The organism is Bradyrhizobium vignae (assembly GCF_900324035.1).
GTDB classification, from domain to species: domain Bacteria; phylum Pseudomonadota; class Alphaproteobacteria; order Rhizobiales; family Xanthobacteraceae; genus Bradyrhizobium; species Bradyrhizobium vignae.
This window is the reverse complement of the sequence record NZ_LS398110.1, coordinates 6,605,988-6,663,658: the sequence shown is the minus strand read 5'-3', so window position 1 is coordinate 6,663,658 and position 57,671 is coordinate 6,605,988. Positions and strand designations below refer to the sequence as shown.

Below are 57,671 nucleotides of genomic sequence, written 5' to 3'. Positions count from 1 at the left end.
GGCTTGGCAACTCTCCACGTAGGAGAAACCCTTAACCGTGGTCGGCCACCCAATTGGCGCGGGCGAGGCGGCTCTCATAGGCCTGGGCGCTCGCTGACGCTCACTTACGGGACTAATGTGCAGCACGGACTCGGCAATCTCCCGCCAATCGGCTCGCTCAGGCATTCACGTCCAAGAGCCGCCAGTAGATGATGAAACGTTCATAATCATAGGGCGTCAGAATGGAGTCTTCAGGAGCGGTGTCGGCGACAGATAGGTCCAGGGTCGGCTGTTGCATACTCACTCGAAGCTTTGGGATAGGATAGTTTCACCCGCATCACCGAAGGCGGCGAACTGCAGGGCGAGTTTGATCCCCCGCGCCATCTCATCGTCCAGGTAGTCGAGGTCGCGGGCCTCGTCGGCCACCCTTACGAGAATTGCGGCGATCAGTTCCGGTTCCGGCGGCAGCGGGATGTATTCCTTCGCACCGGCATGGATCGCCGCGACCGCTGCACCGACGTCGTTGGTAATGCCGCAAGCAACAATCGGCACGTGAATGTGCTCGGCTTCCAGCCGCATGACGAGGTCGCGGATGTCGAGCCCGACATCGACCAAGAGCAGGTCGCGGTCCTTGCCGCCACGCAATACTCGCATCGCCAATTCATGATCCTCGGCGTGGGTGACGGTCGCCCCATTGTCCATGGCGATCTTGGTGGCCGTCGTGAGCTGGCCCTTCAACTTGCCGACAACGAGAAGCCGCATGCTATTGTCCTATACGTCTGTTCGCGTCGTCCACGACGCGAGTCCTTCCGTGAAAAGTAACAACATGCCTTGCGTCGTCATGGTGACGCCGAGCTTGTCTTTCACCAGCACCACCGCCGCCACCAGGCGGTGATTCCTCAATCAATCTACGTATGGTTGCTGAGTAGGCGTCGCCGGTCAAGCTCAAATTGAGCACCCGCCGTGACCCGGCTGCCGGATCACCCGCCAAGTGCATTCACGAACTCCTGCCTTGGAATTGGCCCCCTCAACTCGCTCACGCGGCGTGAGCACCCATCAGCTCGCCGGCCGAAGATAACCAGGGTAAGCGCTGCTCCAGCAATCTCGGCGGAATTGCCAACTGGCGACTAGGCGGTTGAATCTTTGCCAGCAGCGAGACGCTCGGCTTGTTCTAGTACTGCAGCTTGTGTCTTTAACCGATGTCACTCTCTTCAGTGTCAGGCAACCAACCGGGCAGGAACCACCAGCCTCCTGGTCTTCCGTAACTGCCAGCGCTTCGGACCGATCCGATGCCGTTAGCGATGTACCAGCCAGAATCGATCCCATCCTGTTGCCATGCGATTTCCGACATCGTCTGTGTCCGTCCTCGATAGAATGTACGCTCCGGCCTAGGTCGCCTTGCGCCGAGTTCTGGCGATTTCATATAGGCCGAGGGTAGGAGCTCTTCGAGTGGCACCCTGAGGATGTCCGGCGTCATATGCTTGCGGATCGATCCTGCTAACCAGCGCCGCCATCGGATGCGTACGGATAGGCAAAGGTCGCCCCAGCTCCGGAGCAGTTAAAGGCTAGGCTCCTGGTGACTACCGATCGCGACGCGCCCGGCGGCGTCCCTGATCGCGCCATAGATTTGATAAAGATCTGCCGCCGTGACGCAATAAGGCGGCATCACGTAGATCGTATTGCCGAGCGGGCGCAGCAGCAGATTTCGGCTCGTAAAGAACCTCTGAAGCTTCGGACCGATATCCGCCAGATAGCCCGCATCCCTCGCTTTCAGGTCGAGCGCTGTGATGGTGCCGGTCCGGCGGACGTTTGCAAAGCGCAGATCAGTGCGAAATGGTTCTATTGTCTGCTCTTGCATCGTAGCGACCGACGTCACGCGTAAGCGAGACGCCCACAATATGCGGATGGCAATGTCCGTGGGTCACGACCCATCAGGATGAAATTGCATCTATGATACGGCGGCCATCCGCGGTGTGGAGATACGCACCACCAGCACGCACGACCTTTATCTTTTGGTCCTGGAGTGCGTGCTGTGTGAACGGATGCCAGATCGGCGACTTCTTCTTTGGCATCACGGCTTGAAATCATCAGACCGGAACGAGGCTGCGAACGCGCCGTGCAACGTCTCTGCCGTGAGAGGCGAAAGCCAGGGCAATCGTCCTAACCAACGCACCCGCCCGATCTCCCGAATTGCAGTTTGAGCCTCGCACTTCTTTCGCCAATGAAAGCAATCCCAAGAATTTTGATCTCGCGTTTTCGCAAGGCCTCTATTGACAGTAGAGCGTGATTGATGGTGCCGAGACGCGTGCTCGCGCAAAGAACGACAGGAAGCCGCCATCGCTCGAAGACATCAATGTAAAGCGTGCCACCGATCAGCGGCACCATCAACCCGCCGGCCCCCTCGATGACGAGTGGCCGCTCCTCAGTCTCCGGCGGATCGAGCAAATCCGGATCGATGCGAACTCCGTCAATTTCGGCGGAATGATGGGGTGAAGCGGGGGTTTGAAGGCAATAACGCTCCGGCACGATCCGATCAGCCGAAAGACCGCCCAGCCGAGCGACAACTTCACTGTCGGTTCCGCCTTCCCGGCCGGCCTGAACCCGCTTCCAATAGTCTGCGCCGAGGAGATGTGCGAGCCCCGCAGAAAAAACCGTCTTTCCGATCCCGGTATCTGTACCGGTCACCACGATTCGTTGACTCATTGCCTCCAGTCCCTCGTCTCCTCAGTGAGCGCATCGAGCATTGCACGCACGTCGTCCTCTCCAACGTTGAGCGTAACTGAAATGCGCAAACGGGCGGTGCCCCCCGGCACTGTCGGCGGCCCGATCGCGCGAATATCGAAGCCGCGCCCCTGCAGTGCAGAGGCAAGCCGCATGGCACGCGCGTTGTCGCCAACGATATAGGGCACGATCTGCGAGCCCGAGGGGCTCCCAAGATCGCGCAAGCCGATCTGTCGATGCGTGAACGCGACCAGCTTGGCCAGTCGCTGCTGCCGTTCCGGCTCCTATTGGAGGATCAAGAGGGCCTCCCGCACCGCGACCGCCATCAATGGTGAAGGCGCGGTTGCGAAAATGAAGGCGCGGCAGCGATTCACCATGAAATCCCGCAGCACGCCGGAGGCCGTGACGAGCGCACCTGCGGCACCCAGGGCTTTGCCACAGGTATGAACAACCAGGAGATTGTCGCGCCGCTCATAAGGCGCAGTCAGTCCTCGTCCCCGCGCGCCGTGGCATGAGCCTCATCGACCATCAGGAATGCGTCGTAGCGATCGGCGATCGCAATCAGATCTCCAAGTGGCGCGAAATCGCCGTCCATGCTGTAAAGACTTTCCACCACGATCCAGGCGCGGCCCCTTCCACCTTTCTCACGCCAGTTGCGAATCGTGTCTTCGACTGCCTGGGGATCGTTATGGGCGCATATGCGAAATTCCGCCCGTCCAGCCCGCGCGCCCTCGTGAATACTTGCGTGCACGAGAGTATCGACAACAAGCAGATCGCCGCGCTGCGGCAACGTGGTCAGGAGAGCGAAATTTGCGACATAACCGCCGCCAAAAAAGAGCGCGGTCTCTGCGCCAAAGAACCTGGCCGCTTCTACCTCGAGACGTTCGTGCTCCTCGCAATTGCCGCGCAGAAGCCGCGACCCGCCGGCGCCGATCGGTGTGCCGGCCTCGAGCGCGGCTGCGACAGCGTTCTTCATGCGCGGCGCACTCGCCAGCGCGAGGTAATCGCTCGATGTAAAATCGACGTCCGCGCGCGCTTTGAGCCCGCGCAGTCGGTTGTCGTGTTTCAGGGCAAGTAAGGCGTTGACATAGCTTTCAAAGCGCTCGGTATGGATTGGGTTCATACTCGCTCCAAGGCAAGCCATCACCAGGAAAGTCGCTTTTAATGGCGGAGAAGAAACGAAGATTCGCGTGGCGTGCAGCTTCAGCCTGGCACGATGCGATTTTCTCGATCGACCAGCACCACGCGTGGCTTGAAAGCGTTTGCTTCCGCCTTATCAAAGGCGGCATACGCAACGATGATGACTTTATCTCCAAGCATCGCAAGTCTCGCAGCCGCCCCGTTCAGACCTATCGTGCCCGAGCCTCCAGGTGCCTCGATCACATAGGTGGCAAAGCGTGCTCCGGTGTCGATGTTGTAGATTTCAACGCGTTCGTTGACCAAGAATCCCGCAGCATCCATGAGCTTACGATCAATTGAGATCGATCCCTCATAGTGCAGATCGGCTTCGGTCACCGAGGCGCGATGGATCTTGCCTTTCATCAAAGTAACTTGCATTTGTCACCTAAGATGAAGTTAGAGTACAGCGTGCTCGTTCCTGTTTCACTTTTGGGCAAGCCCGGACACGATTTCGAGCTGGCCCAGCAAATTCGCGTCGAGATCTGGCTAGCACGTGCCGCTACTCATTCGCTAGGCCGCGTGCGATCCACCCAAAAAAGATACCCGATGTAGCGGAAACGAAGACGGTTAAAGCAAGCGCCACTCGTCCGGCCAGCAAGAAGCCCATGACACCTCCCGAGGGTGCTCCTATGGCCATGAAAGCCAGCAGAACAGGATAAGATTGCTCACTATCATTCTCACCCGTCGCCACCGGGTGAGATTGCTTGGTATCGCTCATTCGGCTCTCGCCTCTTCTTCATGCGACTGTATTCGCGCATTGTGCAAATGCCTCCACTTTGGATGACCGTCCGACGAATACCCCGCCGCCGACCCCATGGAGGCTCCATGTAGCACAAGGGCGGAGCCGTTCCCCATGCCCTGCCAAGGCGGGAAGCCACGCTCCTTGGAAACAGCGCACCACTTCGGCGTCGCTCAGAAAACTCCGATTTTCGAGCTTCGGCGCTCGTCCTGACGTGGGCCTAACCGATCGGACGGATCGCGACCCAGCTTCAGCTTTAACTGTGCCAGCTCGATAAATACGTCCGTCTGTCGCCGAAGTTCTGCAGCTATCGTCGGCGTCTGGCTGGCGATCGTGGATACGACAGTCACCCGCACGCCGCGCCGCTGCACGGCTTCGACCAGGGAGCAGAAATCGCCGTCGCCCGAGAACAGGACCATCTGGTCGATATGCTCGGCAAGCTCCATGGCATCGACCGCAAGCTCGATGTCCATCCTGCCCTTTACTTGCGGCAGCCGCTGGCATCAATGATTTCCTTGGTTGGTTTGGTGACAACCGTGTAGCCGTTATAGACGCGCCAATCGACGAGCGACCTGATCGGCGAACATTCCTGTTCCTCGATAATCGTCGTGTAATAAAACGCGCGCACCACTGTGCCGCGGCTCTGAAACTCCGCGAGCAAGCGCCTGTAGTCGATGTCGAAGCCAAGCGCCTTGCAGGTTACGTCGAGATTGGCGCCGTCGATAAAGAGCGCGATTTTGTCGACTGGTGACATTGGCTTTTGACCGCCCCCGCCACTCATTAGCTTAGGCCGCATGCGATCCATCCAAAAAAGAATCCGAGGTTAAGAGATAGCTCAAGATTGTCTCCCACCAGAAGTTGACCAACGCTGTACAGCACAGACAACGCGACAATCAGGGCGGAGAGATAGGCCGCAAGTTGAGTCCAGTATTCACCGTCACGGTTGAACATCAGTGCGCTACAGCAAGATCAGAAGCAATCGCTGCCATCAGTTACAACAAGGCACATTTGATCAGTCCACCCGTCATCCATGCGTCTCCTGACCTATGCGTGCTGCCGACTAAAAGTTAAGAGCCCCGCCCGTGGAGCACAGGGCGGGGCCGCTCCCCATACCACCAAGGCGGGAAGCTACGCTGCTGGGAGACAGCGCACTACGGCGGCGTCGCTCATAGACTCAGGGGCGCTCCGATTGTCGTCCGCCCTCGCTCTTGACGACGTTGCGCAAGACGATTTCAGAGAGCTTCACAACGAGCTGCTTGAGACGCGCAATCTCTTGCTTGCAGCGCCTCAATTCGCGCTGGTCATCTGTCATCTCCGATGTTTCAGGGTGGCTGCTATCGCTGTCGTTCATGACGGATGTAGGACCATCGGATCGGCGTCACCTTCCGAACGGCAAGGGATGACTTAACCATACGATGTTGGAACCAGCGCGATAAATACCTTACTTCCGCAGGCCGCGCTCCGACAAATTCAGTACGCAACGAACGAACAATCTCGTTTCTCGTCTGAGATCTCGTTGGAGCGTTTCGTACAATACGCGTCGTTAGCAATCATGGCCGCGCCGTCGTCACTGTCAGGTGGAGCCTCTGCCCGTCCTCCAGCAACAGAGATAGCAGTTGGCAATCGCTCGCGGGCTTGCTGATGGCAATCGCGACCTTGCGCCGCCCAGAATACGAATTGTATCTCAGGAGGGCTTTCTTGAGGTCCTCTGCAACGCTTGCTCGAGGATCTGAAAGCACGTTGACGATCATGCAGTTTTAATTCTCTTATTTTCGAAAGCGGATCATGCGCATGAGTAGGCGAACCGCCACGTGGATACCAATACCAATTCCGGAAGGACCAAGACCAGCTTGGAATGAACGTGACACTAGAGGAGGGCGCGAACGTTTTTTTGGTATTTTATAACCGGAAGGCGACGAAAAAACGCGGAAACGCGCCGATCCACGCCGTAGTAGATACGCATCAGGGTTTGGTCACTCCTCGCATGGCGTCTCAACTGGAATAGCAAAGCCCGCTTTTACGCGATCAAATACGACCATCGTCTTGAAGCCCTTGAAGTTCTCCGCGCCCAGGGCTGAGCAGGGCTTTCTCTTCAGCGGCGCTAAGCCGGCCGCCGAGAGAGAGCGGCTGTTGCTTCGTTTTGGGGCGAGGGCGTCGATGGCGGCGTGAATTTTGGCGTAGCAGCGCGTTCCGACCAGCGCCGGTCCATCACGTCACCGAGCAATTGAAATCCGTCGAAAGAGGCGGTCGGGCAAGCGTAAGCACATGGCTCATTGCACAAATCGATATTGAAATATCGCTACTGTTGTGAATCACGCGTGATCGCGGCGACATCGGCCTCACCTCAGCCGATCTCGGAACGTCGCCCCTCGTTGAGAGGCCGTGTCAGCAGCGCCGCAACGGGGCGCAAGTTCAAAGTGGGGCGAGGATCTTTGGTACGAAACGCTCATTCAAAGCCGAAATATTCAGGTGCGAAACGAGATTGTTCGTTCGCTACGTACGGTGTTTGTTGTAGCAAAGGCGCCCAAACTTGCCATTGTAGTTTGCGCGATGGGCATACCCAATTCTTCGTTCACGGCCGGGAGTGAGCTGGCAATGCCTGCCTAGCGGCCCCAGCGTGAGACTGGGAGTTTATCTGAGCAACATGGGGGATGCGGAGGTTTTTCTCTCATAGAGCTATGGCGGGCGGCTGTTCTCTTCGACCGGCGCAATCGAGGCCGTTTCAGGGGCAATCGCGGCCTAGTCGCGGGTGGCACTGACTGCGGCGGGGTTCGCGCTGCTCTGCTCAAGCTTGCTCGCGTTTGCCTTTGCTTAAAGCGAACGCGTTGGTGGGTGTCGCGCGCTAGTTGATGAGGTTTGGCTTTGAGCATGAACGTCTCGGGAAACCGCCACGCTGGTCATGCTTCAACTTTCGCCCGAGCGGTGATGATGAGCAATTTTAACCAAGTACGCGTGCTGAGTGTTCATCACTGGACGGACGATCTATTCAGCTTCACCACCACGCGGGATCCGTCGTTCCCCTTCCGCAGCGGCGAATTCACTATGGTCGGGCTCAAGATCGACAAGAAGCCTCAACTGCGGGCCTACAGCCTCGCCAGTGCCGACTATGAGGACCGGCTGGAATTCTTCTCGACGAGAGTACTGGACGGTCCCTTAACTTCGCGTCTGCAGCATCTGAAGGAGGGGGACGAGATCATCGTTAGGCGGAAGGCGACGGGGACGCTGGTCATCGATAGTCTTGAAGATGGGCGCAATCTCTATCTGATCGGCACCGGGCTTGCGCCGTTCCTCAGCGTGATCAAGGATCCCGAAATGATCGGTGGCAGCCCCGCCCTGGTTCGCGATGCCCGCGAGCTATTGGTGGCGAAGGGCTTTGTCGAACCCAATCGCGGCGAGCCCGCGCATTTCATAGTCGAAAGACGTTTGCCGAACGCAATAGCGTAGTCCTTCTCGAATAGAGGTTCTGCATGAATCATGAAGGCGAGTGACAATCGCCATGAAGCATCGACAAGAGCAAACGAACAGCGCGCGCCGACGCGCTGCAAGCAAGGGTCATGGAGATGAAAACAACGTATGTTGAACTGCTGAAGTTGAAAATCGAAGTTCTGCGCCTGAAGTTGATGCGCTTGCAGAGTGCACAACTCATCATGCACGAAATTCGGAAGACAAGACAATAGGTCCTTGTGCAGCTTTCTGAACTTGTCTGACGCAAAACGTCGTAAAGAGAGCCGAGGTCCAAAATCGGGACGCCCGTGAGTCGCTGAGCGGCCCGCTGAATTACAAACCGGCAGAAAACGAACGTTGCATAGTAGCGCACCGTCGACGCGACGCAGTTTTCGGAACGTCTGGGTGCGGCACCACAGACGCTCGCATGGTGAGGATCGGAATGAGGAAGATTGCGATCGCATGCATTGTGTCCGGCATCATCTCGACTGTGGCCAGTTCGGCGTACGCGGCAGATGGCATCAAGTCGTGTCAGTACTGGTATTACAGCTGCGTTAAGTGGGTGATTGAAAACAGGAAAACGCTTGCGGACAAGCTGAAGGGGTACGACAGCTGTCGGCGGACGCTGGCGGTGGCGAAGTCATCGGGATCCTTCTATATGGAGGCCCAGGGCATGTCGTTGCCGTGCAGCCCGAGCGCGGGCAGTTGATGCAGGGTGACGAGATCAGACCGCGATCTCACAGAGTGCGCGCATATATCGGTTCGTTTCGTACAAAAGTTGTGCGCCGACAACGAACGAGATTGTGCTTGCTTTAATAAATTGCGGCTAGGGTTCTGAGGCTTAACCTTGGAAAGGCGCACCGTGAAAACGCTAGCGCTTCTTGCGCGATGAATCCGGAGCAACCGCCATAGAATATGGATTGATAGCAGCGGGAATCTCACTGGCTATCATTTCAGCCGTGAACGGGCTGGGCACGAAACTCAGTACGAAGTTCGCTTCGATCAGCAGCTCTCTGAAATAACTCAAAGGCCGCCTCAGTCGGCGGCCTTGTTCGCGCCTCGCACATAAAGGAGAGAGGGCCCAGTCAGAAATTGGGGTCTGTCGGTCGTCGTCAGCACACCGAGGTCGATCGTTTCAGCCATTCACTCATCTTGGCGACCATGTCGGCAGGCCAAGATCATCAGGCGCAATAGAAACGGCGCCACGAAGGCCCCGCCCGTTCTTCAGCTTATCCCGCGATCTTACTTGATCTTGGCTTCGCGGAATTCGACATGCTTGCGCGCGACCGGATTATACTTTGACCAGCTTCTCGGTCTGGTGCGCCAATTCTTCTTGGCGACGTAATAGAAGCCGCTGTCAGCCGAGGACACGAGCTTGATCTTGATGGTGACCGCTCCGGCCATGTTGAGAACCCTCGAGGGAAGGGCGTTCAACTGCGGATAGGCCGAGGTTGGCGTTCTCGCTAACGACCATGCTTTCGCTCCACGGGAGTTAGCGGGGGATTTCCCGCGGTGGTCGTCATCTCCTCTTCAATGAACCCTTGGCCCTTGGTTGGAAGCAGAATTCCCGATCGGTAACTTTCTTGGCCGCTCAGCCTCGCCGTTGAGGCAAATGTTCCCGCTCAGTAACTTTTCTGCCCTCTCATCGGAATCGCCCGAAAAAGTTCCCGATCGGTACCTTTTTGCTGGACTTTTGCTGCCTCAACTTCTAAAGTTCCCGCCCGGTAACTTTAGGACGAAGAGCTATGAACACCTCGGGCGGAAACGAGGCTCCTGGCCAGACGGGTGTCGCGCGCCAAGCCGCCGAGTTCGCTGCAGCATTCGGTCGCCTTATCCAGCAAGAACGCAAACGCCAGGGCCTCCGGCAGGACGAGCTGGCCATGGTGAGCGGGACAGGAAAGCGCTTCATCGTCGACCTCGAGGCCGGAAAAAGCACCTGTCAGCTCGGGCGTAGCCTGCACGTGGCAAATGTGCTCGGGCTGCGCATCGAGGATGTTCTCAAGGATGCCCAAGCCCGCCGCGTGAACACTTCCGAGACACCGGACATTCCCGACAGCGACGAGGAGGAGCCTCATGGACCGTCTTCCGGTCTACTTTGAGACGCGAGAGGTCGGCTGGATCACGGCCGCCGACGAAGCGTCAGGCTTCACCTATGCCGAATCGTGGCGCGGGCTGACCGGCGCCTTCCCTGTGTCGCTCACCATGCCGCTCTCGCGGGCGTCGCACCATGCCTCGGCAATTCTGCCATGGGCGGCAAATCTGCTGCCGGAGAACGCCACTCTCGGGACCGTAGGTCATATGCTCGGCAAGTCGCCGGCCGATGTCATCGGTCTTCTTGCCGAGATGGGCCGCGACACCGCCGGCGCGCTCTCCGTCGGACAACCTGGCACCGGTCTCGTCGCCGGCAAATGGCGAGAGATCCCCGACAAGCCCTCGCTCGAGCGCATACTCAATGAGCTACCCCACAAGCCCTTCCTCGTCGGCGAGGACGGCGTGTCGATGTCGCTTGCCGGTGTGCAAACGAAGCTCGCCGTCGCTGTGGACGGCGATACACTGTACATACCGATCGATGGAGCGCCATCGACCCACATCATCAAGCCCGATTGCGAGCGCTTGCCTGGCGCCGTCCAGAACGAGGCATTCTGCCTGACGCTCGCGCGCATGATCGGAATCCCGACGCCGAACGTGACGACCGGGACGGCAGGCGAACGTAGCTACCTGCTGGTCGAGCGCTATGACCGCCGTCATGACGGCAAGCGGTGGCGGCGGCTGCATCAGGAGGACTTCTGCCAAGCCCTGGGTCGCCCGCCAGCTGCCAAGTACCAGAATAGCGATAGAGGCCTAAAAGGACCATCATTGGCCGACATGGTTGGCGTGACTCAGCGCCACATGACAGCACAGCAGACCGCCCGCTTCGTCGATCTTGCGATCTTCAATCCGATGGTGTGGAACACGGACTCCCACGCCAAAAATTACTCACTGATGCTATCGGCGCGGGGCGCTGCCATGGCGCCAGGCTACGACATCGTCTGTGCGGCGCCATATCCGAAGATCACGCGCAACATGGCGCAGAAGATCGGCGGGCAGAAGCAGGCTGACCAGCTCGGACGCAATCACTGGGAGCGCTTCGCGGTCGAGTGCAAGCTCTCTCCAGCGCAGACCATCCGGCGCGTCTCCGAGATTGCTCAGGCCGTGACGCACCATGCAATGGCGGCCAAGGCCGAGGTCGCAGCCATGCCTGCCGGGGGCGATCCCGTACTTGACACGGTGGTCGAGGCGGTGATTTCGCGCGCACGCGGATACCTGGAGCGCCTGAAGCAAGCGGATCCAGCGCCCGAGGCGCAGCAGCGCCAGCGCCCTAGGACGAGATGCACCTCCCGACGAAAGCCGAGCCCGCCTGCCTCACCGCCTGAAAACATGGCTACACGTCGTGCTTAAGGCTCATGGCACAGGGAGGGCTAGGGTTCTGGCCGAAATAGGCCACTCGGGATTTCAAAGTAGGCCACTGAAATTACACACCGTAGTTATACTGACTCCAACTACCATTGCGCGAACCTATCTCCGGACTCCACCAGAATGGAGTAGGGAATATGTCCCGAGTTACCGAAGCTGAAGTTGCCGAAGCGGCCACCAAAGTTCTTACCGATCGAGCTAAAGGTCGTGCGACCATTAAAGAGTTGATCGAAGAAATTCCGAACTACCTAACGCTTTCAGCCGAAGACCTCGCGCCATCGCCGACCCGGCCAGGCGAGTCGTTATGGGAGCAGCAGGTGCGCAACATCACCTCGCATAAAGCGTCACCCGGAAACGCCATCTACGAAGGCAAGCTTGTCGCCATCCCCGGCGGCTTGGCGCTGCCGGGGCGCGAGGTTGCAGCCTAGCTAGGAGAACTTCGCCTTATAGCCGGGTTTGAACCATTTCAGTTCGGTTCTGCCCGGCGCTTCTTTATCCCAAACAAACCACGCATAGGCCGTCGTTCCGCTGCCCTTGGGCTCCACGCCGCTAGGATAGAAAGTAATTCGTTCACTGAAAACCCAGACCCGAGCGGGCGGTATCTTTGCGAAGATCGTATTTGCGCGGTTCGCGCCCTCTAAGAAGGCAAGCCGCAGCAGCAATGCGAACTTGCGGTTCGAATGCTTGACGCCGCTGGCGACAAAGCCCTCAGCGCAGTTATAAGGCGGATTGGTTACGATGTTGTCGGCTGACCATTTCGGCTCAAGAAAGTCAAAGCCGATCTCGCCATAGCCGCGATCGTATAAATCAGAACTGCGAACGGGCTGCCCGGTCTGCTCTAGCACCCGGGACATCGTCCCATCACCACACGCGCTTTCCCAAATCTCGCCGGTGAATTTTTCATTGTCGATCAGAGCAAACGTTGCCCACGGTGGGGTGGGGAAAAAATCAGGCCCGCTGAGATCAGCGAACCTTTTCATTGTCGGCTTAAAGCCGCCGTTCAAATTGTAAGTTGGGTCTGCCATCCGAATCTCCTTGGATGGCAGAGTATCAGAATCATTGATTCAGCAACGGTTTTTAGTGAGCCATTATGACTCACCCCTGCCTCTCTCCCTGAATGACAGTGAACTTCCGGCGACGATCTGGCGGCGTCTTAGTGCAGGCGCCACGGAGAGTGCGGCCCCAACAAACTGAGCAACGCTCCACGCCTTGTCAGCCAAGGCTAGCGCCTTAGCTGGCATCGTGCGCAGGGCCTTACGGACGCGGCACAGATGGTAGTGCGCGACGCTCGACCGCCGCAAACGTGGTTGTCCAGCTTCTTTCTAAAGCGGTTGGTGAGGCGGGTGAACCGGCGCGAAGCCATGCGCAGCGAAGGTTCTGACGCTCAACATAGCTGGCTGAAGCGTACTGATCGGGATCGCCAGATACTACGTCACGGCTTACCGCTACTACGGCGGCGGGCGAGTAGCGGCCCTGCGCTTCCTTCACCAGATGCGTTACCGAGTAGGTCTTTACGATCACGCCATGAGAGGCGTCCGGGCCGAAGGCATTGCGGATCGCTCCGCGGTAGGATGGAAGCCTCCGTTGAAATCTCAGGCTGGCCGATGACCGCGGCTGGGGACATCATGCAGGAAGTCCATGGTGCTTTCGGCGTTACGTTCGCCTTTGACGTTCTCTCGTGGCGCTGCACGCTCTTTTGCTTCTTGTAACGAAGCAAAGGCGCTGCGGAACGCGATCGACGAGCCCTTAAGGAACAACAGGGAGACCAATACGCCCCGGTAATGGCGAGAGCTACACCTCGACAGAAACGCTTTGCCAAGCTATACACGAACATACAGCGAACAGATCCTTCCAGTTGCAGCAGCCTTGCGATACATCTCGACCGAGGTATCACCCTCGGCAGATTCTGAGTGTCGGGGCGGCAAGCTGCATCCCTTTTTGGATGATGCCGATTCAGGGAGTGATAGCGATTGTCCTTGTTCCGCCATTTGCATGACGACGCGTTTTTGGCCTTCTCGCGCGATCACAAGCACCTGTACGCAGCCTGTCTGCTCGACCTGCATGAACGCTTCTTTTCAGGCGCGCCGTCGTTTCCGACCCCTCAGCAGGTCGTCCATGCCATCTACGACGTCATGCGCGCTAACCCCGCCATCTGGAATGAAGGCGATGATTTCGGCAGCCTGCCGGAAATGATCTCCGCGGGACGCCGCCGGATCCGGAAGGCCGACGTCGCGCTCGCTTCCGAGAAGGGCGACAAGGCGCTCGGCCTTGCCCGACAATTGTACGCCCGGCTGCTCGCCTGGGGATGGCTTGAAGAGGAGGAATACGGGCTTCGTGTTACCGTGGACATGGCTATGGGACCGCTGCTCGTGATCCAGCGGCTCGCGAGCCTCAATAAGGATCTCTCGCAGCGATTCGGCGGCTTGATCGTGCAAATCCGCCTCAACCTGGAGGCCGTCGAAAAACTGAGGCCCGAGATCACCGACCGCAAGCAGCGCGAAGCCGCGCTCGCCCTCCGCGAGGCGCGCAATCAGGCCGACCAGTTCACGAAGAGCCTGCGGGCCATTCTGGCTGACCTGAAGCGCGTCCGACGGACGGTCATGGAGTCGAAAACAGTTGCTACCCGGCTGGAAGCCTTTTTCGAGGAGTTCGTCGACCAGCTCCTGCTGAAGGATTTCGAGTCCATCCTCACCGTCAACCATCCGTACCGCTTCCGCGATGCCATCGTCGATCTCGCGCGGCGGATCTCCTACACCCCAGAAACCATGCAGGTCCTCGCCGAGGAGTACACAGCTTCCAGCATGGCAGCCGACATCGAGGACGGTCGAATGGCCGCGGCCGACGACCTGCTGGCCATCGAAAGCATCTTTGATCAGATCGGGGAAATGTTCGATAGGATCGAGGCCTTCCGCAGGCAGCTCGAAGCCCGGGTCCGCAACACCATTAAGTACGCCGAGCGGGGCGGGCAGGGACTCGTCGGCCGGGCCGGCGACCTGGTGCGGCGTCTGGATGCCCTACTGCGGGACGGCAGACACCACAAGGCGACTATCGAATGGAGCATCGAGCCGCTGCGGTCCCCCTGGTCGGAGCACCATCAGGCCCCGGCCAGGCAGCCGCGCCGTCCCGTCGAAGCGAGGGAGCTCGCAGGGCCCCCGTCGGACCCGCTGTACGAACTGCGGAAGAAGCTCCGCCTCGAGTACATCGCTCGCATCGCGCCCCGCCCTGAGGATGTCAGACGATTTCTCGAGGGCCAGGTGCCGCCATTCGCGACCAAGGAAGCCCGCTTCATGGAAATCGAGACCGTGGACGACTTTCTCGCCTTCGATTGCGCCCGCCGATATGCGTTAACGGGTGAGGTTCCGGCGCAGGTCGCGGCCGGGTTCGATCTGGAGCCGCGCCCAGACACGCCGCCCCACGACAGCGAATGGCTTCGGTGTGCGAACTTCGTGGTCAGGCGATCCGGCCCCCTCCGGACAGCAGAGGCAGCCCGTGCTCAGTGAGTTCGAAAACGTCGAGCGCTCCTTCGGCGCGGAAAAGGCAGCCGACCTCCGCAAAGCCCTGCACTTCCTGCTACGGCGGCAGTTCGTGTTCGCGGGAGATCCCCGGACTGGGACAGTCTACAACACGATCATGGATGGCCGCTTCCGCGACGTGGTCGACGGCTTCTTCGATAGTTGCGGATACCGCGTTCATCGCGATCCAGAGGCGCAGTGGGCTGGCATCGTCGCCATGGACGAGGACGTGCCGCTGCCTCGAATGAAGCTCGACGAAACCATTGTTGTCCTGGTACTGGCGGCATACTGGCAACAGGAGGTCAACGTCGGAGCGGTCGAGGACCGGGCCGTCGTAGTTGCCACTTTGAACGACCTGTTCGATCGCTACCGTGAGATGGCGCAACACGGCGGCGGAGGCGCGATCTCGCCCGCCCGCTTCCGGGACATCCTGCGCGAGGCCGCCCAACGCAGTTTGGTCGAGATCGGTGATTTTGACGACGAGCAGCAGGACTGCGAGATCAGGATCCGCCCGATGATTAAGCTGATCAGTGGCAGCGACGCCCTCCAACGGCTTGAGCGCTACGTCCGTAGCGAGGAGGCGCGGTTTCCGCAGCCTGCAGGAGACGAGGCATGATGGAGCTACGCCACCTGACGATGGTGAACTGGCACCTGTTCGATGTCGCCGACATTGACGTGACAGGACACGTCGGGGTCCTGGGCGAGAACCGGTCCGGCAAATCGACAATCCTCGACATGGCACAGGTCGTTCTCACCGGCGGGAGCCGGCGGTTCTTGCGCCTGAACGCGGTCGCCGGCGACAGCGGAAAATCGCGCAGCGGCTCGAAGCGCAGCGTCGTCGATTACTGCCTTGGGACGCTCGGAGAAGACCAGCGCCGGCGCGACGAGGCACGCACCTATGTGGCGCTAGGCTTCGAAGACAAGGAAGGCGATCGACCGCCGGTCACGATCGGCATGGCGCTTGAGGCGCGCAAGTCCGACAGCAGAGAGACTGTGCTGGCACTGTTCATCGCCGTCGGCACCGTTTTGAGCTCCAAGGACTTCATCGAGCAGCGAGGAAAGTCGCAATTCCCGGCGCAGTGGGAGGACGCGCGCGCCCGGATTGTCGCGGCGGTCGGCGAAGGCAATTTCGTCAATCATCGCGACCGGCCGAGCGACTACGTCCGCGAGTACATGCGCCATCTTCTGCCGCATTCGGCCTATGGCGAGCAGAACGCCAGCGCCCTGCAGAAGTCAATCGTCAACGCGATGACGCTCGACCACAACCAGACGGCCACGCAGTTCGTCCGGAACTATATCCTCGAGGACAGTCCGATTGGCATCAAGGAGCTGCGCGAGTCGATCCAGACCTACCGCAACATTAGCGAAACCATCAGAAAGATGCGCCTCAGGCTCGAAGCCCTGAGGGCGCTTCGGGTCGTCCTCGGCACTCTTGAAGAAGCGCTCGAGACCAAGTTCAGGGAGGAGTGGATCGCAAAACGCGCGACTTGGCTCGCGGCGCGCGCGACAAACCTGGACTTCAAGACCAAGCGGCGTACCGAGATGGCGCGCCGGGACGCGGCAGCAAAAGAACTCGAATTCATCGACGACGACGTCAAGGCCATCGATAACGAGATCGAACGCCTCACGGCCGCGATCGCCGAGCACGATGCCAAGACCGGCAGAAAGTCCCTGCAGCAGACCGCCGATGTGGCCGGGCAGGCGGCGCACCGCGCCTCGGCGGACTTCAAAGCTCGTATGGAGAACATCCGTCGCCTGGAGCCGCTCCGCGCGATGTGCGCGGACCGTTTCGAGGACTTCGTTCCTGCGCTTGAGCGTCTTCTGACCGCCACCGCCGGTGCCGACATCGGGCGCGTCTCCGACGAGCTCTCCGCGGCCGAGAAGTCCTTCGCCGCAAGCGGCGCGAAATGGCTGCCGAAGATCGACGAAGCACGTCAAACGATCATCGCGGAGCTTTCCGGGCTCCGAGGCCGCCGCGACGAGGTGCTCGAACGGATCCGACAGCACGCCGCCGGAGGGGCGCGGGCCTATCTCGGCGACGACACTGAACTCCTCTGCCGCAGGCTGCGGCAGAGCGGAATGGTCCCGCGCGTGCTCTGCGACATCATCGAAGTCGCCGAACCCGAGTGGGTAGGAGCCGCCGAGGCGCTCCTCGGCCGCGACCGGGAAGCCGTGTTCGTGGACAGAGCGGATATCAGCGCCGCCACGTCAATCTTCAAGGAAGGTCGCCGCGAGTTTCGCCATGCATCGCTCGTGAGCCTCAACAAGCTCGAGCAGTTCAGGGCCAAGCCGGAGCGCGGCACTTTCCCTTCGATCTTCCGGAGCCAGGATCCGGACGCGATGGCCTTCATCATGCGCCGCTACGGCACGGTCCGCCTCGCGGACACGCTTGACCAGTTCAACAGACCCGGCCGGGCTATCATGAAGGACGGCCTTTACGACGACGGTCTCGTCAGGAGCCATCGGTGGATCGAAAACTCGCAACACAAGATCGGAAAGGCGGCCCAGGCGAACGCCTTGCGCTCCCTGCAGGATCAGGCCGAAGAGCTGGATCGGATCTTAGCCGACAAGACCAAGGAGGCCGTCACGGCGGAGCAGGCCTTTGCCGCACTGAAGAACATCTGCGAGGGGCGTGACGATCTGAAGGCTTGCGCCGCGGCGTTCGCGGCTGCGCAGACCGAGATCGCCGAGGCGCAGGCCAGACTAGATGCGCTCGACGGCGCGGGTGACGGCGGCCTTCGCGACAAGAAGAGAGCGCAGCAGAAGCTGAAGGACAAGAGGCTCGACGAGAGAAAGATTCAGCAGAAGGCGTTCGGCGAGCATGACGGTGAGGTCAGATCGGCAGAGAGGAGACTGGGAGAGGGCGAAAACGTACCCGGCTCCGAGCTCAACCTGCGGGTCGCCCGGTCGATCTATCGCAAGATCTTCCCGCTCTACTCCGCCGCCAAGGGCAGGATCGTGTACCGCGAGCGCCTCAATGCCGCAGTCCAGAAGGGGTTCGCCGAGAAGCACCGCGTCATCGCGGACAGGGCGCTAAAGGATGCGGACGCCTCGGACGCAGAGCGCGCCCGCATCGAGCGGCGGGTCCGCGAGCTCCTCTACGATTACTTCGACCAGTTCGGGATGAGCTCGCAAGTCGGTGCGGAGAGCGAGCCGCTGAGGGAGGTGAAGCCCTGGATGGAGCAGCTCATCGCGGATATCGAATCCAACGAGCTGCGCCAGTACGAACGGCAGGCGCGGGAAGCGGCGGAAAAGGCCTCCATCCTGTTGCGCGGCGAGTTCATCAACGCGCTCACAGCCCGGATCGGCAAGATGGAGCGGGAGCTGCAATCGTTGAACCGTAGCCTCTACGCACATGCCTTCCACAACGAGCGTTATTCATTCCACCGCACCCAGGTGGTGGAATTCCAGCCCATCCTGAAGATCATCGAGATTGCCAAAACCTCTCCGGAGGCGCTCGATATGCTGTTCCGAGGCGACGTGCCCGATGACTTCCCGCATAAGGATACGATCCTTGCGCTCGAGGCATTGCTCGAGGATCCAGACAAGGACTTCACCCAGTTTGAGGACTACCGCAACTTCTACACCTTCGAGATTCACATGGAGGATGTAGCCACGGGTCGTTCAACCCGCTGGGAGCAGCGGCGCGGCACCGGATCCGGCGCCGAACAGCAGGTGCCCATCTACGTCGCCATCGGCGCTTCGCTGGCCGCCGTCTACGGCAGCGCCGAGCGCCGCACGGGCAAGCCCTCCGGCTTCGCCCTCGCCATGTTCGACGAGGCCTTCTCCAAGATGGACGGCAAGAACCAGCGGCAGATGATGAGCTTCTACAAGAACCTGGGGCTCCAGTTCGTGATCGCGGCGCCGTTCGAGAAGCGGGTCGCCGTGCTCGAGCACATGGACACCATCGTGGAGGTGGACCGCATCGGCGAACAGTCCAGGGCCACAGTGGTGGAACTGAAAGAGAAGGCCAAGCGCGAACTGATGGCCGTCGATCCGGATCTGATGTCCGAAGATGAGCTCGCCACCCGTCTGGCTGCCGAGTAGTCATGGCGCGACGTTTCACGGACGCGATCGGCCTGCTGAACGACCTGCTCGACCGCTTCGAGGCCGGCGCCGCAAGCCCAATCGCCCACCCCGACTATGCCGCTTTCTCGTCGGTAGTCGCGGCGGACGCTTTTCTGAAGCAGATCAGGATAGCCGAAAGTGCCGGCGCGGTGTCCATTGGCTGGGGCCGCGGTGCCAAACGAGACCAAGTGGCGCACGTGCGGTTGGCCTCAGCGGAGATCTTATACCGATATCTCGACCGCACCCCGGCGTCACGCATCGCGGAGGACGCCGCCGCGCGGCTTGTAGCCGGCGTGGCGCTGCACGAGTCCCTGAAGAACAGTGGCTCTCAAATCGCAGAGGTGTGGGCGCGGGGTAAGACGTGGCACGGATTCGGTTCGTCCGACGTCGACACGCTGCGCCACGCATTCGTTCTCGCGCAGGCGATCCTCGATAACAAGCATCTGGACGTCGACTACAAAACTTTCTCGCGACGTTCGGTGGGGCACAGCAAGATACTCGAGCACATCGAGGGTGCCGTGGTCCGGCTTTTGAGCGGCATAATGGACTTTCCGCCTGGCGCCCGCCCCCGCGAGGCACTGCGAGCGATCGGACTGGAGCGCTTCGCCCCGCCGCTGCTGATCGCGGGCAAGATCGACCTTGATGGAGCCGACCTGTCCGGTATCTCTCCGCGTTATCTCGGGATCAGTCCCAACGAAGCAGATCGCGTCCGCTTCCGGCAGCCGCCGGCCTACGTTCTGACGATTGAAAACTTCGCAAGCTTCAACCGGCACATTGCCGAGGCGGACCCGGGCCGATTAGGTACGACCATGTATGTAGGCGGCTACCCCTCGCTTGCCACCCAGCAGGCGCTGCGGACCATCGCAGGATTGGTGTCCGAACAGACGCCGATCTTTCATTGGTCGGACATCGATCCGGACGGCACCTGGATCTTCCACACCATCGAGCGCGCCGTCGATCGACCGATCCGTCCCCACCTCATGAGCGTCGAAGTCGCCGAGCGCTTGGGACAAGTGCCCTTCAAAAAATCGGCACCCGCTCGATGTCCACCGAACTCCGGTATCGCGGCTCTGGCAGCGTACCTGGCGGAAGATGGAGCCAAGACGCTCGAGCAGGAAGAACTCGATCCAGTCCTGCCAGAGCTTCATTAGAAAATGCGGCGGATCAACGCGGTGCCGATCCCGATGAGCTTGCTCGGTCGACGACCTCCGTCGGCCTTTGTGAACAACACCTGCGTTCCGCAGCGCGATCGCCATGAGTAGGGCGGCTCCTTGCCGTGCTTCGACACAACCCACCAATCAAAAATCGTGAGAGCATTCTCGCCGCCGCACGCAAAATCTTCTCTATTGACCGCAGTGAGCACTGCTGTGGACGTCGTGGTTGTGGCTTCGGATGTCTCATTCAAGACGTGGTTTGTTCAAACGCGACAACAGCACCGGAAAACCGACATCGTTTCTTCATAAAACGCTCCACGGCATTGGCATGCCGGTTGCTTGAACATGTGACCAACCACTTCTGACTATGATGCTCGTTCAGCATTCGGTCGAGGTGTTCAGATGAAACTTGCACGCTTGATCGGTGGCAGAGGTCTCCTGATGCGTTTTCCACACCATGCGGCTGCGCCGCGAACTCTGCCATCTTCGGATCGCGCTCCGGTTTTCGGGCAGAATCCGATTGTCTTGTAAAGGGCGCAGCGAATGGCGGTCCTCAACAAGATGGTTCAGGCCAACGTAAATGCGTTATACCTCAGGACCATGTTTGCGCCACTTTTGGCCCGGGCTCAAGTGCGGGCATCTGCGAGATGCCGAGCCTGGGTTGGTGGAGCTAAGCGGCGGCCTTCAATCGGTGCTTTGCAGCGGGCCAATGAGTTGATGCAGGACGATTGGGATCTCGAGAAAATACTCAGGCAACAGGACGAGCTCAAGGTCAAGCTGCTTCACGCTCAATCGGTTGTCGCCGAATGTAAGGCTGGATTGGCGGATCTGGAGCGACGGCTTGAGCATCGAGCGGTCTCACCGTCGATAGATGAATGCCAGCGCAACTCTGCGGCAATCAATTCAATACGTAAAAGACGACCGCGCACATCCTCAAGCGTCGATGATCCTGTTGATCAGAATGCTGGTGCGGCGTTTTCGAGTCAATCATGGGATCGCTGAAAGCTGCGCGCCGGACTTGGCGGCGAACGTTTTTGTCGCGGAGTTGGTGAAGATTTCGAGGCGCATAGGGTTGCGAGCCCGGCTGACGTACCGGACAACGGGGTGCAGCCCTGTCGAGAGGCTCGTCTTTTTGATTGCCCGCGGTGCGTTGGCCAGAGATGCACGCACATCCGGACGTAGCGCCGCGTCTTAGGCTAGAGCCTCCTGTTTTGGGGGCTGCTCACGTAGATGTTCTGAGGGAATGTCAAAGCTCTCCACCTTGAGCCAGCCAGTTCCGTTTTGTCCTTCTTAAGGTCTTTCAATTTACCGCCAGACGTGTCTGGAGCGCGAGGGGGCGCTTCAATGACACGATGGTCCGCTATGGCATGCGGGTCACGGGCGTGTGCTGACCGCGGGAGCCGACCATGTCTCATCCGACATTGCATGGAGGATGACGAGAACTCGCTGACTATGTTCGCAAATGATCACGATGCCATCCGAAAGAGGGCAGGCACGTCAGTCACCTAAATTCGTGAGACCCAAGAAAAGGGTTCCCGGCGAATGCGATCCGAGGCCGGCCGTAGCCTCGTCAGCTTCTGGAAAGCTTCTCCGAATACGGACTGACCCAGTGTCGTTGGTTGGGGAGGCTGGCATGGACTCGCACGATTTCGCCATATCCAATGCCGCACCTCCGCCAGAGGTACAGCACGGCGTTCCAGACGATCAAGCGAACCAGGCGGGAGCAGACGACTTTGAGCAGCAACTAGATGCGGCTCGCGCGGTCGATTCCGCTGACCTTGCCTGGCGCCGCGGCCGTAAACCGCCGCCGAATGTGTCGCGCGCGGATTTTGATTACATTCACGAGATGATGAGCGGCGTCAGTGCTCGCCGAAACCTGTCCCCGTTGACGGCCGAGAAGTATACTTTAATGCTTTACAAGGTGGCGAATTACTTCGGCGAACGCGGCCAGTCGCTCGAATCCAGTGATGATAATGCACTAAATCAGCTCTCTGACACCGTGTTCAGGGAGAATAAGCACGTAGGTATAGCTTTACGGGCGCTTCAAGAACAGCGCGGAGGTTCAACTGTAGTCAGGGTCAGGCGCGCGCGTGCTGCCACTTCGATGAGTACTGGCCGCACACGTGTTGCTCCAACTAAAGTTGATGCGCCGCTTATCGAAGGCGTCATAGACGAAGGTAGCAAGAGCAAGCACTGGGCGCCAGCTACCGTCCAGCATCATGACACCACCCTTCGCAAGCTGTCGAACAGTCTCGCCGAGCGCGGCGAGACGCTTGCCGGAACAAGCGATGAGGCGCTGTACGACTATGTTAAGGAAGCCTTCCCGAAGAACTGGAAGAGAATGACAGGTTCGCTCTGGGCGCTTCGCGAGCATCGAGCGGGCTTGGCCCGTTCGGAGCATGGGCCTTCCGCATCAGTCGGCCCTGACCAGGCCAAAAGCAGCGCCGCCGCCGGCTCGCCAAGGTTGGATGCATCCCGGAGGCGCTTTGGCGGCTCCTCGATGATGACGATGGCCACGAGCCGTCCGTCATGGCCGAGGATCCCGAACTTCTGAGGCAGGAACAGGAGCTTCGCGACCAAATCGACGGCGGGTGGGATGATCAATCCATCCTTCAGTCGGCTTCCACGGGTCGAGAGCAATTCATTTCGGATCCAGAGGATCTCACGGACCGCCCGGCGAAACGCAGGCGAGCACTGGAGAGCCAATCAGTGCATTCGCCGGTCTCCGTCGATCCAGGGGAGCTCACGTTGGACGCCCGGCAGTTTGCTCCCGCGGAGCCTTCCCAGTTCTTGGCTACTCAGTCTGCGCAGTTGGATCCGGATCCGCTGGCCGATGAGCTCGCAGCCCCGGCAGATCTAGACGCCTTTACTTTCGCGCCCCTGCCGCTTTCTCCGGGGGAGCTGTCGCGGCTGTTGGATATTGAACCCACGATGTCGCAGCCACATCGGCTCGCGCGGGAGGCCGCAGGCTCGCTAGATCCAGAAGCTTCTGTCATCGCTCCAGCGCCCCTTTCGCCTGGGGAGCTTTGGCGACTGCTGGGTGATGAATTCACACCACCGCTGCCGGATCGGCTATTCGATCAGCACTCCGGCTCGACAGATCCAAATCTTTTCAGTTCCGATTCCTTACCGCTTTCTGCGGGGGAGCTTGGTCGACTGATCGATGATGCGCCTGCACCGGGCGGAGTGGACCCGTCCATGGCCAATACCGCGGCACGGGAACTCGAGTACCTGCCATTCTCAACAGGCGAGCTCAGTGGACTGCTGGACCATGGGCCGGTGTCGTCCGACCTAGATCATCCGGTCGGCGATCTGCCGGTTAGGGCTAATCCAGATGCATTCACTATATTCAACGAGGGGCAGATGTCGCCAGGAGAGCTTCGGCGACTGCTTGAACATGAGCCGGCGTCCTCCGATCACGCGCCTCGCCGGTTGCCCAGCGATTATTAGAGGACACAAGCCATTGTCGCAGACGCTCCGAACTCGCTATTGCGACCACCTGACTTCCCGGAAAAGCCAACGCCGCATTTAGCTCGTATCGAGCGCGTCGCCCGCAAATCGGGACCAGTTGGGCACTCAATCAGTATGAGAACGCTGAGAATCTGTTTGGATTTTGGACTATCGTACAACGCTTCATCGTTTTCGCGCACAGGCAAGGTGCTACTGCGCGATCGCAAGATCCAGGCCTCTGCTGCGTCTTATAAATGTCATCTTGCGCGGGCCAGTGACGTGCGCGGCGGCTCCATCGGAGCCAGCACTCATTATCAGAACGGCACGCGGCAAGTAGCGTGACAAAGCACGAGCAGGTCGATGACAACGCGTTTTCGCAACTGGGCCCTATTGTCCATACTCGTCCCCATGATTGTCTGCCCCGCCGCAAAAGCGCAGGACCGCCGGACTATCGCCGAACCTGTTGCACCTCATACGGTCTGCGATCGCCCTGTGCCTTCCGGCAAGGACGATACAGTCAGCCTACAGGACGCCATCGAACATTGCCCCGCTGGCGCTGCAGTTTATCTCGGGCGCGGCGAGTTTCACTCAGGTCCACTCGAGATGAAATCGGGTGTGACCTTATGGATCGGACGCGGCGCCGCGCTGATCGCCATCCCCGAACCAGCTGCTTACGACAAGGGCCGGGGACAATGTGGTCGCATCATGGGCAAGGGCGACGGTTGCCGGCCATTCATCAGCTTTTCCAAAACACGTGGTGGGGGCATCTACGGCGAGGGCATCATCGATGGTCAGGGCGGCGCAATGGTGAGCGCCGGCGGCGAAACCTGGTGGCAGCTGGCCCGCCGCGCGCAAGCTGAGGGCGGCAACCAGAACGCCCCGCGCTTGATCCAGATCGATCATGCGCAGGACATCACGTTCTCTGGTATCACCTTGCGCAATGCCCCCAATTTCCATGTCGCGATGAACCGGGTCGAAGGTGCCACTTTCTGGGGCCTGACCATCGATTCACCGGCGGATGCGCGCAATACCGACGGCATCGACCCCGGCGCGAGCCAGGATGTGACCATCACCCACAGCTTCATCCGCACGGGAGACGACAACGTTGCCATCAAGGCCGGCGACAATGGCTCAAGCAGCCATATCTCCATCCTTGATAATTATTTCGGCTGGGGGCACGGCATGTCTATCGGCAGCGAGGTGAATTCCGGAGTTAGCGACATACTGGTGCGTAATCTGACGCTGGACGGTACGACGTCTGGCCTGCGCATCAAGAGCGATGTCAGTCGAGGCGGTCTGGTCGAGCGCGTGACTTATGAGAACGTGTGCCTGAGGGGAAACCGGTCGCCGATGTCGTTCGATGCAAAATATGATCCGCGCGCACAAGGCACGAGGATTCCGGTCTATCGGCAGATCGTTCTGCGCCATGTGCGTGGTGACAATGGTGTGCTGCTGATGCGCGGCGTAGACGAGCGGCATGCCCTCGACGTTGCACTCGAGGATGTCCGATTTGCTAATTCCGCGACTTGGCAACTGGAACACGCGAAGGTAACCGCAAGTGCCTCTGACGTATCGCCCCCGCTGCCGGGACGAGCCACCGAACCGCTGCCGCGCGGATCGGAAGCATGTGCCAGGGCATTCCGCGACGCACACCGCTAAGCACGACACCCGGCGCCGAACCCGGCTGGTGACTTGCGCATCGGCAGGCCTAAATCGCTCGTGTTGCAGAACCTCAGGCTCATGTCCGGTACTTCGTTGCGGGCCGCCGCCGGGTTTGCAGGAACGCACGAGAGTTACGTGGGGTTCTGGGCTGGCGAGGAAAATGTGTCTGATCATGCACAGCGGCCATCCCGGGGCGGTATCTCATATCGACTGCGTCGAACGTGCTGCGAGCGCAACGAAGAGTGAGATCACATGCGAATTCTCGTGCCTTCCGCTGCGCTTCTGGCCGTGTGTTTCTGCATCCCGGCAGCCTACGCTGAGCCACTATTCGTGTCGCATGCCGCAAATGCAGACTATCGCTCCGTGCAGCAAGCCATCGACGCCTTGCCAGCGGAAGGCGGAAATGTCCGGGTCGCGCCGGGCGTCTATCGCGAGAAGGTCAAAATCTCCAAATCCGGTGTTCATATGGAAGGGACTGGCAGGAAGCCGGAGGATACGGTCATTGTGTATGGGGACGGCGCGATCAATGTAGGAGGGACCGCTCGTTCGGCGACTCTGGATGCCGCTGGCGATGACTTGCGGATCGAGAATCTGACCATCCAGAACGACTACGCGCTCAATCCGGCCAATCCCCCCTCTCAGGCGGTAGCACTGTCCGTTACCGGAGACAGGGACGTCGTTACGCGCGTCCGCCTGCTCGGTGCCCAGGACACGCTGTTTGCCGGCAAGGGACCAAACGGCAGAATGTCACGACAATACTTCTCGAACTGCTACATCGAGGGGCATGTCGATTTCATATTTGGCAACGCCAAGGCCTGGTTCCGGCAATGTGAGTTGCACGGCCTCGCAAATCAAGCAGTCATCTATACCGCTCAGAGCAAGGCAGCGCCGGATGAGGACAGTGGGTATGTTTTTGATCATTGTAGGCTAACTGCCGACCCTGCTGCGGGCTATATCGCACTTGGCCGCCCTTGGCGGCCCTACGCCACAGTGGTCTTCCTCGCGGCGAAGATAGATGCCCCCGTGATCGCGGAAGGGTGGCGCGAATGGACGCCCGGCAAGACCAATACCTTGAGAACAAGCTATTATGCTGAATACAGATCCTTCGGCGTCGGGGCGAACCCCTCAGGCCGTGAGCCTCACTCCCATCAACTGACAGATGGTGAAGCTGCAAGATGGTCCCTGGGCGTGTTCTTCGGAGGCGCCACCGATTGGCTGCCGAGGGAACGATAAGGATGGAAGGCAAAGCAAGGGTGACGAGACGACGGCGATCGTGGGATGCATGACGGAGGAGTGCGGATATGAAGGCGGCGTGGGCTGTTGCCGATATCCCGCTGGGGGCCATATTTGTGGGTGACAAAAGCCTCACTGGACGGTTACGCCAGAGAAAAGCTCTGGATGTCTCCGCCCTCCACTTCCGATGAGCCGTTGAGGCCCGCTGAGATGTTCGGGCTAGCTCTAGCGCACCACGGTCTTCAGGTACTGGTAGGCCTTGATGATCTCGACAAGGCGATCCTCCGTGGAGCGGTCGCCGCCATTGGCATCAGGATGGTGCTGCTTGACCAACGCCTTGTACTTCGCCTTGATATCGCCGAGCGTCGCATTGGCATTTAGGCCCATCACCTGCAACGCTTTGCCCTCGGCATTGAAAATCTTGCGCGCTTCAGGCTTGACCTTCGCGCGGGGGTGGGCACCGGCGCGTCCGTTCAGCTCGAGGTGCGTGCAGAGGGCATGCCAGTCGTCCTCGAAATTGGCAGTGCTGCCGGTCATTTTGTGCGCGCTGATGTTCTCGCCTATCCTCCAAGTCGGACGATGGCCGGTCAGCGCGTCCTGCTGGTAACGCGCGACCGCTTCCGCGTCCATTCCCGAGAAGAAATTGTAGGACTGATTGTATTGGCGAACATGATCGATGCAGAAGTGCCAATAAGCGCGCACATTGTCGCGGCCCTTGGGCGCGGGATGGGTAGCCTTGTTCTGGCAGCCAGGCCATTCGCATAGCGGAGCGGGCTGGCGCTTCTGCGCTTCCTGCTTATTGATGCGAATGGAGTCGAAGATTTCGGATGTGTCGATCAACATAACCTGGCTCCCTTGGCGGAGCGGCAGTTAACAGAGCCGCTTCTATGCTAGAGACTTGGTGTACACGGCAAGTCGGGTCTGACTCGGCCTTCGCGTCTAGTTAGTGGCGTGATGTAGCGGGCCCTTCCCAGCAATTGACATGCCAGGACTTGCGAAGTTGATGCAGACCATCATCTCTTTGAGGTTTCAGATCGACTCAATCGAAATTTTCTGTCGAGTTCTGCACATGGAGGTCTTGAATGGGACGGGGTGAGTACTCTTTCGCCAAGCGAAGGCACTGCTCGGCCGGTATTCTGCGCAACGACGGAAGGCGAGTGACGTCTTCTGAATCGTCTATCGAAGCTTGGAAAGTCTTCCGTCTTGCGTAGCGAAACAGAAAGCGCTTTGCCCCGATTTGAAAGGCGTGGCGGAGCTGCTCGTCCGCGGATCAACGCAAGTCACAGCGTTTGCCCGCCGCTGACGAAGCACTCTGCTCACCAGCCTACCCAGCAAAGTCTAAGTCGGAGCGGGTGGATGCTGGCGCTGGCACGGCAGCCGGGATGACAGGAGGTGCGTGGAAAGGCGCTGCGAACCAGGAGATTGCTCGCAATGTGCAGCAGTCGGCAACTGGTACGACCGAGGTCGCTACCAATATCGCCGAAGTCAATCGAGGTGCGGACCAGGCGGGCACCGCGTCAACGCAAATGCTTGCCGTTGCCAGGCCCCCGGCTGAGGATAGCAACCGTCTGAAGCTGGAAGTGCAGAGAGTCCTGGCCACCGTAGTGGCGGATTAGCAAAGCTTTGACGCTCCTGAAGAAGCCCTGCTCGAGTCCGTGATGTCCCCTTACCTTGGTCGGATGTATTTTCCTCTGCGCCTCTTGGGCAGCGCGACTGACGAAGAAGAGCGCAAGAGGGCGCGAGATCAGCAGCTGCCGACAACAGGTACTCCACCTCATACAAAGCGCCGCCCTGCTTGAAACGGGGGCCCCCTGCGAATGGGATGATTGCCGCTTTTCGTCAGGTCGCAGTCAAAGCCAAATGGCGCGGTGCAGAACGTTCGCGGCAGCTCCGAACGTTGGTGAGGCGACATCTGTTACTTTGCGTCTGATGGCTCCAGCGGCATCGATCGCACGAAAGCGAACCTGCCGGAATGCGTCCAGGTCGCCATCAGCTCGGCTGGCCTTCACCTACAAGGGTGGCCAATCGATAGGCCTACAATAAAGTCCCCTGCGGTTGATCTCGGCAAGCAGACTGTCGGCGCGGTGCCTCGCCGGAATTCCAACAAGCCGTGTGCCCGCTGCCTCATCCGCCGCCACCTGATCACGAATGAACTCATACATCCGAATAATGAAATGGTCGGAAAGCTCTGTGAAATCCTCCTCCAGCCCCTTGGTGCTTAGTGTAAAATCCACCTGATTATACTCCAACTCGCCCAAACTATCCCTGCAAGCCAGGCGATCACTGCGATGGTGGCAACTCCAAGGAATCCAATAGGACCAGCTGATTGCCATTTCGCCGACGCTCGTCTGCATTCACGGTAAAGTCCCGGCTACCAAGCATTCTGGTCCTCTGCTCGTTTGCAAATATCATGCCTCGACAAACATCCCCGTCGTTAATCTCACTCCTCGATTCTTAAAGGTAGCTCGGCGATCTCCCCCGAACAAAGACAGTCAGTCCATTTCAACGATCTCAGCCGCGAGCTCTGCCGCCGCCCGCCGGCCGACCTCGGCCGTCCCCGAGAGTCTAGGTATGCTGTGAACGAGTAGCTGCCGCGCCCGCGTAAAAGCCCGAGCAGCAGCCCCTAACCATTTTGATAGTCGAAAATTAATCTCTTATCTGACTCCCGGTAAACGCGGATTCACACACGTTAAGCAGGCTTGGTCCACCCGCTCAGTTTCGCTGCTTCGAGCCTGCCGATTGCGGCCGCGCGACTGGAATGGAACTCCGATCGATCCCGGACGTTCATTGCCCCCCAACGACCAGCGGCGGGTACTATTGTGAGTTGCTGGCGAAGCCTACCCGTCGCCGGTCCCGTCTCGGATCCCGGGGCTTCACCACCCTCCCAGTGGCGCCCCTTGAGTTGAAGGCGCCTTTCGGGAGCCGCTCTCAGCGTCATATCGACGAGGACGATCGTAAAGCCAGCACACGCAACCGCCTGAACTCGAATACAAGATTTTCGGCCATTGCAGGCAGAATTCGGATTCCCAGTCAGTCGAGAGTGATGGGCGGTCGTGTCGCCCGTGACGGGCGAGCCTTTCCGAGATGCTGGCAGATCTCGGCGACCAGGACAGTCGCCGTCTTTTGATTCGATCTGCTCTGGTTCAATGGCACGGATCTTGGTCCGGAGCCGCAGCTGAAGCGCGGCGGCTACTGAAGGATTGACCGGCATAGGCTGGAAAATCCTATGCTCTACGCGAGCTTCATGAAGGCGGCGCGCAGCCCCTATTTGCTGCCGCCAGCAGGCTCGACTACGAAGGTGTCCTTCAAAAGCGGGTACATCGCCCGCAACCGGCCTCGGCGCGCTTAGTCCCGGCAAGCACGAAGGCTCGGAGCTTGTCTCATGGGGAAGGTATCACGGGCGGAAATCGCGTAGCGCCAGCCAAGAACGCTAAGCCAATGGAGACTGGGGGCGTAAGCTCAATGAGTAACTTGAGTATGCAGCTCAAAGTCCAAGTCGACGTCGGTTGAACCAACATTTGTTGCACCTTCCGAAGGATTGATGCATGCGAGCTCGCTCATAGGTTTGAGCCGAAAATAAACATATGTTCCTGCACCGCGCAGCATGAGGGCGTACGATCGTTGCAATGGTAGAGGGAGGTCGCAATGGGATTGAAGCGCAGGCGGTTCAAGCAAACAGAGTCTCTGGAAACGAGATTGACGCAATTCGCACAGGATATGCGAGATCAAGCGGAGCGAAAGCCTTCAGGTGATGAACGCCGCGCCTTGCTGAAGCGCGCTCACAATGCCGATCAAGCCATTGATTTGGAGCGGCAGCTTCGCGAGCGCTAGGAGAGCGTCGGGGAGCCGACCGACGGATCGCGCGCATGTCAACTTTCCGAGATTCTCCAATCCTTCCGATCCAGCCTCGGTTGCGGATTTCGTAATCCAGAGTCTCGTCGGCCTAGAGGAGAGAAGGGCTTCGTTCATTGAATCTTGGTCTCGACAAGAGACGATCAGAGCTGCCCGCCTGGCATACAGCGGCGAGCTGAGACAACGATCTGGGTTGAGGATGACCTGGGAGTGACCCGGGCCGGAATCTGCTCTAACACGGCAAAGCCCGGTTCATAAGGTGAGGCCGTGTTCATTGAGCACCTTATCTCGGAGAGCGCCCTTGATCTCACGAGCGATTTCCCTACGCACTGCGGCACCCAACTCTAGCTTTGCATCCTCCACAAGGTCAGCTTCGACCCCGACCAAACCTTTGTCGGTGAGCTGTTGCTGCAGCCGGCGTTCGAACTCCGTCCCCATTGCGGCAAGGAGCTGGTCGTGCGCCGTGGCGTGGTCTTCGGGTGCGATGTTACTCACGACGTCGTCCCAAGGTTGCCAGTCCACGGCCAAATAGTCGGGGAATTCCGCCGCCTCTCGGTTCCGCACGGATGTCTCTGCACTGTCGACGTCAGCGTCGGTCACACCGGAAACCGCAAAGAAGCGCATGTTGGGGGCGACGTGTTGCAGCCCCAGCCGCTCGCGAAGCTTATTTTGATAAGCAAGAAGGACCTCAATGGCGTCGATGTCTTCGACGTTGTTGCCCGAGCCTAACGCGTGAACCCTCTCGCGCGCAATTCTCTCCAGCGCGTCCAGGCGGAACATGACCCGCCCCAGATCGATGAGATCGGGAAGCCGGGCCTTGTTGTTATAGGCGCCGTTCTCGACCTCTGCGATGAGGCGTGCGGTCTGCATGCCGTTCCACGTCAAAGTTCTGCGATCCTCGCAGCTCTCGTTGGCGTCCAGGGCCAGTTGGAAGTAGCGCTTGCGCAATTCCGGGTTTTGCGCCACTTGGCGCAGATCATTGGCCACCGACTGCCGGAATTCTTCGTTGCCAGAGTTCACGGAGTCGAACAGTTTGCCAAGGAAGAGCGCGTATTCTCGCGCGCCCGGCTCTTCAGCAACGCTCTGCCAAGCGTCCAGCACCTCTCGATCACCCTCCTGTGGATGGCCTCGGAGCCAGTCTGCGACCGTTTCAATGAGAGCGTCGGCCTGTTCATCGTCTGTTTCGGACAATTCACTTTCGTCATTGCGGGAATGGTAGACGGTCGGACCGGCATAGCCCTCGGCGTGTAGAGCTGCATCCAGATTCGTGAGCACCTGTTCGGGCAGAGGATTGTCGGTCAGAACTATGCTGCCAGGAGCCGTCAATTGCGTCAGCAGGTCGTCCGGTAGGCTCGTCAATTGGTTTTGGCCGACGTCGAGAAAGTCCAGCGAAGCAGGCAGGTGCCGCGGCAGACGCGTCAGTTGGTTTTCGCTGACGTCGATAAACTGGAGGGCGGCCGGAAGGGCCTCCGGTAGATTGGTCAACTGATTGTGGCTGGCGCGGAGAAACTGCAGGGAAGGAGGCAGCACCTCGGGCAGTTCCTGCAACTGATTGTGGCTGAGGTCGAGAAGCTCGAGCTCAGCAGGTAGGGCCCCAGGCAGGCTCCTCAGCCGGTTGGAGCTCGCGTCGAGGCCTCTGAGCTCGGTCGGAAGTGCGGGCAGACTGGTCAGCTGATTACCCCTAACGTCAAGACGCCGGAGCGAAGCGGGCAGACTATCGGGCAGAGTGGTCAGCCGATTGAAGGGCACATCAAGCACAACGACAGCGCTCGGAAGTCTTGGCAGGCTTGTAAGGGACAGCGATTCAAGATCAAGTGTCATGGCCTCACCGAGGGCATTCACTCGGCGCACCGCTTCGTCCCGATCCTCGAGCGGGCCTACCTCCGGTTCGGCAGCCCAATTCTCAAGCACGTCGCGTTCATCGTCCTCCGGGTGGGCAGAATCTCTGGAGTTCGCTGCGTGCCCTGTCACCACCGCGTTCCACTGCGCCGCCGCCCCATTTTCCGCGCCCTCCTGTCCGGAAGATGCAGAGGGGATGTCATCGCCGCGCCGAATCTGCCCTGTCTCAAAAGGATCCATCCTCCCCTCCTTACGAAACTGAGTAGACTCAGCCCATGGTGACATGCTCCAGCACCTAAGAGACTTAGCTTTCGATAAGCTGACAAACTATCACCGCAAGGTGGTAACGATGGCATCGAAGCCGGCATGACTGTCGGTACGACGATTTTAAACAGTGGCTCGATCTCGGCCGCGGGTAGTTATTTCCAGCCGACACGTTTGTGCGGATCGCAACGCGGTAGCGGCTTCAGTCTAGGGTCCCAGAGCCGCGATGGTGCTTTATCTCAACGGCGGCCAGCGCACTCTGTTCGGCCGAGCAGCTGGAAACGAAGGGCGGCAGGCGGTCCGAGCGGCCAAGTTCGCGGTGCCCCTCTCAGACGCCGTGCCAGTCGGTGTCGAGCTGATCTTTACGAAGCTTGACCGTTCAGCCGCAAGCTGGCTCGCCTCGCTCATCAGTGGCAAACTGAGCAACTCTGAGGTTCTGCAGCGACACTCGTCAGCTGATCGACAGGTAGGCCTGCTAACGGCAGAAAACGCTACCCCGTTGACTGTCCTGCCGGACTTATCTGGTCAACGAAAGGCAGCAAGCTCACAGCAGTATCGATCGATTTGCCGCGCTCGGGCTCGTGCGAAGCTGTCCCCACTTAAGTCGGGGGGGTCGCAGTGCACGTGCACCGGCTCTCGAATGATCATTGCAGCCACCTGCTTCGCGAGCTTGAGAAGCAGGGGTATCTTTGTTCTGACGATGGAGAAATTGATGAACACGGGACAGGCACAGTGGAGTGCAGGTTCTTCCTCGGCCCCTTCTGAAGACGCGGACCAGGAAAGCTACCTCGGCGGCTTCAATCGTGCCCTGGCGAATTTGGTCGAAACCTTGACTGGGTATCGGACCCCAGCCTCCGCGCGCGCGCAGATTTTGGACAATTGGGTTGCCGAAGAGGGGCAGGGCGAAGCCGAGAATAGGCGACAGGGCCGCACACGAATCAGGAATTCGGAAAACACAGGCTCGCGCTCGCTGGATTTGTCTTCGCTCGCACTCACCGCTCTGCCCGCCGCTCTGCCGCCAAGGTTGCTGGAGCTGCGCGCCAGGCACAACGCGCTAAGCAGGCTGCCTGCCATGTTCCCACCCGGTCTCCAGCATCTTCTCATTAGCCATAATCGCTTGACCAGTTTGCCGGACAATCTTCCGGCGACGATCTCTGAGCTGGAGGTCGCTGACAACAGCTTGACCAGTCTGCCGGCTAACCTCCCGGCCGGGCTCGAGATCCTGAACGCAAACGACAACCGGCTATCCAGCCTGCCGCGCGCTCTCCCGAGCGGGCTCACCTCGCTTGCGGTCAGTGGCAATCAGTTGACTGACCTCCCGGAGTCCTTGCCCTCGTGGCTCATTGAACTCAATGTCAGCGGCAATCAACTGGCCAACCTCCCCGACCCTCTTCCGAGCACGCTCCAATCACTCAATGTCAGCGGTAACCAGCTGACCAGCCTGCCTGAAGGTCTTTTAGATGCTCTTGTGCCGAATAATAGCCTCTACTACCCGCATCTGGAGAGCCTCGAATTGGGCGATAACGCGCTGCCGGACGACATCCTCGCTCATCTGGCGGCGGCTGAAGCGCCACCGCAGCTTACACAGCAATCTCTGCATGAGGCCGCCGCACACTGGCTCGCAGACGACCCGACCACGCTGGCCGAATGGCAGCACTTTGCGGATGAGCCCGGCGCCCAAGACTACGCACAGTTCCTGGAGAGGCTGCGAGGCACCGTGAATTACGGCTATGACGAGTTTCGGCAGGCAGTGGCTAATGATCTGCGGCATGCGGCCGCCAATCCGACGTTGCGCGAGCAGTTCTTTGCGCAGGCTTCCGAAGCCAACACGAGCTGCGAGGATCGCGTCACCTTGCACTGGAATGGTATGCAGACCGCGCGCATCAACGCTGACGTCAAGGACGGGGTATATGACGACCGCCTGGGCGAACTGATCCAGCGCGGCCGCGTCGCCTTCCGCTTGGAGGCGTTGGACGAGATCGCGCGCGACAGGATCAACTCGCTCGCCAGCGGCAACCCGAACGTAGACGACATCGAAGTCTACCTGGCCTATCAACATCGGCTGCGCGAGCCGCTGGAGCTCAGCCATCTCGCCCCTGACATGCGCTTCCTGGCGGTCGCTCACGTAGGCGAGGATGATGCGACGCAGGCGCTCAACCTGATCCGGGAGCGGGAAGCAAGCCAGTTTACCAACTACATGGCTAGCCTCTGGCAACCCTGGGATACGGTGCTGAAGCGCATCGCTCCAGACGAACATGCAGCGATGGGAGACCGGGTGGTCGAAGCCATGGACGAGGAGTTTCAAACCCGCTTGGGTCAGCGACTGGCCGAGCATGGTCTTCTAGACGATCCAGATGCCGAGCGGGTGCTCGGAGCCCAAGTCCGAAACGAGATCGCTGGCGAGATCAAAGGTGAGGTCATGCACCGTGTGCTCACAGAGCGTGGCCTGGAACTATAAAGGCTCGCAAATCGCCGCAGAGATATCTATCATTGCTCTGCGGCGGTAAAGGACATTAGCCCCGCCCATCGCTGCCAACTCTTGGCATCTTGGAACGTGCGCTGCCGTCGATCAGGGCCGGTCGGTCTTGCCGAGCGACGAAAATTCCTGCGCGCCAGGCGAGGGCCTATCTGCGTCCCGTCCAAAGCCGCTTCGGAACGAGAGCTCCCTGGGGTCGAAAAGTTGTTGAGGAAACCAAGGCGCGCAGGGGGGAAATCCTCGATTGCGGAGGCGCTGCCGCAGCCGTCAGGTTGACGAGGCAGCTATCTGTTCGGGCCGTGATGCTTGTGTTCGACGCACGATCGACAGGCGATCCATTGTCAGGTCGGTCGATGAATTTCGCCGCTCGAACTGGAGGCGGGAAGAGGTGCGGCGAAATTGGAGCGATCCCGTCAGCTTTTCGAAAGGTTGCGGCTACAACAATCGAGAATCTGGTTCTTGCTGAACGAGCTACTATCTGGCTGTAATCCACGCCTACGGGTTGCTGCAGGGTCTATATGAACATGAGGAGAGCAGGATGGATCCGGTTGACCCATTCTTCGATTCAGGAGCCTGGATGCGGGAGTACGCCGCCCTGCAGGGGCGGACGGGGCAGCGAGCGGGCAGCCCCAGCGAGCAGCGTGACTTTGAAGGGCGGCTCCAGGACTTGAATCTCGATCCGTCTGATGAGAGCAAGTCAAGTTCGCATGATCCGGCCCCCGCAGCAGGCGGTCGAGCAGTCCGGCGGGAGGATTTCGGCGGTTCGATGCGGGTGCCGCCGCACTCCGCTTTCAGGGAGAGTGCGCTAGGTGGCACGCGCCGGAGCGTAGACATTCCTAGCTTTCAGCTTCCCGCTTCGGCGCAAGTGCCGCAGTCTAGTTTGCGAGATGATCTGTTCAGCAGCGCACGTTACAGCGTTCCGGACGCAGAGTCTGCCGCCTCGACCAAGAGCGGAAAAAGCCGCGGATTATGGTCACGCTTCAAGTCGGGAATCGGCAAGGCCCTTGGCGGGAGCAGCAGCGGAAAGTCGTCGCGCGACACGGGTCAATCTGACGTCCTTTCGACGAACCTGCGAATTGACTACGCCAGGCAGCCGGGCCGGACGCGCGGGGTCAATTCGGCCGATGAGGAGCTCATTGAAGATTTCCGAAACAAGGCGGCGGGTAATCTCAGCGACGGCACCATCAAGAATGCGGCAGCCGATTTGCGCCACTTGAGCGCGCGCCTGAGCGACGCCGGCAGGCCCTCAATTGCCGATCGAATTCGCCGCGAACTTGAAAACGCGCAGCTGGAAAATCCGGATGTGGAAAACCACCAGCTCGAAGCGGAGCTCGATGAGGACGTCGACACTTACGCGAAGGACCGCGGCAGGCGCATCAAGGCGGCCCTGAAGAAGCTCCGTGAAGTCGGTGCCGGAAACGCCTTGGCAGCCGACGTCCGCCGGCTGGCTCCTCATGCTGAGGACGCAACCCTCATCCGCATGTGGGCGGCGGCGGAAAAGGCAACTGACAGGATCGATTCAAAGACGATCGACAGGCAAACTCGCCGCATGTTCAGGCTGAGTGAGTGGCTGCAGACGCATGACAGACCGCCGGTCGCTGGCCGACTTTCCACGCCTGCACTGGCTCAGGACGTTGAAGAGTACAAGCACGAGACCGGCGACAGCAAGATCAACGCTGATCTGGTCAGGCTTGGGCTCTATCAGCAAATCCTTGAGGCGAACAGGGCACTAGGATTGCCGCCTCCTGAGAACCCGGGTCAGCCTTCTGCGGAAGCTACTCGCCAGGCCCACTCGCCACAGGAGCTTCCCGCAACGCCAGCCACGCCGAGCGCGGGAGCTTGGGAATGGCTTGGAGAGCAAATGCACGGATCTGGCTCATCGATGTCGGCGCCGCAAAGCGGATGGCCGGCCGACCCGTCACAGCTGCTTCCCGCAACGCCTGCGACGCCTAGCGCGGGAGCCTGGGATTGGCTCGGCGACCAAATGCACGAACCTGCCTCGCCGGTGCCGGCGCCGCACTGGGCCGCACAAGCTCATCCGCCGCTCGAGCTTCCTGCCACTCCAGCCACCCCGAGCCAGGGAGCCTGGGCCTGGCTTGGGCAACAGATGCAAGAACCCGCATCACCTTCTTCCGTGAGGCCTCGATCATCAAACATCTATGGCGGTCTGGAGTCCTTCGTCAATCTGGATCCACCCACCCCCCACGACTTGCGTGACGATGCGCGCTCTGCGCCAGCACCTGAATTTGCAGCCGCCTCGTCGTTCGCAGGACCGCCGGGGGCGGCTTCGGAGCTGCGGGACATTGGAGCGATCGTCGGCGCCAACTGGCGGCACGGCTCGCAGGCGGCTTCAGACGTGCTGATCGATGTCTTGGGCAACATCAATCTGCTGCCAAACCAGTTCGGGCCAAGTCAGTTTGCGATCAATGGAGAGCGCTATTCGGCGACATTTGGACCGGGCGGTCGCAGGGATATTCGCCTGATCCATCACCCGCGCGCCGCTGGGATGAACGAAGCCGGGCCATCCCGGCCGCTGCATCGTCCACGGCCAATCGTAAGCGCAAGGCAAACCGGGGAAGGTGCGGTCGATCTTGGCCATCTTATCCGGGGCGGCTGGGAGCATAGGGAGCGGTTCCTGCCGCCTTACCTCGTGCGCGTTTTGGAAGGCGAGGGCATCATGCCCCAGCCCGGGCGGCCGACCTATTTCGAAATCCGCGGAATGCCATATAGAGGCGAGTTGGTGGAAAGCGAAGGACGCCAGCGCGTTCGCGTTTATCCCGAACCTCGGTGAAGAAGCAAGTTGGCTGCAATTCCAAATGCTCGGCGGGCAGCTCGCGTGAGACGTTCTATCACGCCGCGCTTGACCGGCGATGCACCCAATCGATGCAGATCGCAGAGGTGGGGCGTGAATACACGCCTTATTTCGACGGCGATGTTGGATCAGTCAGTTTTCTCAGGCGGCAACCTCTCCGCTGTCCGTACACCGGGCCCGAGCCTGGCGCGAAAGGTTTCGAAGCGACAGTCTCTCCAAGAGAGCGCGGCGTGAACCCGATCGGGCCAAACGACCCATTCGACACGAAGTTTGGATACAGGGGTACGCTGCCAAGATCCGCATCTGAGACAACATCCGGCAGCTGTCAAATTGAATGACAAACGGCCTCCTGCGCGCATCGTTTGCCTCATTGTGTCGCTTCATCATTAGTTCGCTGTGCCGTATTCGTGGTGCTGAAACATGAGCGCGTCGGCCCGTTCGCTGCGATGATTTAAGTCGTGGCCGAAGCGTTCTCAGAAGTTTATCATGATACCGCACTTGAATAGCCGGTGCTCACGTTAGCTGGTACCATCACGTTTAGTAATCCCGCACAGGGAGTAACGAGCACGCCTGTTTTCAGAATTCCCCCAGTTACCGCTGCCAACAGCCTGATCCGGAGGCGCTAAGTCCGGACCCAGCGGCAAAAACCACGAATCCCGATAGAAACCAAATCACAAGGCAGGCGGCCACAACGAGGAGGGAGGCTTTCCCGGTTGCGGTTCTGAGTCTTGATGGTCGGGACAGGCTTCCAATGATCGCCAGAGTTTGAGGCGATATCGGTCCTTCAAAGTCGCGAAGACTAGAGCGAGTTGCGATCAAAGCGAATTGTACCCGCAATGACGGATGTAGAGGCTCAGAGAGCGGCCAATGAGATCCCAGAGTGCGTCGACGGTTCGTGCCTGGGCTTGTCGCAACAGTTCTTTGAGTTTGGCGAAGGCCATCTCGATTGGATTGAGATCGGGGCTGTAGGGCGGAAGGAACAGCAGGCGCGCACCGGCACCGGCGATGAGACGCGCGGCCGCTTCATTCTTGTGGCTCGACAAATTGTCGAGGATCACCGTGTCGCCTTCGCGTAGCGCGGGGACGAGGATTTGCTCGACATAGGCGAAGAAGCACTCGGCATTGATCGGCCCGTCGAGCACAAACGGCGCGATCAGCCCCTCGCAGGTCAGGCCGGCAAGGAACGTCGTCGTCTTCCAATGTCCGTGCGGCGCATGGCCCAAGGCGCGTGTGCCGACATTGGCCCAGGCGTAACGACGCGTCATCGCCGTCGTCGTCCAGGTCTCGTCGAGGAAGATGAGCCGACCGCCAAGGCTGGTTTGCGCGCACCGCCACGCTTGTCGGCGCTCAACGAAGTCGGGACGATCCTGTTCGCTGGCGTGCACGGTTTTTTTTGAAGCTGATGCCCTCACCGGCAAAGAAGCGCGACAGCATCGATTTGTCAGCTTCGACGCCATGCCTGCGAAGCAGTCGCTCGGCGATCGCATCGAGCGTCAGATCGTTCTCTTTGCGCCGAAGTTCCAAGAGCCAGTCCCGATGCGGCTTCAGCACAGAACGCCGGTCACCGCCGGTCGGCAAAGCCGCCGTGCGCTGCGTTTCTTCGAACGCCTTCACCCAGCGGATCGCGCTTGCGATCCCGACCCGGAATACCCGGGCCGCCTCGTTCCGCGAAAGACCATCCTCAACGACGGCCTTGATCACCCGAATGCGAAGAGCCTCTCCGTGCGCCATCCCTGCCGGCCTCCTTCCGGCCTCAAGGATGAATCACGGTTCGCTCCCTTTGGGAATCCCTGCGATTCAACTCGACCCCAACTCGCTCTAGCTTCGTCAACGGCTATCTCGCACCAAAACAATCACCCATGGCAGAAGGGCCTGCCAATGGGAGAGCCCGCCTCTACTCGGTACAACAGCCCCGATGCCATGTGGGGCGGATCGTCCCTTGCCAAGAAATGGGGCGTCAAGCAGACGGTTGGCCTCAACGATGGCTCAGGCAGAGCAATAACATAGCGGTATTCCCGACGGTCGCTCGTGAGAACTCTGCTCTGCGTCGAAAGCGATGTGCCCTTGCAGGAAAGCGGGCGTCTGGCCCTTCCTAAAGCTCCTCTGGTTATTCATCATCAAGCAGTCGCCGAAGCTCCCCTGGAGAAAACTGCTCTGGCTCGAAAGCAAATTGTTCTGGATCAATGGAAACAGGAGGAGCGAAGTGATCATCCGCTAGTCCGTGAAGCGCGTCGTGCAAGTCCTTTTCCAGTTGCCGCAGCTCCTCTGGAGGGACGGAGACGGGCGAGTCGCTGGGTTGATCATCGAGATGATCCAGTACTCGCCGAAGATCTGCCTGAGGGAGCTGCTCCGAATCGGATGCGACTTGCTCCTGGATAAAAGCCGAGGTGGCGGGTTGATCATCTCGCCCCTCGGTAAGCTCCTGTGCGTCTTCATCCTCGAGCAGTCGCCAAACCTCCGCTGGAGAGAACTGGTCTAGATCAATGATAAACTCTTCTGGATCAGAGGGAAACGAGGGATCAGGGGGATTCTCCGATTGCTGGTGAAGCTCGTTATGCAACGCCTTTTCCAGCTGCTGAAGCTCCTCTGAAGGCAGGGGATGGTCGCGTAGGCGGCGAAGTTGCTCCTGAGGAAGCTGCTCTGGATCGACCGCGACCTGTCCTTCGAGGAGAGCCGACGGGACAGGTTGATTGTCGTGTCCCTCCTGATGCTCCTCTTGCCAATTAGCTTCGAACGATGCGCGCTGCTGCGCAGCGGCGCTGTCGATGCGTGTCGGTTCTGTCAGTAAATCGCCCTCGGCATTTATGAGCGCCACATTCTGAGGGGATGGATCGAGCTTAGCGCGAGTACGCCCTGGACGCACGATGGGAACGACGCCCCCCGTCGATCGAAAGGTCCGCAGATACTCTAATGCTTTAAGGAGTCTCTTGCTACTAGAGGCACCACTGAACTCGCGCACGTCACTGCCATCGCTCAGCGATTTGCCGTCTAGCCGAGCAACAATGCTTGGTTTATTTTTTGCGAAGAGCCAACGGCTATAGCCGATAAGAGAACCTGCATGCTGCTTCGCCGTAACGGAGGCCGTCCCGCCCGCAACAAGCGCCTCCTCAAGCCTGAAGATATCGGCAGCATCCTCCGGATAAAGAGGTCGCCTGTCCCACTGCCCCCGGACTATGACGCCCGTTGAGGCGATCGGTATTGCTCCGCCACTTCCTCCTGAAGCGGCGCTTGCGGTCGGTTTCCGATATACCAGAACTTCTTCCAGATCGTTCAGCGTCCTCTGTCTTTTCGCTGCTCTCGATTGAGCTGTGTCATGTTCATGATTGATGGGGAGCTCCTCACTTGCCAGGAGATTGCTCTGGGCCCGTGGATCGATCGCCTCATCCGGGGATTGCCGGCCATCGTTAGATGCGTCTTTCGCTGAGGGGAGCGCGCGCGGTCGCCCGCGAGAAATCAAATGACCGGAATCATGATACGCACGAAGGACGCTTACGCCTGTCTTCATGAGGGCGTCATTTGGAAAGTAGGTATCTAGGTGATTAACCAGGGACTGGTGGTTCCTTAGATCAGTCGTTTGGCCACGGGCGCGGAGATCATTCGCCAGTCGACGAAGTGCCTGAGTATAAAGCCTGACCGTATTCGGTTGCGGATTCTTCTGATCCACATAGTGAGCAATCGCCTTGTCGATAAGGCCCCGGTCTTCTGTAGATAGATGGGGATAGAAGCCTCGATCGCCAACGGGAGCGGGTTCGGCCTGCTTTGCCTCAGCTAAGTGCTGCTCAAAGCCGTCTTGTCCGGCCTGGCTCGTCTGCGGCTCTTGCGGCACGTCGTGCTGCACCTGCGACCAATCTGGCACGTTAAACGGGTCAAAATCTTGCGGGTCCACGCTAACCTCACTCCAGGATCACCTGAACAGGTCTGCCTAGTCGAGCAAGCTTTCGAGAACCTGACCTGGCTATGGTTCCGCAGCGGAGAGTTATCGCGGTGGCTAACCTGGGAAATGACCGCGTTCGGGACCAGCTTCTCCTGAACACTCCGCCTCGCCTTGCTTGGGGTCCAACGAGATCTTTTGTCCATAAGCTCTTACAGCTGGCGCACCCCTAGATGGGCTCATCTCGCGCAGATGCAGCCGGTCTCCTCAACAAGTTCGCGAAGCTCAGGTCCCATGCGTCACGAGATGGTGGAATCAGAATGGCGTCTGCCATGATCAGAAGAATATCAACGTAGATACCAGCAGATTGAGCGCGTGTTCAGTTTGGGGCGTGTGCGTGATGCTTGTGGGGTTATGAATGTATGATAGTCCCACGCCTGCATATATTCCCGGAGCAAGATGGGCGGTATATGTTCCGGTGATTGCCGTGGTATCACGATGCACAAGCTGGCCTTTAGCCAAGGCAGCATCCAGCGCAAATTTGCTCCAGCTCGTCTTGCTCGCAACGATTGTAATCATATCACTGGGCCGGCTATCAAAAGGCCCTTTCGCATAAAGACGAAGCTCGTAATATTGGCTGATCCTGTTGAGGTCGGGCGGAGCTCCCATGATGGAGAAGCCGCCATAGATGCCGCGAGACGGCGTCCCACTCGCGTCATTCTGCCAGAGCTGCCTGTCCGCAGCGATGTAGTGAAAGTTATTCCCGCTCTCTCTTTGTTGCTTGGGATCCGCCAAATTCGTGTAGCGGCTACTGTTCAAACCAACGCCCGCCCGCAGCCACGTGTCGGGTACGCCGGGAGCAGCCTTGCTCTTGTAGCCGGCTTCGTCAACGAGAAGGATGCCCGCATTGGCCGTGCTCCAGTTCAAGCCGGTGGGGTTCTCGGTTATGTGGGCATAGGCACCATCTGGACTGATTGAGCGCTGTACGGAGACCTTGTTGTACAAGCGATCGTCAAAATTGTACCTCAAGTTGACCGCCGGCGTCGGCGCAGCATTGGTGCTCATCCCTGCCTGGAACAAGGCAGACATGTTCGATCCTGTAATCCCTCCGAACAATGTGCCGGTGAACTCATTTTGGTTTCTGAGATAGCCAAGTTTGAGTTCTAGCGTCCTGTCGAAGAAAGTCTGGTAGTAGGCGAGCGTATTGATTCCCGCTCGATCTGGTCCCGGGCGATCCCACGTCCAGTATTGGTGCTCGGCTCCTACGACAATCTGTCCGTCGGCAATGCCAAACCGGCTGAGATCGTAGGTAACGATCATGAAGTTTGTCGACGCGAAGGTCGGATTCTGGCCCATATAGAGCTGGTTTGCGATAGTGCTTCTGGCCGCATTCGGCAGCTGGTTGTTTACAAAGCTGTTGTGTGTCCAGCCGATGTAGCCGATGCCGACATCTCCCAACGCCGATCTAACTCCGTCCCTGTCCTGATCGATCGTGTCCGCAGGTCCAGGTATGTTGAGCCACGTCCCTTTCTCACGCAGCTTGTCGTACCTTTCGAAGGGATCGACCGTCTTTTGCGGTCTCGTCTGAGCACGCCTGTCCGCATTGCCGCTCTTCTCGAAAGGCACTCCGGGACCTGCTGCTGGCGCCAGGGCAGGAGGGCGGATTGCCTGATGAATCAGGCCGATCGGGAGCTTTGCGGCCAGATCGGAAGTCTTTCCTCTTTTGCTGGCCTGATCTGAGCCGTGGTTACCAGGATTAAGTCTGCTTCCCGTTTGTGCCCGTACGGAATTGCCGACCAGACAAACCGCTAGCGAAAAGGCGATAACAAGCGCAGAGTGCTTTCCCCTTGGTCTGAAATTGAAAGAAACTGCTCCCGTGTCGGCGAGCATTTGCTGGCTGCCGTCAGCGCCGCAAAACCTGTCTTGCATCCCAATCCTTGACGTGCGCGGGGTCGTTGGTCACGCTTGCCACGTCCCCATCGTCTCGAACAATCTGCCGGACTTGGTAGTTGACCAGCTGCAGTGCTTGGCGGTCCAATCGGCCATTGCCAATCGGCCGTGGCGCTTACGTGGCGCGCCTCGGATGAAGTTGTTGGTCTCGGCAAGGCGTGAGGCGGGGCTCCATCGAACACACTCAGGAATGAGTAAGACGGTGTTCGTTCGTGCCGTGGCACGGGAAGAAAATCTCGGAGGTTCTTCTGAGTTGTGAGAAAATGCTGCGCCATTGCATGAAAATGAGCATTGCTCGATGGTGACGCTATCACGGAGAACGCGCGCAAATTGGCGCGTTGCGTTGCTCAAGAAGTAGCGTTTCATAGGAGCAGAGCAGCCGAAGACGCTGGCAGTTCCCGGAGCGCGTGAGCATCGCAGCCTGTCGCGTCGAACTCCTGAGCGAGGGACAATGGACTCGATTGATCAAGGGACCGCTTCAGACTTGCGGCGGCTCTTGCACAGGCAGTCAAGACGGATTCTACCTGTGTTGGTGCTCCCGCTTGTCCTCGTCAGCTCGTGTGCTGCTGGGGCCTTGTTTTGGGTTAACCTTGAGGAGTTTGTCGAGACGCCGAAAGCCCGGGACCTCGCTTCAACGATGAGCCTGTCACTGGAAGACAGGGCAGCCTTGTTTGAGATAAACTGGGCACAGCAGAAAATCGGCGATGAGATCGCAGTACTCAATAACCGGATCAATGCCCAGCGGGATGAGCTAAAAGGGATCCTGGATAAGATCACCACGCTGACGTCGCGGATCGATTCCCTGCAGAGTTCAACACCTGTCCCTTCTGCTGCTTCCGAGCCTCCTGTGTCGCAAGTCCGGGCTGTTTCGAGCGTCGCCAGGAAACGCTTCGGGCGGTCGAAACCACGGGGACCTGTTTCCGTCGGAGGCGCGCGAGTGATCGCCGGACCGAAGACATCCGAGCCTTGAGGTCTGAGACGCTGCAGGCGTGGTCGAGTCTCCAACTGTGCTCGAGGAGGTGGACCGTAGCTTGGCAAAACTGGTTACACCCGCAAAATACCCGAAGCTTCTGCGGGCGACGGCGTCTACAGCGGCATGTCGCTGAGGCTATCACCATCGAGAGCGCTCCAGGGGAGATGGGGCAGAGCCCTTTCCGCATGATCGAGGCGCAGCCCTGGGCCGCCGAGCGCGCTGCGCCTGTCCTTACAATCAGCTCCCATTTTTAATCAATCCTCGCCAATTTTGAGACGGTACCTGAAAGCTCGTGCCAGCACATCGTCCTGCTTCCTCGAAATCTGACCTGTCTGCCCGAGGCGCTTCTTCGGATCACTCCCTCGCCAAGAGCTTAGAGGCTTGCGATCTGTTCACATGCCGTGGCTTAGTTCATAGGGGCACGGTCGAGATAAGTGTCGAACGCGGCAGCAACGGCGCGAATCACAAACCGGTGCTCCTGCTTGACCCGAATGAATCCCTCTTCGATCTCCACTATCCCGTCTTCGGCAAGCATTCCCAGGCGGTCGGCCGAATCGAGAAGAGGAATCGGATCAAATCCGTGAGCAGCACAGATCGCTGGTATGTCGGCCTGCAAATCGCACATCAGACGCTCGATGATTGCGGCGCGGAGGCGATCTTTGGCGGTGAGACAGTAGCCTTTTGACGTTGCCAGACGCCCAGCCTGAATGTGTTGGTGATAGGAAGCGGTTGCGATCTCGTTCTGGACGTAACCGTCACGCAAACGGCCGATGGCTGACGGACCTAAGCCGATCACGGTTTTGCAGGTATCAGCCGAATAACCCAGGGAGCTGCGGCGCAGCCGACCAGCTTTCTGAGCCAGCGCGAGCTCGTCATTGGGCAGGGCGAAATGGTCGAGCCCGATCTGGCGGTAGCCGGCCGAGACCAGCGTATCTGCAATAGCCGCGGCTTGCTCAGCGCGGGCGACATTGTCCGGCAGCGCCGTCTCGTCGATCTGGCGCTGACGTTTCATATAGGAGGGGACGTGAGCATAGCCGAAAACCGCAAGCCGGTCTGGCCGCATGGCCAGAGCCGTCCTCGCGGAGTCCACGCAGGACCGCACTGTCTGATGTGGCAGTCCGAAGAGAAGGTCGAAATTGATGCGGCTTATGCCATGCTGGCGTAGACTTTCGACGACCGAAGCTGTGAGCTCCTCGCTCTGCACGCGGTTGACCGACCTTTGAACCACTGGATCGAAGCTTTGCACGCCGATGCTCGCGCGGCTGATCCCGGCCGCTTGTAACGTTTCGACCATCTCGGCCGTGACTCCACGCGGATCGATTTCTATCGCGATAGTAGCTGATTTGCTGAAAGCAAAGCAGTGTCGCAGGAATTCCATCAAGCCGAGAAAATCGCTCGGTGCAATGGTGGTCGGCGTCCCGCCACCGAAATGCACGTCGCTCACCGGCAGAGCGCGCGGCACTTGCTCTGCGACCAAGCCTATCTCGTCCCGCAGTGCTGCCAAATAATTGCGGACCGGTCGCTGGCTGCGAGTGAGGCTTGTAGGAAAGCCGCAATACCAGCAGATAGAGTGACAGAACGGAACATGGATATAGAGCGAAACGGGCTCGTGGGGCGGCAGCCGCCTCAGCCATGTCTCACAAGTCTTGGCACCAACCACTGCGGAGAAATCCGGTACGGTTGGATAGATCGTGTACCAAGGCAGGCGAGCATCGCAATACTTGTTTAGGAGGAAGGTCTGCAACGCTTAACTTTCCCAGGCTCAAACATCAGAAAGCTGACCGATGCTCTCTCTTGTGTCTTTGCGTTATGTCAAACGCACCAGTCGTTTCTGAGATCTGGTCCCGTTTTCGATGTTACAGTCAACGCGGCTTAGGGGCAGAGCAGGAAGAGAGAGCCGCTCGTGTGGCGATTATCTGGACGTTTAGGATATGAATGTTCTCGTGTGCGCACGGTTGAAGCTGCTAGACGTGCCCGACGAGCCGGCGAAGCGGATTCTTCTTCAAGCAAAAGCCGATTTGGTGCTCACAGAGTTCAGCGGTTGCCTCCCATCCATGGCCTTCGTGCCACGGAAGATAAGTTGGCGGCTAGCTGACAGCGCGAGGAGTGCCATAGTACAACGTGACGCAACGTGCGATTCAAGTCCTTTGACGCAGCCGACCAAACGAGCGTTCATCCCTAGTGTCGAACGCATAAGCCTCAATTCCGCCACGCTGGTTGTCTCATTGCCACAAGCATCATCACGGATGTACTGATGATGTTGGGGCGACCCCAGCGCACTTGCAGCCCCCCGGCGAAGTGCGTCGGGGCGCCTTGGCTCAGGGGACTCTCATCGCTGTCTAATGCAGCTCACCAACTCACAACGACTTTGAACGTCGTGCTGATGGCAAAGCCAATCCCGGCCAGATGCATCGGACGATATACTATACGCAATAGATTCTGCGCGCCAGATTAGAGGCCGCGCAAGCCATAGACGAGTGGAGGTACGCTTCATCCGCTACGCTGCCCCGCCAACATTGACCTTTCTGCCAATTGGGGTGCGCGAACGGGATGTGCCCAGATACGGGCCGCTCGGCTCATGACGATCAGCGGGGATCGCGAGATGCCGCCCATCGGTCGCTCGGCCCGACAGCTTTTCGTGTTTGCGTTGCCGGCCTTCACAGTTAGGCAAGGCGCGGACCAGAAGCTGCGGGCCGCCATCATGTTGCACCCGCTCTGAGCGTGTAGCCTGCCGATGCCACGAAACATGGGAGTTGAGACTTTCAAGCGAGAAACAATTGGATGCCGGCAACGAGCAGAACCACCACGAGGATAAATCTGATGCCTGCCGTGTTCAGGTAGTTCAGACTGACTACCGTTCCAGCGACCGCACCCGCCAGCGCGGAGATAGCGTAAAGGGCCAGATCCGGAGAGGGAAATTGGCCGCTGAAAAGAGCTCCGACGAAGCCGACCGTAGAATTGGCCAGAATAAAAGGGGGTGATAACGCGACCGTCTGCTTCGGTGATGCCCAATTCAGTGTGATGAGCGTCGGCGCGAGGAACACTCCACCGCCTACGCCGGTCAGGCCGGAAACCAGGCCAAGGGCCGCGCCAAAGCTCACGCTTGCTGCGAGCGGAGGTTCGGAAACACGATCGGCAGCTCGTCCCCGCTGCATGATCATCACTGCGCTCGCCAGAACAAGAACGAGCCCGGTCAGCGTCTTGTACATGTGGTCCCCGAGCACAATCAGGCCACCGGCAAGCGACGCTGGCATCGACGAAAACAGAAGCGGGCGCAGGATCGTCCAGTCAACGATCCTGTTGCGGTTGAAGAGCCACGTAGAATAGGTAGCGACAACAATGTTGAGACCAAGCGCCGTCGGGCGCATCTCTGTCGACGACATACCGAAGAATGCCATTAGCGAGAGGAATGCAGTGCCACCAGCTTGGCCAACGCTCGCATAGAGCATTGAGATGATTGCGAAGAGCAGAGAAGCCATGCCTCACCGGTCTTGGCGAAGATCTTCGCCTCTTTGCACCGAGCCCATCATGATTCGTTCATCAAGTGCGGTCTAAATGTGTTTCTGCTTAGGGGCAGATCTAAGCATTTCGCCGAAATCGGTGACCGGAGGTGCAGGCCGGTCAAGTACCCTAACGCGTGCCATGGTTGAACCGTCCCATCAATTGCCGAAGCTGGTACTTGACTGGGCTGGAATAGGGCTGCGTTGAGACCCTGAGGGGGCGGCACTCCAGGGGTCAACGGGGTGAGCTGCATTTCTTGTTGTAGCTCATCTCCTGCCGCGCCTCGCAATGGTGCTGTCGCCTTTCCTTCGCATGTCAGAAATGCTTCGACGCGCCTACCTCGCAACCAACCTGCGCGTCCGAACCCCTCTCCGCGACGTTTGATTTTGGTGAAATCAACAGTTGGTACGACACTTGCTAGTCCAACCTGGGTCCTCTCCCTGTTGGAGAAGCGCATGCAAAATCTCCCCCGCATCAAGCAGATCTCGCGGCGACGAGTATCTCTCGCTTCGCCTTTGACGCGGCTCGTTTCTACACGTTCGGTACGTTTGCGCCAGGCCTGCCGGACGGATTCGATGAGACGCCGCACAATGGTGCGAGGAGTATGGCTTCTGCGCCGGCTGTTGCGTGTTGCTCATCGATCACGTCCCCGGCGCCGTCGCACGGCGGAAGATCGGCGAGCGATTAGCGATGGCAATTCGCAAGATTGGGAAAAGACATGACTCTCGTGTTGTCTTCGTCTCTCAGCGGAGAATGGATGCTGACAGGACGCTCGTCGAGTCGCGCACCGCCGAGCGCGTGGCCGAGCTTAGCTGTATCGCGCAGATCAGAGCCCAGGATCTCGTCGTGCTCGGCCTCGAGACAGACGAAAGCGTCGTTCGGACGCGACTGCGTTTTCTCGCCGTGCAAGCTTAACAGAGCCGAGCCTCTAGCCGCTGTCTGGTTATTATCGTCAGCTCGGTCCTGGACCCGCGAACCTTCTATCGGCGTCCGCATCATCCAAGGAGGCACCGTTGGGTACGTACCGGTGGCACGTCCTTCAACGCGGATGACGAGCGATGATCTCTAATTTGACCAGTGGGCTATCGGCGAACTGGACCAATCACTTCCGCTCAGCCTGGGAGATAAGGATGATGGCCCTATCTCGGGTGTTTGATGGATCACGCCGGCGCACTCGGCGGCAGGGCAAGGAATTCGGCGAATGGCGCCCGGCACAGGGCGAGCGCGCGCTCAGACTGCACGAATAACTAACCGTCGGGTTCAGATCATGGACTGGAATTTGGCTTCGCCTGAAACAAGCGCAATCGAACCCCACGACGGGGAACTCGGCGGTCGGACTCAAGCGCCTATCATGGACCTCTTTAGCTTCTCCGAATGCGCAAACCAGACACATTCACTCAGAGCGCTATTCGAGCTTCTTGTAGGCTGTGCCACCAAGGAAGGCTTCAGTGAAGTCGCATACGGCGCTCTCAACTTCGTTGAGCCACTTCGCCTGGCGGAGTACCCACCCCCGACTGTGGCTGTGAAGTGGCCGCCAGACTGGTGCGACCGATACTTCAAGCGCAAGTACCATACTATCGATCCGGTGGTCCGGCGGACGCCGATGCATTCGCGGCCGTTTTTGTGGGATCAACTCGCGGATCACTATCAGCTTCAACCAGACGAAAGACGCGTACTGGAGGAGGCGAGAGAGGCGGGGCTGAAGCACGGCATGAGCGTGCCGTTGTTCGGCCCGTTGGGTCGGATATCTGTTGTGTCGTTTGCATCCGCGTTCGACGATGCTGATCCTCAGAACCGCATCGGTCATCTCAACGCGCTGGCCTGTCTCTTTCACGCCGCTTATAGCGAGATCGCTCGTCCGTGCAATGATAGTAGTTGCGAGAGAAAAGTGGCACTATCAAAGCGAGAGATCAGTTGCATGCGGTGGGTGGCGGAGGGGAAATCGTCATGGGAAATCGGAAAGATCCTGGAAATCAGCGAGAATACGGTCAACTTTCATGTCAAGAATGCGATGCGGAAGCTGGGTGCAACGAGCCGAATTCAAGCGGTCGCTATCGCTATTCGCCTCAACGTTCTTTGAATTTGACGGGCGGCCCGCTGCCAACTCGTTGGCTTCCAGCTTCTGCCATGTTGAGGATGGTGCCTTCGGCGAGCTCGCAGGATACGACGCTCAAGGCGAAGTCCGCTATCTCACGCTCGTGAGGTTGTGAGACTTCATGAGATCGACGAATTGCTGGATCGACTGATTTGTTCCGCCAGCTGTTAGCGCATCTCGGCCCCACACCACCCATCCGGTGGATCCATTGCTTAGACGAGCTCGCACGTGGCGCTTCGGAACTCGGATTGGGGGCCGGCAGGAGAGGAGCGGCTGCGGAAAGAACCCCGACCGGGGGTCGGGGTTCCGATTCACGCAAGCGCGTGGAGGTCTCTATTTAGCAAAAGGCGAGCCAAACTTGTAATTGAGCCGTGCCGTGATGAGATCGACGTCTTGGTGCGCGCGGTCGGTGCCAAGCGCAGTTGGGAAGCTTAGGTTGCTTCGCTGCATGAACAAGTGGTTGTACTCGACGCCAGCTGACCAGTTCGGCGTGAGGCTGACTTCGGCACCCGCGCCCAGCACGCCACCCCAACGGACATCATTGCTGTTGGCGAGCTCAGTGCCAGTAGCCACCGAATTTACGTGATAGGTATTGCTGGTCACCGCAGCGCCAGCCTTGCCGTACAGTAGCACGGCATTGAACGCGTAGCCGATGTGGCCCGTGAGTAGGCCGAATGCATCTGTCTTGGTGCCGATGGTGTTTGCCGGAAAGGCGGTGCTGACATTGGCGCCGCTGAAGTCGGCCCAGTTGCCCTGACCTTCGATGCCGTAGACCATGTTGAAGATGTGCCAACGATAGCCAATCTGGCCGCCAATGGTCCCGCCAGTCGAATTATGGCAGCCTTCGGGAGTGACGCCATTGAAATCCCAGCAATTGTGGCTCGTTCCCCAGCCACCATTGAGGCCGATATAGTAGCCGGACCAGTCGATAATCGGGGCTGCGGCCGGCAGCGATGCCGCCGGGGCCTTGACGGGCTGCCCGGCCAGGTCCGTGCCGAATGCGGGAGCGGCCGCACCGAGTGCGCCGATGGTTGCGGCCAGAATCAGAATATTTTTCATTCGAGTGTCGTTTCCTTTCGGTGCTCCCCCGGCGGCGTGCGTTTAGCAATATGATCGCGAATTGCTGTAACTGCCGCACAACATGTCTTGGAAAGAAATGGGTCTAATCGCACACCGCGTCAGGTTGTGGCGCCCTCAACTTGCTATGCACGGCCTCGAGCGAAAGGCTGCGCCTTGACACTGGTTGCTTCGCGCAGATGGGTCCTTGAGCACGAATAGTTCGTGATGGCCTGTGACAGGACCCAATGTGCGAGATCTTTGGCTCCATACGTCCCGGATTAGCGACATAGCCGGGCCGCGCCAGCATGTCCCGTGCCTGCTCGCCGTTTAGAGAGTTCGGCAAATGAAGACCGCTGATCCAGAAACCGCCTCGGTCCCTCAAGCGCATTGTTCCGGCAGGACGGTCGTGCCACCAATTGCAATCGTGGGCGATGCGACGATGATCGATCGCGGGCCTGGATCGCTTTGGCTCAGGACCTCGCACAAGTGTCGCACGATGATCCTCAACACCTCGAGGAGCCGACACGGCCGTGTTTGACAAGGATCTTGCTTGAAGTTGCGCAGCTCTGCTAGGTCAGGAGAGAAAAAGGTATCCTTTTCCTGGTGGCAGGATAATATTAGCGCGGCTGTCCCATCTCGTCGCTGAGTTGCACTGGATTCTACGTGCCCGGTCTGGGGTTACCAGAAGAGCTGCATAGCGGACAGTCGTCGCGAACGTGCTCGTCTTCCAGCGGGGCCGAACATGAGTGGAGGAAGGTCAGCTCCACCACGCTCTGCCCCGCTTTGTTTTCGTCCCCCGCATAACGTCCCTAGCAACCTTAACAAGCCAAGCTCATGTGGCAGCTGAGTTCAAGCTCCTTATTGCTCGGTCGACCGCGCCAGTTCAGCCCGCAAGTTGCGGATCGCCTCGTTTGCCAGATTCAAAGTATTGCGTTCGCCCGTCTTTATCGAAGACTCAAGGAAAGTGCACAGCCGGCTATGGAGGACCGTCTTGCGATTATGCGCCAGCAACGGATCCTTCTCAACAAAGCGCCAGGCCTTATCAAATGCGACGCTCACGATAGCATCTTGCATCTGCTGATCCATCTCAACACTCCACGACGTCCTGGTACAAGAAGTACCTTCGCAAAAGCAAACCGAGCGTCTGTGGCTTGTCCCAGGAAGGAAGACATCAGAGCCGCAGTACACTCGGTCATCGAGCTGCCCTCGATGCTTTATTAATTTACAGATGTTTGTTGAAGTTCGGATGACCCCGAACGTCGCATTGCCAGGCGCATTCGAATAATTCTGAAGCGCTTGAACGAGCTCGCGTTGTTCGCGCGGCTTCGTTGCCGAATTGTTGTTGCTCGGTATCGGTCAATATTGGGGCTATTGTTCCTGCAATCGGAAGATCGGGCCATGCCAATCACGACTAAAGCCGATACGATCGATGCAAATGGATCGTTCCGCTCCTTTCGCAGTCTAGCTAAGAAACGACTATGGAAACGTGTGTCGTCCGGTCACTGCTTGTTTGCTTTCTGACATGTGTCCGCGGGGCGTCGTCCTGCTCGTCCCTTCGCGGCCTCCTGATCTCGCTGCGGGCTCCAGCTTTCGAGCATGATGGCGAACAGTTGTGATGTGGAGGCCAGCGTAACCGGCGCGCTTACGGCACGATGAGCCCATAAACGCCAAGTCGTCGATCTCTGGTGCATACGGCCGTAGCAGTCTGCCCAGCGATGCGCGCCATCAACCGCAGAAAAAGCCAAATGAACTCTCAGTCTGCTGCTGCACGTGACAAAATTAGTTTCGCGATCTTCATTTGGTTGGCGGGAGTTCGGAGAACTGCTGGTAATGCCGCCACGGTCTGATCGAAAAGGCGTCCCAAAACCTGAAGGTCTTCCGGGTAGTAAACGCCACGGTCTCGCGACAGTCGCCTCGTTTTCTGGTCGCCGGCGCGGCCCCCAGTTCTTGTATCGCCGAGCTGGCCGAGCTCCAGTTCCGCCGTAATCATTTGGTTTATCAGGGCGTTTAGCAGTCGGATCGCTTCGAGCTCGTTGCCTTCTTCGCGTACGAGGCCGGCTACGATGTCGAGTTGCAGGTCGATGCGATCCTCGAGGTCCTCTGAGCGTGAATTGGAAGGGTCAAGTTCCACGGTGTTTGCTCCAAAGTAGTTAAATGCAGGAAGAAGGCTGAGTAATGGTTGGGTCGTGCTTTCCCGTTGGCGAGACGGCATACGCGGCGGTCGAACGAATGACTGCTGGACAAGGCAACGTGTGCACGTGCGGTCGCCGAAGGAAGAGGGTGGCAGGCATGTGCCGCGAAAGGACCGCAAAGGCGATGGATTAGAGAACGCGAACCGGGATTTGATTCGGCCGTCGAGCCGGTCCAGCGCGTGGGACAGTGGCAGTGAACCAGCCAGCGGGGACACCGCTGATGAGCGCAAGTCGAGAATTGCGACCCGAGCTGCTGCGCGATTGCTCGTAACCTGACATAGCGATCCAAACGTAACCGGAGGCCTCCCCAGGGCAGAGTGCCATGAAGAGCGCTTGGCACTGGACGAAGCTGTTGCTGAAGGCGCGCTGTCAACTGGTCCAGACCGGTTTCCTCATCATACCAGAAACTTATGGCCCAGCCCATGCCAGGCAACCCAGAAATAACATCCGCTATATACGTCTGCGGTTTCTCTCTGCATTCGTTGACAGGCGATGCTTGGCCCGGTGAGGGGGCGGATGGGCTCCTGGAAGGTGGGCGCGCTAAGTGACAAGATCGGCACATCGCGCACGTCCGCCCCTTGTTCTGGTGGTGATGTAAGGATTGCTGACAAGGGATAACCGCGCGGCGATATGCTCGAAGAGCGCCGTCGCATAGAATGAGGTGTGGGGTCAGTATGTAGGAATTGGGTGTGGACGCCGCCCGCCGGCGAAGACTGAGGACGCGAGCAGAGTGAGGATCCACAGTCAGACGACGTACAGGGGTGGGCAGTAAGATCGCGAGGCTGGTCTCATCACACCGGTCGCCATCAGTGCCTCGTCCTGGCCTGAGGATATGTGGGTTGCACTTAGCGGGGTCATATAGCTGACCGCACGGCTTTGTTTGAAGGTCGCGGCAGCCTCGGATTGTCGGCGCTGCCCACCTGGTCTGGGCAAAAAATCCAGCCCGCTCCGGTGCAGAGGGCAGTTCGCCGGCTCCAATTCTATGCAGCGCACGCATTTACCTTGGCCAAGCAGTGTGCGTGAGAGTCGATCTTCTTGGAGGGGCTTAGTATGATCGCAAAGGGGGAGGCGTCAACGCGATAGATTACGCCCCAGACGTTGCGATTAGCCATCCGACCGCATTTGCGCCGCGCGTGCCTCGATTCCAAAGATTGATGGCTATCGTTGGCGATGCAGCCACGAGAACCTTGAATCGGCCTGCGACTATGCTGAAAGCGAAATGGGCTCATTGCTCACACGACATTCGTGAAATGTGCTTTCCGGAAACCGGCGATCGACTTATGGGTATTTGGCTGAAATTGGTAAAATCGAAAGTGTTGATGGGATGCATCCAGTTCGTGGATCGCGCGCGTAATCTCATGTCTTACATCGAAAGCCGGTCAGTTTCCTGCCGACATGGTGCAGTGAGCTTATGGGCATAGTAGGCGAGCCTGCTGATTCGTTGATGACCGGCCATGATTGAGACGACAGAAAGGCCGCAGCAGCGAGCGTTGGCGAATACCTCTAAATCGGACCCCAGATGTCACGAAGGTGCCAGAAGAACTCCTCGATCCTCATTAGCCGAACAGTTGGAATCCCGGCGGCCGAATATCCACTAGCGCTCCGGCCTCCCGCAGATGCAGGATGACCCTGAGCAATCGCGGCCAGTTCATTGAAAAAGCGCGCGAGATCGAAGCGGACGAAGAGCGTTCGGCTGCGGATGAGTTGATAAAGCGGTTCACAAACACTCCCTAATCCAAAGCGCGCCTCCCGTCCGGATAGAAGCGGCTGGCGTTAGATATCGTCGATTTCTCCATGACAATGTGTACCTGACGACCCTCAACAATGGGCGCCTGTGGCTTCCCATCCGAGAAGTTGGCGGGCCAATCGAGCGTCAGGCTCCATCTGCTGTCTGCCGGTACTTGAGCGCCGGTGACCAGCGTTCCGCCGGTTGGCGCATAGAGGTTGACAGTCCCTTTTATCCGGCCGCCTTGCTCGATGTAGGTGCCGCGATAGCGAAGATTTCCAGCGCCGACCCCGACAATCTTGCCGTTGCCGACGTAGACGGTACCGCCGCCAGTTCCGCCCATGCCGACCAAGCTCATTGCGTAAAGCGCGCTCACAACGAATAACTCCATTCGCAAGCAGAGTTTCATGTGTCCGAGTAAGAAGTAGCGCAGTCAAAAGGTCAGCGGCTTGAGCGCTGGCATTGAAGCTGAGGATCACCTTTGCTCCCAGGGCAAACGACAACCAAAATCGCAACCAGCTTCGCATAGTCTCAGTGCGTCGCTCTACTTGCCAAGAACCCGATGCCCCAATGCAGACATTATCCGACAAAGCGATCGAGGATTTCAGCTTTGATTGCGGTTGCGGTGTACAGGGAAGTCTCCAGCGGAAGGTCTCCGAATGCAAGCTGGCAAAGCAAGTAGTTGGCACCTGCCAGTTCGATCTGCTGGAGAAGGAGCTGTCGGACCGACGCCGGCGTTCCAACGACGCACAATTCGCTCTCAAGTGCTGCATCGAAGGTCAGCGGGAGGGCGGGCGGCGTCGGAATGGCGTTCAGCTCGTAGAGGAACTTAAAGCTCTCCAGCCATCGCCGATATGCAGTTTCGGCCGCCACATGAGCGTCCCGATCAGACCTCGCAATCACGACCATGCGGGCCAGCCCGAGTAATGGTTCACGGCTGTGTGCGGCTGTGTTATGGGCGCGATGAGAGCGGTAGGCGTCAGTAACGTTCCGGACAACAGAGGCCGGGCCTATGCACGCTAGATTAGCGCCATTTGCAGCGGCCCACTGCGCCGACTCAACCCTATTGCTCGCGATCCAGGTGGGCGGATATGGACGTTGATGAGGCTTCAACGTTATGGGTATTTCGCTCAAATCGAAGTGGTGTCCTTGATACGATAGCGTATGTCCCTTCAGCGCAGTATTCAGGATTTCACTGGCTTCCGTATAGCGGCTTGGCGCGGCCTCTGCGCTGATGCCGAAAAAACCCCATTCAATCGGCTGGGAGCCGCGGCCTATCCCGACCTCGAGCCTGCCGCCGCTCAATTGGTCAAGCATGCAGATCTCTTCGAATGCGCGCAATGGGTGATAAAGGTTGAGCAACGAGACGAGCGGGCCGAAGCGTAACCGTCGGGTGCGCTGCGCGACGCTTGATAGAAAAAGGTTGGGCGAGGGCGCTCTGCCATGAGGCGTGCAGTGGTGTTCGGCTAGATGATAAGCGTAGAAGCCGAGCGAGTCGCAGACCTCGGTCAGCTTGAGACGATCTTCATATTGTCGTGCGGCATCTTGCCCGTCGTCATCCAAATGGTCGAAAATGCCGCACCTTAGTCTTGAAGGAAAGCCACTCTTCACTCGTTCAATCTCCGATTATGGGTCAGATGGCGAGTCCTCGGTGCTTCATGCCGCGGCCCTCAAAGAGGTCTCGCTCGTCATTTGACCGCTTAGGCCATTTCTCTTTGGGTGCGTGGACCGGGCTTGCACCATGTGAGTGGGTCACGAGAATGCGTAATGCGGTCGGCCGCACCCGACATCGGCGAAGCGCCTGAACGGCGAGCATCTGCTCGAGCAGAAGCATCGTTAGCCAGTTCAGAGGTCCTGTGCCTGCGAGCCAGATCAGCTCGGCACGGCTACTATTTGTCAATCACTGGACGTAGCGTCTCCGTCAGGTCGACATCCGGTAGCTCGGCGAGCGCTACAACGAACGCGAGAAACGCTCCGAAGGCTGCGAGTATAAGGGAGCTTGCGAGTATCGCTGTTCCTACCACCTGAGTGCGTCTCATAATCCTTGTCACTTTGGCTTTTGGGGGAGACGGCATTGATGCCAGTCAGTTCTGCTCGACAATTTCAACACGGCCATCTCGCCAGCGGTAAACCAGAAAATCAGGAGCCGCATTGTCTCCCTTTGCATCGAATCGGACTGGCCCAATTACGGTATCGATCGGCCGTGAACGAAGTGCGTTGGCCACGCGTGCAGCATTGAAAGAGCCGGTGCGGTTCACCGCCTCTGCCCATGCTTGCACGGCTGCATAGGCGTAAAGCGTATAGCCTTCGGCAGACAGGTTGGATGCCTTGAGCTCGGCCACCACGCCGGCCGCATTAGCATTCGCGGCCGGGTCCGGCATGAAGGTGAACAACGTGCCAGTTCCAGCGCTGCCAGTAATGGCCCAGAACTCAGAGGTCATCAACGGATCGTTCGCCATCACGATGA

41 protein-coding genes and 5 pseudogenes (1 of these 46 only partly in view) are annotated in these 57,671 nt (G+C 59.0%); 20 read left to right on the top strand and 26 right to left on the bottom strand.

What is annotated here, in order from left to right; translation table 11 throughout:
* Positions 1-288: 288 nt before the first annotated feature.
* The 8 genes and pseudogenes from BRAD3257_RS32245 to BRAD3257_RS40470 all read right to left on the bottom strand — a co-directional run.
* Positions 289-741: pseudogene (locus BRAD3257_RS32245) on the bottom strand (sigma-54-dependent Fis family transcriptional regulator); the annotation flags it as partial.
* A gap of 796 nt (positions 742-1,537) precedes the next feature.
* Positions 1,538-1,864: pseudogene (locus BRAD3257_RS32235) on the bottom strand (hypothetical protein); the annotation flags it as partial.
* A 186-nt stretch (positions 1,865-2,050) separates the two neighbouring features.
* Positions 2,051-2,682 (bottom strand): annotated as a pseudogene (gene bioD, locus BRAD3257_RS32230) (dethiobiotin synthase).
* Positions 2,679-3,823: pseudogene (locus BRAD3257_RS32225) on the bottom strand (8-amino-7-oxononanoate synthase). The pseudogenes bioD and BRAD3257_RS32225 overlap by 4 nt, the downstream one beginning before the upstream one ends.
* Positions 3,824-3,903: 80 nt before the next feature.
* Complete coding sequence (panD, locus tag BRAD3257_RS32220; RefSeq protein WP_122405231.1) at positions 3,904-4,257, bottom strand: aspartate 1-decarboxylase; 354 nt, start codon at positions 4,255-4,257, stop codon at positions 3,904-3,906.
* A gap of 121 nt (positions 4,258-4,378) precedes the next feature.
* Positions 4,379-4,597, bottom strand: coding sequence for a hypothetical protein (locus BRAD3257_RS39465; RefSeq protein ID WP_145987067.1), 219 nt, complete (start codon positions 4,595-4,597; stop codon positions 4,379-4,381).
* A gap of 194 nt (positions 4,598-4,791) precedes the next feature.
* Positions 4,792-5,372: pseudogene (locus BRAD3257_RS32215) on the bottom strand (LabA-like NYN domain-containing protein).
* Between the two features lie 420 nt (positions 5,373-5,792).
* Entirely contained in the window at positions 5,793-5,969 is a 177-nt protein-coding gene (locus BRAD3257_RS40470; RefSeq protein WP_174221603.1) for a hypothetical protein, read from the bottom strand.
* Positions 5,970-7,546: 1,577 nt separating this feature from the next.
* Here BRAD3257_RS40470 and BRAD3257_RS32200 point away from each other — a divergent pair.
* The 3 genes from BRAD3257_RS32200 (at position 7,547) to BRAD3257_RS32190 (ending at position 9,084) form a co-directional block, all read left to right on the top strand.
* A complete protein-coding gene (locus BRAD3257_RS32200; RefSeq protein ID WP_122406872.1) occupies positions 7,547-8,062 on the top strand; it encodes an FAD-binding oxidoreductase in 516 nt (171 codons plus the stop codon).
* 442 nt (positions 8,063-8,504) lie between these two features.
* Entirely contained in the window at positions 8,505-8,771 is a 267-nt protein-coding gene (locus tag BRAD3257_RS32195) for a hypothetical protein (protein ID WP_122405229.1), read from the top strand.
* A gap of 172 nt (positions 8,772-8,943) precedes the next feature.
* Complete coding sequence (locus BRAD3257_RS32190) at positions 8,944-9,084, top strand: Flp family type IVb pilin (RefSeq protein ID WP_122405228.1); 141 nt, start codon at positions 8,944-8,946, stop codon at positions 9,082-9,084.
* Between the two features lie 220 nt (positions 9,085-9,304).
* Here the strand turns inward: BRAD3257_RS32190 and rpmG are convergent, their stop codons facing one another.
* Positions 9,305-9,466 (bottom strand): 50S ribosomal protein L33, encoded by a 162-nt coding sequence (gene rpmG, locus BRAD3257_RS32185; RefSeq protein WP_122405227.1) that lies wholly within the window; start codon positions 9,464-9,466, stop codon positions 9,305-9,307.
* Positions 9,467-9,807: 341 nt separating this feature from the next.
* On the opposite strand from rpmG, the gene BRAD3257_RS32180 reads away from it, so the two are divergent.
* From BRAD3257_RS32180 to BRAD3257_RS32170, 3 genes are all read left to right on the top strand, one after another.
* A complete protein-coding gene (locus BRAD3257_RS32180; protein WP_122405226.1) occupies positions 9,808-10,161 on the top strand; it encodes a helix-turn-helix domain-containing protein in 354 nt (117 codons plus the stop codon).
* The gene (locus tag BRAD3257_RS32175; protein WP_122405225.1) at positions 10,136-11,500 is read left to right on the top strand and encodes a type II toxin-antitoxin system HipA family toxin; all 1,365 of its coding nucleotides are present in this window, start codon (positions 10,136-10,138) and stop codon (positions 11,498-11,500) included. Before BRAD3257_RS32180 ends, BRAD3257_RS32175 begins: the two co-directional genes overlap by 26 nt.
* Positions 11,501-11,652: 152 nt before the next feature.
* A complete protein-coding gene (locus BRAD3257_RS32170) occupies positions 11,653-11,943 on the top strand; it encodes a hypothetical protein (protein WP_145987066.1) in 291 nt (96 codons plus the stop codon).
* On the opposite strand, the gene BRAD3257_RS32165 is transcribed toward BRAD3257_RS32170, so the two are convergent.
* Positions 11,944-12,540 carry a hypothetical protein gene (locus BRAD3257_RS32165; RefSeq protein ID WP_122405223.1) on the bottom strand — a complete coding sequence of 199 codons (597 nt, stop codon included), beginning with the start codon at positions 12,538-12,540 and terminating at the stop codon, positions 11,944-11,946. It lies immediately after the preceding gene.
* Between the two features lie 945 nt (positions 12,541-13,485).
* On the opposite strand from BRAD3257_RS32165, the gene BRAD3257_RS32160 reads away from it, so the two are divergent.
* Genes BRAD3257_RS32160 through BRAD3257_RS32145 form a run of 4 tightly spaced genes read left to right on the top strand, consistent with a single transcriptional unit; the run spans position 13,486 to position 20,246 of the window.
* The gene (locus BRAD3257_RS32160; protein ID WP_122405222.1) at positions 13,486-15,015 is read left to right on the top strand and encodes a Wadjet anti-phage system protein JetA family protein; all 1,530 of its coding nucleotides are present in this window, start codon (positions 13,486-13,488) and stop codon (positions 15,013-15,015) included.
* On the top strand, positions 15,005-15,643 hold the full coding sequence (locus BRAD3257_RS32155) for a DUF4194 domain-containing protein (RefSeq protein ID WP_122405221.1): 639 nt from the start codon (positions 15,005-15,007) through the stop codon (positions 15,641-15,643). The genes BRAD3257_RS32160 and BRAD3257_RS32155 overlap by 11 nt, the downstream gene beginning before the upstream one ends.
* Positions 15,640-19,074 carry an SbcC/MukB-like Walker B domain-containing protein gene (locus BRAD3257_RS32150; RefSeq protein ID WP_122405220.1) on the top strand — a complete coding sequence of 1,145 codons (3,435 nt, stop codon included), beginning with the start codon at positions 15,640-15,642 and terminating at the stop codon, positions 19,072-19,074. Before BRAD3257_RS32155 ends, BRAD3257_RS32150 begins: the two co-directional genes overlap by 4 nt.
* Before the next feature lie 2 nt (positions 19,075-19,076).
* Positions 19,077-20,246: a Wadjet anti-phage system protein JetD domain-containing protein gene (locus BRAD3257_RS32145; RefSeq protein WP_122405219.1), complete on the top strand. Its 1,170-nt coding sequence runs from the start codon at positions 19,077-19,079 to the stop codon at positions 20,244-20,246.
* A 250-nt stretch (positions 20,247-20,496) separates the two neighbouring features.
* Here BRAD3257_RS32145 and BRAD3257_RS39460 read toward each other — a convergent pair whose 3' ends face one another.
* Together BRAD3257_RS39460 and BRAD3257_RS40145 are read right to left on the bottom strand one after the other, a co-directional pair.
* Positions 20,497-20,733 carry a hypothetical protein gene (locus BRAD3257_RS39460; protein ID WP_145987065.1) on the bottom strand — a complete coding sequence of 79 codons (237 nt, stop codon included), beginning with the start codon at positions 20,731-20,733 and terminating at the stop codon, positions 20,497-20,499.
* Between the two features lie 200 nt (positions 20,734-20,933).
* Positions 20,934-21,098, bottom strand: coding sequence for a hypothetical protein (locus tag BRAD3257_RS40145; RefSeq protein ID WP_162500427.1), 165 nt, complete (start codon positions 21,096-21,098; stop codon positions 20,934-20,936).
* Positions 21,099-21,882: 784 nt separating this feature from the next.
* Here BRAD3257_RS40145 and BRAD3257_RS32130 point away from each other — a divergent pair.
* The 4 genes from BRAD3257_RS32130 to BRAD3257_RS32115 all read left to right on the top strand — a co-directional run bounded on the left by BRAD3257_RS32130 (position 21,883) and on the right by BRAD3257_RS32115 (position 26,594).
* Positions 21,883-22,803: a hypothetical protein gene (locus BRAD3257_RS32130; RefSeq protein ID WP_145987064.1), complete on the top strand. Its 921-nt coding sequence runs from the start codon at positions 21,883-21,885 to the stop codon at positions 22,801-22,803.
* The gene (locus tag BRAD3257_RS32125) at positions 22,779-23,699 is read left to right on the top strand and encodes a hypothetical protein (RefSeq protein WP_122405216.1); all 921 of its coding nucleotides are present in this window, start codon (positions 22,779-22,781) and stop codon (positions 23,697-23,699) included. Before BRAD3257_RS32130 ends, BRAD3257_RS32125 begins: the two co-directional genes overlap by 25 nt.
* A 360-nt stretch (positions 23,700-24,059) precedes the next feature.
* The gene (locus BRAD3257_RS32120) at positions 24,060-25,358 is read left to right on the top strand and encodes a glycoside hydrolase family 28 protein (RefSeq protein WP_122405215.1); all 1,299 of its coding nucleotides are present in this window, start codon (positions 24,060-24,062) and stop codon (positions 25,356-25,358) included.
* 255 nt (positions 25,359-25,613) lie between these two features.
* Entirely contained in the window at positions 25,614-26,594 is a 981-nt protein-coding gene (locus tag BRAD3257_RS32115; protein WP_122405214.1) for a pectinesterase family protein, read from the top strand.
* A 225-nt stretch (positions 26,595-26,819) separates the two neighbouring features.
* Here the strand turns inward: BRAD3257_RS32115 and BRAD3257_RS32110 are convergent, their stop codons facing one another.
* Together BRAD3257_RS32110 and BRAD3257_RS32100 are read right to left on the bottom strand one after the other, a co-directional pair.
* On the bottom strand, positions 26,820-27,437 hold the full coding sequence (locus BRAD3257_RS32110; RefSeq protein ID WP_122405213.1) for a J domain-containing protein: 618 nt from the start codon (positions 27,435-27,437) through the stop codon (positions 26,820-26,822).
* Positions 27,438-28,603: 1,166 nt separating this feature from the next.
* Positions 28,604-28,948, bottom strand: a complete 345-nt coding sequence (locus tag BRAD3257_RS32100; protein ID WP_122405211.1) for a hypothetical protein — start codon at positions 28,946-28,948, stop codon at positions 28,604-28,606.
* A gap of 1,291 nt (positions 28,949-30,239) precedes the next feature.
* On the opposite strand from BRAD3257_RS32100, the gene BRAD3257_RS32095 reads away from it, so the two are divergent.
* Entirely contained in the window at positions 30,240-30,425 is a 186-nt protein-coding gene (locus BRAD3257_RS32095; RefSeq protein ID WP_122405210.1) for a hypothetical protein, read from the top strand.
* 273 nt (positions 30,426-30,698) lie between these two features.
* Here the strand turns inward: BRAD3257_RS32095 and BRAD3257_RS32090 are convergent, their stop codons facing one another.
* Entirely contained in the window at positions 30,699-32,525 is a 1,827-nt protein-coding gene (locus tag BRAD3257_RS32090) for an NEL-type E3 ubiquitin ligase domain-containing protein (RefSeq protein ID WP_122405209.1), read from the bottom strand.
* Positions 32,526-33,261: 736 nt separating this feature from the next.
* Here BRAD3257_RS32090 and nopM point away from each other — a divergent pair.
* Together nopM and BRAD3257_RS32075 are read left to right on the top strand one after the other, a co-directional pair.
* Positions 33,262-35,007 (top strand): T3SS effector NEL-type E3 ubiquitin ligase NopM, encoded by a 1,746-nt coding sequence (nopM, locus tag BRAD3257_RS32085; protein WP_174221602.1) that lies wholly within the window; start codon positions 33,262-33,264, stop codon positions 35,005-35,007.
* A gap of 556 nt (positions 35,008-35,563) precedes the next feature.
* Positions 35,564-37,816, top strand: coding sequence for a hypothetical protein (locus BRAD3257_RS32075; RefSeq protein WP_244607779.1), 2,253 nt, complete (start codon positions 35,564-35,566; stop codon positions 37,814-37,816).
* Positions 37,817-38,652: 836 nt separating this feature from the next.
* On the opposite strand, the gene BRAD3257_RS32070 is transcribed toward BRAD3257_RS32075, so the two are convergent.
* From BRAD3257_RS32070 to BRAD3257_RS32050, 3 genes are all read right to left on the bottom strand, one after another.
* A protein-coding gene (locus BRAD3257_RS32070) for an IS630 family transposase (protein ID WP_122405207.1) occupies positions 38,653-39,568 on the bottom strand; the annotation gives its coding sequence in 2 pieces (ribosomal slippage) (positions 38,653-39,231 and positions 39,233-39,568; 915 coding nt in all).
* Positions 39,569-39,944: 376 nt separating this feature from the next.
* On the bottom strand, positions 39,945-41,723 hold the full coding sequence (locus tag BRAD3257_RS39455) for a hypothetical protein (RefSeq protein ID WP_160118890.1): 1,779 nt from the start codon (positions 41,721-41,723) through the stop codon (positions 39,945-39,947).
* A gap of 321 nt (positions 41,724-42,044) precedes the next feature.
* A complete protein-coding gene (locus tag BRAD3257_RS32050; protein ID WP_122405204.1) occupies positions 42,045-43,637 on the bottom strand; it encodes a carbohydrate porin in 1,593 nt (530 codons plus the stop codon).
* A gap of 658 nt (positions 43,638-44,295) precedes the next feature.
* On the opposite strand from BRAD3257_RS32050, the gene BRAD3257_RS41415 reads away from it, so the two are divergent.
* Positions 44,296-44,628, top strand: coding sequence for a hypothetical protein (locus tag BRAD3257_RS41415; RefSeq protein ID WP_244607778.1), 333 nt, complete (start codon positions 44,296-44,298; stop codon positions 44,626-44,628).
* 409 nt (positions 44,629-45,037) lie between these two features.
* Here BRAD3257_RS41415 and hemN read toward each other — a convergent pair whose 3' ends face one another.
* On the bottom strand, positions 45,038-46,375 hold the full coding sequence (gene hemN / locus BRAD3257_RS32035; RefSeq protein ID WP_122405202.1) for an oxygen-independent coproporphyrinogen III oxidase: 1,338 nt from the start codon (positions 46,373-46,375) through the stop codon (positions 45,038-45,040).
* A 1,018-nt stretch (positions 46,376-47,393) separates the two neighbouring features.
* The gene (locus tag BRAD3257_RS32030; RefSeq protein ID WP_122405201.1) at positions 47,394-48,110 is read right to left on the bottom strand and encodes a sulfite exporter TauE/SafE family protein; all 717 of its coding nucleotides are present in this window, start codon (positions 48,108-48,110) and stop codon (positions 47,394-47,396) included.
* Between the two features lie 649 nt (positions 48,111-48,759).
* Here BRAD3257_RS32030 and BRAD3257_RS39910 point away from each other — a divergent pair.
* A complete protein-coding gene (locus tag BRAD3257_RS39910; RefSeq protein WP_160118889.1) occupies positions 48,760-49,047 on the top strand; it encodes a hypothetical protein in 288 nt (95 codons plus the stop codon).
* Positions 49,048-49,483: 436 nt separating this feature from the next.
* Complete coding sequence (locus tag BRAD3257_RS32020) at positions 49,484-50,212, top strand: helix-turn-helix transcriptional regulator (protein WP_122406869.1); 729 nt, start codon at positions 49,484-49,486, stop codon at positions 50,210-50,212.
* Between the two features lie 348 nt (positions 50,213-50,560).
* Here BRAD3257_RS32020 and BRAD3257_RS32015 read toward each other — a convergent pair whose 3' ends face one another.
* From BRAD3257_RS32015 to BRAD3257_RS31990, 6 genes are all read right to left on the bottom strand, one after another.
* Positions 50,561-51,286, bottom strand: a complete 726-nt coding sequence (locus tag BRAD3257_RS32015) for an outer membrane protein (RefSeq protein WP_122405199.1) — start codon at positions 51,284-51,286, stop codon at positions 50,561-50,563.
* An 858-nt stretch (positions 51,287-52,144) separates the two neighbouring features.
* The gene (locus BRAD3257_RS32010) at positions 52,145-52,372 is read right to left on the bottom strand and encodes a hypothetical protein (RefSeq protein ID WP_122405198.1); all 228 of its coding nucleotides are present in this window, start codon (positions 52,370-52,372) and stop codon (positions 52,145-52,147) included.
* Between the two features lie 667 nt (positions 52,373-53,039).
* A complete protein-coding gene (locus BRAD3257_RS32005; protein ID WP_122405197.1) occupies positions 53,040-53,417 on the bottom strand; it encodes a NolY in 378 nt (125 codons plus the stop codon).
* A gap of 1,791 nt (positions 53,418-55,208) precedes the next feature.
* Positions 55,209-55,580, bottom strand: coding sequence for a hypothetical protein (locus BRAD3257_RS32000; RefSeq protein ID WP_145987062.1), 372 nt, complete (start codon positions 55,578-55,580; stop codon positions 55,209-55,211).
* 203 nt (positions 55,581-55,783) lie between these two features.
* Positions 55,784-56,815: an LLM class flavin-dependent oxidoreductase gene (locus tag BRAD3257_RS31995; protein WP_122405195.1), complete on the bottom strand. Its 1,032-nt coding sequence runs from the start codon at positions 56,813-56,815 to the stop codon at positions 55,784-55,786.
* 473 nt (positions 56,816-57,288) lie between these two features.
* On the bottom strand, positions 57,289-57,671 hold the 3' end of the coding sequence (locus tag BRAD3257_RS31990) for a branched-chain amino acid ABC transporter substrate-binding protein (RefSeq protein ID WP_122405194.1). 730 nt of this gene lie beyond the right edge of the window; the window shows 383 of its 1,113 coding nt (coding positions 731-1,113); the start codon falls outside the window, past its right edge; the stop codon is at positions 57,289-57,291.

Coding starts and splice junctions, on each gene's coding strand:
- BRAD3257_RS40145 (WP_162500427.1), bottom strand. CDS start 21,098: ATGCTCAAGCCGTCGCTCCAGATCCGCCAATCCAGCCTTACATTCGGC.
- BRAD3257_RS32020 (WP_122406869.1), top strand. CDS start 49,484: ATGGACCTCTTTAGCTTCTCCGAATGCGCAAACCAGACACATTCACTC.
- rpmG (WP_122405227.1), bottom strand. CDS start 9,466: ATGGCCGGAGCGGTCACCATCAAGATCAAGCTCGTGTCCTCGGCTGAC.
- BRAD3257_RS32165 (WP_122405223.1), bottom strand. CDS start 12,540: ATGGCAGACCCAACTTACAATTTGAACGGCGGCTTTAAGCCGACAATG.
- BRAD3257_RS32195 (WP_122405229.1), top strand. CDS start 8,505: ATGAGGAAGATTGCGATCGCATGCATTGTGTCCGGCATCATCTCGACT.
- BRAD3257_RS32170 (WP_145987066.1), top strand. CDS start 11,653: ATGTCCCGAGTTACCGAAGCTGAAGTTGCCGAAGCGGCCACCAAAGTT.
- BRAD3257_RS32100 (WP_122405211.1), bottom strand. CDS start 28,948: ATGCAGACGAGCGTCGGCGAAATGGCAATCAGCTGGTCCTATTGGATT.
- BRAD3257_RS32180 (WP_122405226.1), top strand. CDS start 9,808: ATGAACACCTCGGGCGGAAACGAGGCTCCTGGCCAGACGGGTGTCGCG.
- BRAD3257_RS32145 (WP_122405219.1), top strand. CDS start 19,077: ATGGCGCGACGTTTCACGGACGCGATCGGCCTGCTGAACGACCTGCTC.
- BRAD3257_RS32110 (WP_122405213.1), bottom strand. CDS start 27,437: ATGTTGATCGACACATCCGAAATCTTCGACTCCATTCGCATCAATAAG.
- BRAD3257_RS39460 (WP_145987065.1), bottom strand. CDS start 20,733: ATGGCAGAGTTCGCGGCGCAGCCGCATGGTGTGGAAAACGCATCAGGA.
- BRAD3257_RS32010 (WP_122405198.1), bottom strand. CDS start 52,372: ATGGATCAGCAGATGCAAGATGCTATCGTGAGCGTCGCATTTGATAAG.
- BRAD3257_RS32150 (WP_122405220.1), top strand. CDS start 15,640: ATGATGGAGCTACGCCACCTGACGATGGTGAACTGGCACCTGTTCGAT.
- BRAD3257_RS32095 (WP_122405210.1), top strand. CDS start 30,240: ATGGGATTGAAGCGCAGGCGGTTCAAGCAAACAGAGTCTCTGGAAACG.
- BRAD3257_RS40470 (WP_174221603.1), bottom strand. CDS start 5,969: ATGAACGACAGCGATAGCAGCCACCCTGAAACATCGGAGATGACAGAT.
- BRAD3257_RS32125 (WP_122405216.1), top strand. CDS start 22,779: ATGGCCGAGGATCCCGAACTTCTGAGGCAGGAACAGGAGCTTCGCGAC.
- BRAD3257_RS41415 (WP_244607778.1), top strand. CDS start 44,296: ATGAGCCTGTCACTGGAAGACAGGGCAGCCTTGTTTGAGATAAACTGG.
- BRAD3257_RS39465 (WP_145987067.1), bottom strand. CDS start 4,597: ATGAGCGATACCAAGCAATCTCACCCGGTGGCGACGGGTGAGAATGAT.
- BRAD3257_RS32130 (WP_145987064.1), top strand. CDS start 21,883: ATGGACTCGCACGATTTCGCCATATCCAATGCCGCACCTCCGCCAGAG.
- BRAD3257_RS32015 (WP_122405199.1), bottom strand. CDS start 51,286: ATGAAAAATATTCTGATTCTGGCCGCAACCATCGGCGCACTCGGTGCG.
- BRAD3257_RS32075 (WP_244607779.1), top strand. CDS start 35,564: ATGGATCCGGTTGACCCATTCTTCGATTCAGGAGCCTGGATGCGGGAG.
- BRAD3257_RS32090 (WP_122405209.1), bottom strand. CDS start 32,525: ATGGATCCTTTTGAGACAGGGCAGATTCGGCGCGGCGATGACATCCCC.
- panD (WP_122405231.1), bottom strand. CDS start 4,257: ATGCAAGTTACTTTGATGAAAGGCAAGATCCATCGCGCCTCGGTGACC.
- nopM (WP_174221602.1), top strand. CDS start 33,262: ATGAACACGGGACAGGCACAGTGGAGTGCAGGTTCTTCCTCGGCCCCT.
- BRAD3257_RS32050 (WP_122405204.1), bottom strand. CDS start 43,637: ATGCAAGACAGGTTTTGCGGCGCTGACGGCAGCCAGCAAATGCTCGCC.
- BRAD3257_RS32115 (WP_122405214.1), top strand. CDS start 25,614: ATGCGAATTCTCGTGCCTTCCGCTGCGCTTCTGGCCGTGTGTTTCTGC.
- BRAD3257_RS32200 (WP_122406872.1), top strand. CDS start 7,547: ATGAGCAATTTTAACCAAGTACGCGTGCTGAGTGTTCATCACTGGACG.
- BRAD3257_RS32030 (WP_122405201.1), bottom strand. CDS start 48,110: ATGGCTTCTCTGCTCTTCGCAATCATCTCAATGCTCTATGCGAGCGTT.
- BRAD3257_RS32175 (WP_122405225.1), top strand. CDS start 10,136: ATGGACCGTCTTCCGGTCTACTTTGAGACGCGAGAGGTCGGCTGGATC.
- BRAD3257_RS32120 (WP_122405215.1), top strand. CDS start 24,060: ATGACAACGCGTTTTCGCAACTGGGCCCTATTGTCCATACTCGTCCCC.